The 57,671-nt window shown below is 68.8% G+C and carries 46 protein-coding genes (1 of these 46 running past the window's edge); 31 read left to right on the top strand and 15 right to left on the bottom strand.

Annotated features, from left to right (window positions below; genetic code table 11):
* The 5 genes from ISP17_RS10295 to ISP17_RS10275 all read right to left on the bottom strand — a co-directional run.
* Window positions 1–2,111 carry the 5' portion of a TonB-dependent receptor gene (locus ISP17_RS10295; RefSeq protein WP_404632793.1) on the bottom strand. It extends 310 nt beyond the left edge of the window, so the window shows 2,111 of its 2,421 coding nt (coding positions 1–2,111); its start codon is at window positions 2,109–2,111; the stop codon falls past the left edge of the window.
* A 104-nt stretch (window positions 2,112–2,215) separates the two neighbouring features.
* A complete protein-coding gene (locus ISP17_RS10290; RefSeq protein ID WP_404632791.1) occupies window positions 2,216–4,243 on the bottom strand; it encodes a tetratricopeptide repeat-containing sulfotransferase family protein in 2,028 nt (675 codons plus the stop codon).
* A gap of 65 nt (window positions 4,244–4,308) precedes the next feature.
* Window positions 4,309–5,706, bottom strand: coding sequence for a M20/M25/M40 family metallo-hydrolase (locus ISP17_RS10285; protein WP_404632789.1), 1,398 nt, complete (start codon window positions 5,704–5,706; stop codon window positions 4,309–4,311).
* Entirely contained in the window at window positions 5,703–6,905 is a 1,203-nt protein-coding gene (gene pcaF / locus ISP17_RS10280; protein ID WP_404632787.1) for a 3-oxoadipyl-CoA thiolase, read from the bottom strand. Before pcaF ends, ISP17_RS10285 begins: the two co-directional genes overlap by 4 nt.
* On the bottom strand, window positions 6,898–7,716 hold the full coding sequence (locus ISP17_RS10275) for an IclR family transcriptional regulator domain-containing protein (RefSeq protein WP_404632785.1): 819 nt from the start codon (window positions 7,714–7,716) through the stop codon (window positions 6,898–6,900). The genes pcaF and ISP17_RS10275 overlap by 8 nt, the downstream gene beginning before the upstream one ends.
* 99 nt (window positions 7,717–7,815) lie before the next feature.
* Here ISP17_RS10275 and ISP17_RS10270 point away from each other — a divergent pair, with 99 nt between their 5' ends.
* Genes ISP17_RS10270 through ISP17_RS10240 form a run of 7 tightly spaced genes read left to right on the top strand, consistent with a single transcriptional unit; the run spans window position 7,816 to window position 18,326 of the window.
* Complete coding sequence (locus ISP17_RS10270; protein ID WP_404632783.1) at window positions 7,816–9,141, top strand: aminotransferase family protein; 1,326 nt, start codon at window positions 7,816–7,818, stop codon at window positions 9,139–9,141.
* Window positions 9,142–9,151: 10 nt separating this feature from the next.
* Window positions 9,152–10,735: an aldehyde dehydrogenase family protein gene (locus ISP17_RS10265; RefSeq protein ID WP_404632781.1), complete on the top strand. Its 1,584-nt coding sequence runs from the start codon at window positions 9,152–9,154 to the stop codon at window positions 10,733–10,735.
* Between the two features lie 10 nt (window positions 10,736–10,745).
* Window positions 10,746–11,603 carry a CoA transferase subunit A gene (locus ISP17_RS10260; RefSeq protein ID WP_404632779.1) on the top strand — a complete coding sequence of 286 codons (858 nt, stop codon included), beginning with the start codon at window positions 10,746–10,748 and terminating at the stop codon, window positions 11,601–11,603.
* Complete coding sequence (locus tag ISP17_RS10255) at window positions 11,600–12,385, top strand: CoA-transferase subunit beta (protein ID WP_404632777.1); 786 nt, start codon at window positions 11,600–11,602, stop codon at window positions 12,383–12,385. Before ISP17_RS10260 ends, ISP17_RS10255 begins: the two co-directional genes overlap by 4 nt.
* Window positions 12,386–12,400: 15 nt before the next feature.
* On the top strand, window positions 12,401–13,732 hold the full coding sequence (locus tag ISP17_RS10250; RefSeq protein WP_404632775.1) for an acetyl ornithine aminotransferase family protein: 1,332 nt from the start codon (window positions 12,401–12,403) through the stop codon (window positions 13,730–13,732).
* A 2-nt stretch (window positions 13,733–13,734) separates the two neighbouring features.
* Complete coding sequence (locus ISP17_RS10245; RefSeq protein ID WP_404632773.1) at window positions 13,735–16,293, top strand: CehA/McbA family metallohydrolase; 2,559 nt, start codon at window positions 13,735–13,737, stop codon at window positions 16,291–16,293.
* Window positions 16,290–18,326 (top strand): S9 family peptidase, encoded by a 2,037-nt coding sequence (locus ISP17_RS10240; RefSeq protein ID WP_404632771.1) that lies wholly within the window; start codon window positions 16,290–16,292, stop codon window positions 18,324–18,326. The genes ISP17_RS10245 and ISP17_RS10240 overlap by 4 nt, the downstream gene beginning before the upstream one ends.
* Window positions 18,327–18,337: 11 nt before the next feature.
* Here ISP17_RS10240 and ISP17_RS10235 read toward each other — a convergent pair whose 3' ends face one another.
* Window positions 18,338–19,495, bottom strand: coding sequence for a DmpA family aminopeptidase (locus ISP17_RS10235; protein ID WP_404632769.1), 1,158 nt, complete (start codon window positions 19,493–19,495; stop codon window positions 18,338–18,340).
* 58 nt (window positions 19,496–19,553) lie between these two features.
* Here ISP17_RS10235 and ISP17_RS10230 point away from each other — a divergent pair, with 58 nt between their 5' ends.
* From ISP17_RS10230 to ISP17_RS10185, 10 genes are all read left to right on the top strand, one after another.
* The gene (locus ISP17_RS10230; protein ID WP_404632767.1) at window positions 19,554–20,636 is read left to right on the top strand and encodes an aromatic ring-hydroxylating oxygenase subunit alpha; all 1,083 of its coding nucleotides are present in this window, start codon (window positions 19,554–19,556) and stop codon (window positions 20,634–20,636) included.
* A complete protein-coding gene (locus tag ISP17_RS10225) occupies window positions 20,633–21,925 on the top strand; it encodes a Xaa-Pro dipeptidase (RefSeq protein ID WP_404632765.1) in 1,293 nt (430 codons plus the stop codon). Before ISP17_RS10230 ends, ISP17_RS10225 begins: the two co-directional genes overlap by 4 nt.
* A gap of 222 nt (window positions 21,926–22,147) precedes the next feature.
* Entirely contained in the window at window positions 22,148–23,458 is a 1,311-nt protein-coding gene (locus ISP17_RS10220) for an amino acid permease (RefSeq protein WP_404632763.1), read from the top strand.
* Between the two features lie 114 nt (window positions 23,459–23,572).
* Entirely contained in the window at window positions 23,573–25,636 is a 2,064-nt protein-coding gene (locus ISP17_RS10215; RefSeq protein WP_404632761.1) for an oxidoreductase, read from the top strand.
* 867 nt (window positions 25,637–26,503) lie between these two features.
* A complete protein-coding gene (locus ISP17_RS10210; RefSeq protein ID WP_404632759.1) occupies window positions 26,504–27,385 on the top strand; it encodes a hypothetical protein in 882 nt (293 codons plus the stop codon).
* Between the two features lie 117 nt (window positions 27,386–27,502).
* Window positions 27,503–28,018 carry an SLOG cluster 4 domain-containing protein gene (locus ISP17_RS10205; RefSeq protein WP_404632757.1) on the top strand — a complete coding sequence of 172 codons (516 nt, stop codon included), beginning with the start codon at window positions 27,503–27,505 and terminating at the stop codon, window positions 28,016–28,018.
* Window positions 28,019–28,067: 49 nt separating this feature from the next.
* On the top strand, window positions 28,068–28,664 hold the full coding sequence (locus ISP17_RS10200) for a hypothetical protein (RefSeq protein ID WP_404632755.1): 597 nt from the start codon (window positions 28,068–28,070) through the stop codon (window positions 28,662–28,664).
* Between the two features lie 96 nt (window positions 28,665–28,760).
* Window positions 28,761–29,180, top strand: coding sequence for a hypothetical protein (locus tag ISP17_RS10195; RefSeq protein ID WP_404632753.1), 420 nt, complete (start codon window positions 28,761–28,763; stop codon window positions 29,178–29,180).
* Between the two features lie 231 nt (window positions 29,181–29,411).
* Window positions 29,412–29,597, top strand: a complete 186-nt coding sequence (locus ISP17_RS10190; protein WP_404632751.1) for a hypothetical protein — start codon at window positions 29,412–29,414, stop codon at window positions 29,595–29,597.
* Between the two features lie 867 nt (window positions 29,598–30,464).
* Window positions 30,465–32,114: a tetratricopeptide repeat-containing diguanylate cyclase gene (locus ISP17_RS10185; protein ID WP_404632749.1), complete on the top strand. Its 1,650-nt coding sequence runs from the start codon at window positions 30,465–30,467 to the stop codon at window positions 32,112–32,114.
* Window positions 32,115–32,315: 201 nt separating this feature from the next.
* On the opposite strand, the gene ISP17_RS10180 is transcribed toward ISP17_RS10185, so the two are convergent.
* Entirely contained in the window at window positions 32,316–33,206 is an 891-nt protein-coding gene (locus ISP17_RS10180) for a LysR substrate-binding domain-containing protein (RefSeq protein WP_404632747.1), read from the bottom strand.
* A 117-nt stretch (window positions 33,207–33,323) separates the two neighbouring features.
* Between ISP17_RS10180 and ISP17_RS10175 the strand changes: the two genes are divergently transcribed.
* A complete protein-coding gene (locus ISP17_RS10175) occupies window positions 33,324–34,199 on the top strand; it encodes a PhzF family phenazine biosynthesis protein (protein WP_404632745.1) in 876 nt (291 codons plus the stop codon).
* A 395-nt stretch (window positions 34,200–34,594) separates the two neighbouring features.
* On the top strand, window positions 34,595–36,202 hold the full coding sequence (locus ISP17_RS10170; RefSeq protein ID WP_404632743.1) for a carboxyl transferase domain-containing protein: 1,608 nt from the start codon (window positions 34,595–34,597) through the stop codon (window positions 36,200–36,202).
* A 39-nt stretch (window positions 36,203–36,241) separates the two neighbouring features.
* Here ISP17_RS10170 and ISP17_RS10165 read toward each other — a convergent pair whose 3' ends face one another.
* From ISP17_RS10165 to ISP17_RS10140, 6 genes are all read right to left on the bottom strand, one after another.
* Window positions 36,242–36,940 (bottom strand): hypothetical protein, encoded by a 699-nt coding sequence (locus ISP17_RS10165; protein WP_404632741.1) that lies wholly within the window; start codon window positions 36,938–36,940, stop codon window positions 36,242–36,244.
* 188 nt (window positions 36,941–37,128) lie between these two features.
* Entirely contained in the window at window positions 37,129–37,992 is an 864-nt protein-coding gene (locus ISP17_RS10160; RefSeq protein ID WP_404632739.1) for an FTR1 family iron permease, read from the bottom strand.
* Between the two features lie 4 nt (window positions 37,993–37,996).
* Window positions 37,997–38,332: a cupredoxin domain-containing protein gene (locus ISP17_RS10155; RefSeq protein WP_404632737.1), complete on the bottom strand. Its 336-nt coding sequence runs from the start codon at window positions 38,330–38,332 to the stop codon at window positions 37,997–37,999.
* A 167-nt stretch (window positions 38,333–38,499) separates the two neighbouring features.
* Window positions 38,500–38,805 carry a DUF6587 family protein gene (locus ISP17_RS10150; protein ID WP_404632735.1) on the bottom strand — a complete coding sequence of 102 codons (306 nt, stop codon included), beginning with the start codon at window positions 38,803–38,805 and terminating at the stop codon, window positions 38,500–38,502.
* Window positions 38,802–40,652: a ferrous iron transporter B gene (feoB, locus tag ISP17_RS10145; RefSeq protein WP_404632733.1), complete on the bottom strand. Its 1,851-nt coding sequence runs from the start codon at window positions 40,650–40,652 to the stop codon at window positions 38,802–38,804. The genes ISP17_RS10150 and feoB overlap by 4 nt, the downstream gene beginning before the upstream one ends.
* On the bottom strand, window positions 40,649–40,894 hold the full coding sequence (locus ISP17_RS10140; protein ID WP_404632731.1) for a FeoA family protein: 246 nt from the start codon (window positions 40,892–40,894) through the stop codon (window positions 40,649–40,651). Before ISP17_RS10140 ends, feoB begins: the two co-directional genes overlap by 4 nt.
* Before the next feature lie 120 nt (window positions 40,895–41,014).
* On the opposite strand from ISP17_RS10140, the gene ISP17_RS10135 reads away from it, so the two are divergent.
* From ISP17_RS10135 to tssA, 12 genes are all read left to right on the top strand, one after another.
* The gene (locus ISP17_RS10135) at window positions 41,015–41,806 is read left to right on the top strand and encodes an enoyl-CoA hydratase-related protein (RefSeq protein ID WP_404632729.1); all 792 of its coding nucleotides are present in this window, start codon (window positions 41,015–41,017) and stop codon (window positions 41,804–41,806) included.
* A gap of 268 nt (window positions 41,807–42,074) precedes the next feature.
* Complete coding sequence (locus ISP17_RS10130) at window positions 42,075–44,075, top strand: acetyl/propionyl/methylcrotonyl-CoA carboxylase subunit alpha (RefSeq protein WP_404632727.1); 2,001 nt, start codon at window positions 42,075–42,077, stop codon at window positions 44,073–44,075.
* A 123-nt stretch (window positions 44,076–44,198) separates the two neighbouring features.
* Window positions 44,199–45,098, top strand: coding sequence for a hydroxymethylglutaryl-CoA lyase (locus ISP17_RS10125; protein ID WP_404632725.1), 900 nt, complete (start codon window positions 44,199–44,201; stop codon window positions 45,096–45,098).
* A gap of 294 nt (window positions 45,099–45,392) precedes the next feature.
* Window positions 45,393–46,727: a metal-dependent hydrolase family protein gene (locus ISP17_RS10120; RefSeq protein ID WP_404632723.1), complete on the top strand. Its 1,335-nt coding sequence runs from the start codon at window positions 45,393–45,395 to the stop codon at window positions 46,725–46,727.
* Window positions 46,724–47,221 (top strand): GNAT family N-acetyltransferase, encoded by a 498-nt coding sequence (locus ISP17_RS10115; protein WP_404632721.1) that lies wholly within the window; start codon window positions 46,724–46,726, stop codon window positions 47,219–47,221. The genes ISP17_RS10120 and ISP17_RS10115 overlap by 4 nt, the downstream gene beginning before the upstream one ends.
* A 12-nt stretch (window positions 47,222–47,233) precedes the next feature.
* Complete coding sequence (locus ISP17_RS10110) at window positions 47,234–47,827, top strand: YdeI/OmpD-associated family protein (RefSeq protein WP_404632719.1); 594 nt, start codon at window positions 47,234–47,236, stop codon at window positions 47,825–47,827.
* Window positions 47,824–48,303, top strand: a complete 480-nt coding sequence (locus ISP17_RS10105) for a GNAT family N-acetyltransferase (protein WP_404632717.1) — start codon at window positions 47,824–47,826, stop codon at window positions 48,301–48,303. Before ISP17_RS10110 ends, ISP17_RS10105 begins: the two co-directional genes overlap by 4 nt.
* A complete protein-coding gene (locus ISP17_RS10100) occupies window positions 48,300–48,872 on the top strand; it encodes a GNAT family N-acetyltransferase (RefSeq protein WP_404632715.1) in 573 nt (190 codons plus the stop codon). Before ISP17_RS10105 ends, ISP17_RS10100 begins: the two co-directional genes overlap by 4 nt.
* A gap of 104 nt (window positions 48,873–48,976) precedes the next feature.
* On the top strand, window positions 48,977–49,744 hold the full coding sequence (locus ISP17_RS10095; protein ID WP_404632713.1) for an SDR family NAD(P)-dependent oxidoreductase: 768 nt from the start codon (window positions 48,977–48,979) through the stop codon (window positions 49,742–49,744).
* A gap of 126 nt (window positions 49,745–49,870) precedes the next feature.
* Window positions 49,871–50,434, top strand: a complete 564-nt coding sequence (efpL, locus tag ISP17_RS10090) for an elongation factor P-like protein EfpL (protein ID WP_404632711.1) — start codon at window positions 49,871–49,873, stop codon at window positions 50,432–50,434.
* Window positions 50,435–50,548: 114 nt separating this feature from the next.
* Entirely contained in the window at window positions 50,549–52,663 is a 2,115-nt protein-coding gene (locus ISP17_RS10085; protein WP_404632709.1) for an FUSC family protein, read from the top strand.
* A gap of 140 nt (window positions 52,664–52,803) precedes the next feature.
* On the top strand, window positions 52,804–53,856 hold the full coding sequence (gene tssA, locus ISP17_RS10080) for a type VI secretion system protein TssA (RefSeq protein WP_404632707.1): 1,053 nt from the start codon (window positions 52,804–52,806) through the stop codon (window positions 53,854–53,856).
* Between the two features lie 48 nt (window positions 53,857–53,904).
* Here the strand turns inward: tssA and ISP17_RS10075 are convergent, their stop codons facing one another.
* Window positions 53,905–55,041 (bottom strand): hypothetical protein, encoded by a 1,137-nt coding sequence (locus ISP17_RS10075; RefSeq protein WP_404632705.1) that lies wholly within the window; start codon window positions 55,039–55,041, stop codon window positions 53,905–53,907.
* On the bottom strand, window positions 55,034–57,671 hold a 2,638-nt coding region (locus ISP17_RS10070; RefSeq protein WP_404632703.1), incomplete at its 5' end, for a beta strand repeat-containing protein. The genes ISP17_RS10075 and ISP17_RS10070, both read right to left, overlap by 8 nt.

The following is a 57,671-nucleotide window of genomic DNA, read 5'->3' as shown; positions in this document are numbered from 1 at the left end:
AACGCCTCGTTGTCGCCGACGTCCCACGAGTAACGGGCAACCAGGTTGCCCTTGAACTTGGGGGTGACCGGCAGCTGGCTGCCCTTCGGGGCTTCAGGCGTGGGGCACTCGGTGACCGGCTTGCCGTTGGCATCGGTATAGCCGCAATAGTTCGCCGTGAGTTTGGCGTCGTAGAAGGCCACCCCGCCGCTGAGCTGCAGGTTGTAGGTGGCGGCCCAGTTCAGCTCCGTTTCCATGCCGCGGACGCGAGCCTGGTTGGCGTTGCGGATTTCGGTCAGGCCGTTGGCGCCCAGGATGCTGAACTGGAAGTCTTTCCAGTCCTCCTGGAACACCGAGCCGTTGAACGAGAGCCGGTTGTTCATCCAGGTGGTCTTCCAGCCCAGCTCGTAGTTGGTCAGATAGTCCGACTTGTACGGCGGCAGTGAGCCGCGACGGTTGATGCCACCCGGGCGATAGCCTTCCGAACGGGTGGCGTAGACCATCTTGGTCGGCGTGATGTTCCAGGTCAGGTTGATCTTGCCGAGCGAACCGGTTTCCTTGACGTTCTTGTTGAAGTCCAGGCACGGCGCGCCGCGATACGGCGTGGGCGAGATGCAACCGGCCTGGCCATAGCTCGAATTCGGCGAGAAACCCGAACTGAAACCGTAGAAACCGCCCAGGCTGTTGTCGGCGCGGAAGTAGCGTCCGCCGATGGTGGCCGTGAGGGTGTCAGGGATCAGGTCATAGGACAGCTCGCCGAACACCGCCTCGTCCTTGTCCGTGCGCACCTGCTCGGTCAGCCAGATGGTGCTCGGCCAGCCCGGCACCGTGAGCGAGTCGGACAGGCCGTTGATCATGTAGCGCTGTTCGATGTCGTGCACCGACTTTTCCCAGAACAGGCCACCGACCACCCGCAGGCGATCCTCCTTCGGCGACGCCAGGCGCAGCTCGTGGCTGTCCACGGCGTAGTGGTCCTTGCCGATGATGTACTGGGAAGGATTGATCAGCGCGCCGTTGTTGTCGTAGATGTAGGTGCCGTAGCCGGCCAGCGTGTCGTACCAGAACGAGTAATCGCTGTAGTCGTTGTGCTCTTCCTGGTCACGCTTGAGGTGCGCGTAGGCGTAGGTCAGGTCGAAGTTGCCGATCTTGCCCTGCACCGTCATGGCCGCCTGCCACCAGCGGTCGGTCGTGCGCTCGGGGTAGAAGTGGGTGATCGACAGATCCCCAAGCGCCGTATCGCTGGCCATGTTGCCGTTGGCGATGGTCTTCTGGCCCATGAAGGTGCCGTTGATCGACCAGTCGTCGTTGAGGTCGACCTTCAACGCCGCGCGCGCGCCGTTGATGTCGTTGTTGTTGTAGTTCTTCTTCGCCGCATGCGTGCACACCAGCAAGGCGCTCGGCGTGCACGAGGGTGCGTTGCTGACGGTGCCGCCCCAGCTCGGATAGGTGCGTGTGCCGGGAACGTTGTCGACGTAGCCGGCGTCGCGCTCGTGCCAACCCACCAGGCGGATCGCGGCGGTCTTGGTGAGCGGCACGTTGATCATGCCCTCCACCACGTGGCCGATGCCGCCATTGGCGACGGAGTTGATGCCGGCGCTGTAGCTGGCGGCGAAGCCCTCGGGGTCTGGCTTGTTGGTGATGATGCGCAGGGCGCCGGCCTGCGCGCTGGCGCCGTAGAGCGAGCCCTGCGGACCGGCCAGCACCTCGACGCGGGCGATGTCGTACATGTGGATGTCGAGCGGCCCGGTGACCGTGGTGACCGGCTGCTCGTCCAGATACACGCCCACGCTGGGTCGCGAAGCGGAGTGGTTGCCGTCGCCGCCGCTGGCGATGCCACGCATGTAGATCTCGGAGAAGCCGGGCCCCAGGCTCTGGTACGACACGCTGGGCAGGTACTTCACGTAGTCGTCGAAATTGCTGATGTGCAGCTGCTCGATCTTCTCGGTGCCCAGCACCTGGATGCTGATCGGCACCTTCTGCAGGTTTTCCGTGCGCTTCTGCGCCGTCACGGTCACGGTGCTGAGCTCGGCCACCTTCTGGTCTTTCGGCGGTGTGGTGGACGACGTCGTGCCGGCGTCCTGAGCGAACGCGGGCGCGGCGATGGCCAGGCAGATCGCGGCGGCCAACGGCATGCGGGACAGGCGCCTGCGCGCGTTCCCGGAAGCTGGTGTATTGCGGTATCGATGCATCGGTTCCCCTCCCTCAAAGAAACAACGTGGATTTATGGACTTCGGTGTTACCAGACTTCCCCGTCTTGCGGCACCGCGGGATATGCCCGCAGCACCTCTCCCAAACCCTGTTCGAGCGGACCCAGCCAGGGGGCGTAATGCCGCCACTGGTCCATACCCTCGCGATAAATCGGCCGGCGCACCTGCTCGGAGCTGGCAGTGCGCACCGGGCGCTCGTTCTCGAAGAAGCGCAGGCAGGCCTCCTCGAACGGCAACCCGCAGTGCGCCAGCAGCCGGCGCACCTCGCCTTCGGTGTCCTCCACCATGCGCTCGTAGATCACCCGGTGCACGCGTCCGGGCAGCACCGCGTCGAAATGCGCCATCAGGCGCACGTAGTCGGTGTAGTAACGGGCCAGGTCGTCCAGCCGGTAGCTGAAACTCTGGCCGCGTGCGAAGTGCTGCTTGAAGCCGGAGAAACAGCACGCCATCGGATGCCGGCGCGCGTCGATGATGATGGCGTTGGGCAGCATCAGCTGGATCAGCCCGATGTGCATGAAGTTGTTCGGCATCTTGTCGATGAACAGCGGTGCCGAGGTCTTGCGGTGGATGCGCGTGTGCGCCAGGTAGCGCTCGCCCAGCTCGCGCAACGCATCGGCGTCGAGTCGCGCCAGCACCTCGTGGTACGGCATCGCGCCATCGCTGTCGGCCTGCTCGCGCAGCAGCCGGGTGATCGAGGTGATCTCCGGCAGCTCCATCGTGCCTTCCACCTGGCTGTGGCTGGAAAGGATCTGCTCGATCAGGGTGGAGCCCGAGCGCGGCAGCCCGACGATGAAGATCGGGTCGCGCGCATCGCTGCCGCTGCCCGCGCGCTCGGCAAAGAACTCGCGCGTGTACTGGCGGCGGATGTGCTCCACGCGTGCGTGCGTCTCGGCCGGGTCGTAGTGCAGCTGCGCATGGCGGCGCGCGTTGCCGGCCGCGTAGTGAGCGAACGAGGCCGCGTACTCGCCGGCATCCTCCAGCGCCTTGCCCAGCGCGAAGTCCAGATGCAGGCGGTCGTCGTCGGACAGGTCCGTGCGTGCCAGCTGCGCGCGCATGGTGGCGACGTCGGCGTCGCTGAAGCGGAACGTCTTGAGGTTGGCCAGGCTCCACCACACCTCGCCGAACGACGGCAGCATCGCCAGCGCGCGGCGATAGGCCTCGATCGCGCGCGCGGTCAGGCCGGCGGTCTTCAGCGCGTGGCCGTAGCTCATCCACACCTGGGCGTTGTCCGGGTATTCGGCCAGCAGCGCGGCGTAGAGATCGATCGCGGTGGCGTAGTCGCCGGTCCGGCACAGCACCACGGCCTTGAGGTTGCGGTGGGCCGGATGCTCCGGCTCGACCGCGAGCAGGCGTTCGATCTCGACCAGCGCCTGTTCCGGCTGGTTGCTCCGGTGCAGCAGCAGCGCGTAGTTCTGCCGGGCGGCATGGAAGCCCGGGGCCAGTTCGAGGCAACGCTCCAGCAGCTGCCGGGCCTCGTCTTGCCGGCCGACCCGCGCCGCCAGCTCGGCGAACATGCGGATCGCCGCCACGTCGGTGGGCATCTCCCGCAGATGCTCGCGCAGCAGGCGCTCGGCATCGGCAATGCGGCCCGCCGCCAGCGCGGCGCCCGCGGCGAGCAGGCGGGGATCGTTGGCGCCATGGCGTACGTGATTCACGTAGGCCTCGCCGGCGGCCTCCACCTCACCCATCGCATGCAGTTGGTCGCCCAGCAGGCGCCAGGCCTGCGGCAGGTCGGGCTGCAGCGCCACCGCGCGGCGCAGCGCAGCGATCGCCTCGTCCAGCCGACCGGCCTGGATCAACGCCAGGCCCAGCTCGAACTGCACTGCCGCCCATTGGGGCTGCGAAGCCGCCAGCGGTTCGAGCACCGCCAGCGCGCCCTCCAGCTTGCCTTGCGCCGCTCGCGCCGCGGCCAGCAGCCGCAGTGCGGCCGGATGTTCCGGCACGACGCGGAGGATTTCCGTGGCCTGCTCCTCGGCCATCGCCGGATCGCGGTCGAGCAGGCGGGCGGCGTGCGCCAGCGCCTGCTCGAAGCTGCCCACGGCCGCCGTCACCGTCATCGGGCGTGGCCTCGCGACGGATCGTCGGGCATGGGCATGGCGCTTGGCATGGTGGCGTCGGCTCCTTACAGGTTCTTAAGCAATCTATCGTTGAAATCGAGCGACTGGTAGTAGGAGTCGACCAGGATGCGTTCGTCCTGGCCGTGCGAGCGGTCGTCGTCGACGTCGTAGGAAATTCCGTTGAACACATACGACGGCATGCCGGCGGCACGCAGGAACACGCTGTCCGAGGCGCCGGCGGACATGTAGGGCGATACCGGCATGGCCTGCCCCCACACGTCCTTCGCCGTCTGCGCGATCTGCGCGAACAGCGCCGCGTTGATCGGGCTGGGTGGGCTCGCCGGAGCGGGCGCCACCGGCGCCACCGCGATCAGCGGATCGGCCAGCGCCTGCCTGATCTTCGCCTCCACCATCGCCGGGTCCTCGTCCGGCAGGATGCGGCAATTCACCGTGGCACGGGCCATCTGCGGCAACGCATTCTCCGCATCGCCGCCGGCCAGCAGGGTCGGCACGCAGGTGGTGCGCAGGTGTGCGTTGTTGTACGGGGTGGACGCGGCCAGCCGCCGCATCGCCGCCGGGTCCGACGGATCGTGCGCGACCGCGCGCATGTCCGCCGCCGTCTGGCCGGTGTAGAGCGTGGCCAGCCGCTCGTAGTAGCCGCGCGTGGCAGAGTTGGTGTGTAACGGAAAATCGAGCTGCGACAGCCGCATCAGCCCCGCGGCGAGCCGGTAGATCGCGTTGTCCGGGGTCGGCAGCGAGCTGTGCCCGCCGGGGTTGCGCACGGTCAGCGTGTAGCTGGCATAGACCTTCTCGGCGGTCTCCACCGCGACCACCTCGGTCCGTCCGTGACGGATCTCCGGGCCGCCGCCGTCGACATTGATCGAATACTGCGAGCGGATCAGCTCCGGCCGGTGCGCCAGCAGCCACTGCACGCCGTTGGACTTGCCGTCCTCCTCGCCGGCGGTGAGCGCGAGGATGTAGTCGCCCTTCGGCTTGAAGCCTTGCTGGTGGAAGCGCAGCAGCGTGGCGACCAGTCCGGCGCCGCCGCCCTTGATGTCCATCGTGCCGCGACCGTAGAAGTAGCCGCCCTGCTCGGTCAGCTTGAACGGCGGGAAGTGCCAGTCTTGCGGCAGCGCCTCGACCACGTCCAGGTGCGCCAGCAGCAGGATCGGCTCGCGCTGTCCCTGCCCGCGCAGGCGCACCACCAGGTTGCGCCGCTTCGGGTCGTCGCCGACCACCTGCACGTCCGCCGCCGGGAAACCGGCCTTGAGGAAACGCTGCGCCAGCGCCTCGGCCAGCACGGTGGTGCTGCCGTGCTCGGAGGTGGTGTCGGTGCCGATCATCTGCACCAGCAGGTCGTGCGCCAGGGTCCGCTCGCCCTTGGGTACCGGGTCTGCGGCCTGCGCGGCCAGCGGAAGCAGCAGCGCGAGTGCGGCCAGCAAGGGGGAATGCGTGCGCTTCATGGACTCTCCAGCGCCAGGGCGAGCCCCTGGCCGACACCGACACACAGGCTGACCAGCGCGCGCTGCTGGCGATGGCGGCGCAGGGCGAACGCGGCCGTCATCGCCAGGCGCGCACCGCTGGCGCCCAGCGGATGACCGAGCGCGATCGCGCCGCCGTTCGCGTTGACGTGCTCGGCATCGTCGTCAAGCCCGAGCGCGCGCGTGCACGCCAGCACCTGCGCGGCGAACGCCTCGTTGATCTCGATGCGATCGTAGTCGGACAAGGCCATGCCGCTGCGCGCCAGCAGCTTGCGGATCGCCGGCACCGGGCCGATCCCCATGACACGCGGCGCGACGCCGACCGAGGCCATGCCGTCAATGCGCGCCAGCGGTTTCAGTCCATATCGCCGCACCGCTTCTTCCGAGGCCACCAGCACGGCGGCGGCACCGTCGTTGAGGCCGGACGCATTGCCGGCGGTGATGCTGGACTGCGCGCCGAGCAACGGCTTGAGCCCCGCCAGTTGCGCGTCGGTGGTGGCGGGGCGCGGATGCTCGTCGACTGCCACCGCGGCCTCCTGCCCGTCCGCGCGCACCGACACCGGCGTGATCTCCTCGGCCAGCCAGCCCTGGCGCTGTGCGTACGCGGTGCGCGCCTGGCTGCGCAGGGCGTAGGCATCCTGACTGGCGCGGTCGATACCGTGTTCGCACGCCAGGTTCTCGGCAGTCTGGGTCATCGAGTCGACGCCGTAGCCGGCGCGCATGCGCGGATTGATCAGCCGCCAGCCCAGCGTGGTGTCTTCCAGTTGCTGGTTGCGGGCGAATGCGCCGTCGGCCTTGGCCATCACGTACGGCGCGCGGGTCATGCTCTCCACGCCGCCGGCGATCACCAGCTCGGCCTCGCCGCAGGCGATCGCCCGCGCGGCCTGGCCGATCGCCTCCAGCCCCGACGCGCACAGCCGGTTGACGGTGACGCCGGGCACTTCCGGCGGCAGTCCAGCCAGCAGCGCCGCCATGCGTGCCACGTTGCGGTTGTCCTCGCCGGACTGGTTGGCGCAGCCGAGGATCACCTCGTCCACGTTGGCCGGATCGATCTGCGGATGACGTGCCAGCAGGGCCGCGATCGGCAGCGCCGCGAGGTCGTCCGCGCGCACGCGGGCCAGTGCGCCGCCGAGGCGCCCGAACGGCGTGCGGGTGGCGTCCACCAGGTACGCGCTACGCATAGGCGTTCTTCATCGTCAGGTGCGGCAGCCAGCCGCCACGCGAAATGGTCTGTTCCACCGCGGCCTGCGCCTCGCGCAGCACCGGCAGGATCTGTTTCACCGCGCGCCCGGGCGCATCGTCGCTGTACGGCATGCCGACGTTGAGCGCCGCGACCACGCTGCCGTCCACCGCATGGATCGGCACCGCGATCGAGCACAGCCCGTGTTCCAGCTCGCGCGACACCAGCGCGTAGCCCTGCTTGCGCACGCGCGCCAGCTCGGCCTTCAGCGCACTGACGGTGTGCAGGGTCTGCGGGGTGTAGGCGCGGAAGGTCTGGCCCTTCATCCATGCGGCGAGTGCGTCGTCGGCCAGGTCGGCCAGGATCGCCCGCCCCATCGAGGTGGCAAACGCCGGCAGTCGGGCGCCCACGCCCAGCGCCACGCTCATCACGCGTCGCACCGGCACGCGCAGCACGTAGACGATGTCGGTGCCGTCGAGCACCGCCATCGAGCAGCTTTCGCCGACCCGCTGCGACAGCAGCTCCAGGCTCTGCTGCGCCATCTCGGTGAGGTCGAGCGAGCTGAGATAGCTGTAGCCCAGTTCCAGCACGCGCGGGGTCAGGAAGAAGCTGCGCCCGCGGCTGCCCACATAGCCCAGGTGCTGCAGCGTCAGCAGCAGCCGTCGCGCCACCGCGCGCGACAACCCGGTGCGTTCGGCCACCTGCGAAAGGCTGGGGCTGGGCAGCTCGCGATCGAATGCACGCAGCACCTGCAGGCCGCGCGCCAGCGACTGCACGTAGTCGGGACTTTCCTCGAAGGATTCGGAGGCCATCGGCTCGCTTGGGTCCATTGACAGTTCGAGCGTAGAAGCATTCCAATGAGTTCGCAATACGAATTCTTGTTCGATTATCGAACATTTCCTCGGGGGAGGATGGGCGTGAGCAACGAGCGCGACAGCGTGCTGCACAGCTGGTGTGTGCCGTCGAAGTGGCAGGCGCCCACCGTGGTGAGCGGCCGCGGTGCCTACCTCGAGCTGGCCGATGGCCGGTGCATCCTGGACATGAGCAGCCTGGCCGAGTGCAGCAACCTCGGCCACCAGCATCCGGCCGTGGTGCAGGCGATCCGCGAGCAGGCCGAGCAGCTGTGCTTCGTCACCGCCGCCTGGGGCGCCGAGCCGCGCGCCGCGCTGGCCGAGGCGCTGCTGGAGAAGTCCGGCTTCGCCGGCGGGCGGGTGTTCTTCACCCTGGCCGGCGCCGACGCCAACGAGAACGCGGTGAAGTTCGCGCGCATGGCCCGCGGGCTGCCGCGCGGACGCATCGTGGCGCGCGAGCGCTCGTACCACGGCGCCAGCTACGCCGGCATGGCGCTGTCCGGCGACGCACGCACGCAGAGCCAGGTCGACGCCGCGGCCTTCGGCGTGATCCGCGTGCCGGCGCCGTACGCCTACCGCTGTCCGTTCGGCAGCACCGACGACGACAGTTGCGGCCGGCTCGCCGCCGAAGCCGTGGGCGAGGCGATCGACCACGCCGGCGCCGACACCGTGGCCGCCGTGCTGATGGAGCCGAACGCCGGCACCAACGGCATCGTCGCCCAGGACAGTTACTGGCCCGCTCTGCGCGCAGCGACCCGTGAGCGCGGCGTGCCGCTGATCGCCGACGAGGTGATGAGCGGCTTCGGCCGCTGCGGCGAGTGGTTCGCCTGGCAGCGCCACGGCGAGGCCGGCCGCCCCGACCTGATGACGCTGGCCAAGGGTCTCACCGGTGCGCACCTGCCGCTGGGTGCGGTGGTGCTGTCGGCCGAGCTCTACGCCCGGCTGGCCGACCAGATGCTCTACACCGGCCTCACCTACTGCGGCCATCCGCTGGCCTGCGCCGCCGGCCTCGCCGCCGTGCGCGCCTACGAGGACGAGCAGTTGATCGAACGCTCGCGCCGACTCGGCGCGGCGATGTTCGCCGAGCTCAAGGCGATGCAGGCGCGCCACCCGGTGATCGGCGACGTGCGCGGCGGCCACGGCCTGTTCGCGGTGATCGAGCTGGTCGCCGACCGCGCCAGTCGCGAACCGCTGGCGCCCTGGCCGCAGGCGCCCGCCGCTCTCTCCGCGCTGATCGCGGCGGCGATGGCCGACGGCGTCTCGCTGGCCGCGCGCGGCAACCTGCTGATCCTCGCGCCGCCGCTGGTGATCGAGGAAACCGCGCTGGCCAATGCGCTGGATTTGATCGACCGCCTGCTGGTGCGCTTCTTCCCCGCCCATTCCTGAGACGCCCGCCATGAGCTTCCGCCTGACCTACGCCACCATGTACAACCCGCCCGAAGCGATGCACGAGCGCTTCGAGGCGGCACTGGCCCGCGTCTCGGCCGGGCTCGGCGTGCGCCACGACCTGTTCATCGACGGCGCCGACCGCGATGCCGCCCTCTACTCGGACCGCCGCGCCCCGTTCGACAACGCCCTGCACCTGGGCTCGTTCGCCCAGGCCAGCGAAGCGGACGCCGATGTCGCCATGCGCGCCGCCCAGGCGGCGTACCCGGCGTGGCGCGCCACCCCGGTCGCCGAACGCGCGCGACTGATCCGTCGCGTCGGCGACCTGCTGGAGGAACGTGTCTACGACATCGCCGCCGCGCTGGTGCTGGAAGTGGGCAAGAACCGCATGGAGGCGCTGGGCGAGGCGCAGGAGACGGTGGACTTCTTCCACCACTACGCCGACGACTTCGAGAGCCACGCCGGCTACGCGCACGTGCTGCCGGACGATCCGATCGACGGCGTCGCCTCGCACAACGCCAGCGTGATGCGCCCACACGGCGTGTGGGTGGTGATCGCGCCGTTCAATTTCCCGCTGGCGCTGGCCGGCGGACCGACCGCCGCGGCGCTGGTCACCGGCAACACGGTGGTGCTGAAGGGCGCCAGCGATACGCCGTGGGCGGCGCGCCTGCTGGCCGACTGCATCCGCGACGCCGGCTTGCCGCCGGGCGTGTTCAACTGCCTCAGCGGCAGCGGCCGGGAGACTGGCGAGGCACTGGCGCAGCATCCGCTCACCGCCGGCATCACCTTCACCGGCTCGGTGGCGGTGGGCCGGCACCTGATGCGGCAGATGGCCGGTGGCGCGTGGCCGCGGCCGTGCATCGCCGAGATGGGCGGCAAGAACCCCTGCATCGTCACCGAGCGCGCCAACCTCGACGACGCCGCCGCCGGCATCGTGCGCTCCGCCTACGGCATGAGCGGGCAGAAGTGCTCCGCGCTGTCGCGCCTGTACGTGCACGACAGCGTGGCCGATGCGCTGATCGAACGCCTGCGCCAGCAGATCGCCGCCATCCGGCTGGGCGACCCGCGCCTGCGCGAGCACTGGATGGGCCCGGTGATGAACGCCACCGCCTACGGCAACTACCGGCAGTACATCGACGAGCTGCAGAGTGGCGGCGCCACCCTGCTCGCCGGCGGCCACCGCCTCGGCGAGGGCGCCAGCGGCCCGGTGCCGCTCGCCCGCGGCTACTTCGTGGAACCCACGCTGGCCGAGGTGCCGCCGGACCATCCGCTGTGGCAGCAGGAGATGTTCCTGCCGATCCTCACCCTGCATCGCTACCGCGACCGCGACGAGGCGATGCGCCTGGCCAACGACACCACCATGGGACTCACCGCCGGCTTCTACGGCGGCGCCGACGAGGTGGCGTGGTTCCACGAGCACATCGAGGCCGGCGTGACCTACGCCAACCGTCCGCAGGGCGCCACCACCGGCGCGTGGCCGGGCTACCAGCCGTTCGGTGGCTGGAAGGGTTCGGGCTCCACCGGCAAGGCGATCGCCTCGTTCTATTACCTGGCGCAGTACCTGCGCGAACAATCCCGCACGGTGGTCGAGTGAGCGCACACGGATGAGCTGCCAGCACCTGCAACTTGCCGAAGCCATCGAGCTGTTCGTGCACGACGGCGCCAGCGTCGCGCTGGAAGGCTTCACCCATCTGATCCCGTTCGCCGCCGGCCACGAGATCATCCGCCAGCGAAAGCGCGACCTGCACCTGATCCGCATGACGCCGGACCTGATCTACGACCAGCTGATCGGCATGGGCTGCGCGCGCAGCCTCAGCTTTTCCTGGGGCGGCAATCCCGGCGTGGGCTCGCTGCACCGCCTGCGCGACGCGGTCGAGCACAGCTGGCCGCATCCGCTGGAGCTCAACGAGCACAGCCACGCCGGCATGGCCGCGGCGTTCACCGCCGGTGCCGCGCGACTGCCGTTCGGCGTGCTGCGCGGCTACATCGGCACCGACCTGCCCGCGCACAACCCGAACATCCGCCGCATCGCCTGCCCGTTCACCGGCGAGTCGCTGGCCGCGGTGCCGGCGCTCAATCCGGACGTGACCATCCTGCACGCGCAGCGCGCCGACCGCGCCGGCAACGTCGCCATCGACGGCATCGTCGGTGCCGCGCGCGAGGCGGCGCTGGCGGCGAAGACCTTGATCGTCACCGTGGAAGAGATTGTCGACGCGCTGCCGCCGGCGATGAACGCCATCGTGCTGCCGCACTGGGTGGTCAGCGCGGTGGTGCCGTGCCGCGGCGGCGCGTATCCCTCCTACGCGCAGGGCCACTATGCGCGCGACAACGCGTTCTACCGGCGCTGGGACAGCATCGCCCGCGACCGCGACGGCTTCCTGGCATGGATGAATCGCCACGTGCTCGGCACGCCGGACCACCACGCCTTCCTCGCCTCGCTGCAGGCGGAGGCCGCCGCATGAGCGCCTGCACCCGCGACGAATGGATGACCGTGGCCGCCGCACGCCTGCTCGGCAACGACAGCGTGTGCTTTGTCGGCATCGGCCTGCCCAGCGCCGCCTGCAACCTGGCCCGGCTCACCCATGCGCCGGAGATCGTGCTGATCTACGAGTCCGGCACCATCGGCACGCGGCCGGACGTGCTGCCGCTGTCGATCGGCGACGGCGAGCTGGCTGAGACCGCCGCCTGCGTGGTGCCGCTGCCGGAGATCTTCAGCTTCTACCTGCAGGCCGGGCGCGTGGACGTGGGCTTTCTCGGCGCCGCGCAGATCGACCGCTTCGGCAACCTCAACAGCACGGTGATCGGCCCGTACGAACGGCCGTCCACGCGCCTGCCAGGCGCCGGCGGCGCAGCGGAGATCGCGCTGCATGCGAAGCAGGTGTTCGTGATGCTGCGCGCCACGCCGCGCAGCTTCGTCGAGCAGCTGGATTTCCGCAGCAGCGCCGGCTACCTCGACGGCCAGGGTGCGCGCGCCCGCGCCGGCATTCCCGGCGGCGGCCCGCGCGCGGTGATCACCGACGTCGGCATGCTCGCGCCGCACCCCGAAAGCGAGGAGCTGCAGCTGGTGGCGCTGTTCGAGGGCGCCAGCGTCGACGAGGCCCGCACCGCCATCGGCTGGCCGCTGCAGGTGGCCGAGCGCCTCGACACCATCGCCCCGCCCACGACGCGCGAACTCGACACCCTGCGCGCGCTCAACGCCCGTACCCGCGAGGCGCACGCGCGCCCCGTGCACATCCCCCTCTGACGCAAAGGCCCCGCCGTGAACGCCCACATCAAGACCGCCCTCCCCGGCCCCAAGGCGCAGGCGATGATCGCCCGCGACGCCGAAGTGATCTCGCCCTCGTACCCGCGCGACTACCCGTTCGTGATGTCACACGGCCGCGGCACCGAAGTGTGGGATGTCGACGGCAACCGCTTCCTCGACTTCATGGCCGGCATCGCCGTGTGCGCCACCGGCCACGCGCATCCGCAGGTGGTCAAGGCGGTGCAGGACGCGGCCGCGAAATTCCTGCACATCTCCAGCGACTACTGGCACGAGCAGATGACCGGCCTGGGCGAGCGCCTGGCCGCCGTTGCACCGATGCAGACGCTGGCCGGCGAGCCGGCGATGAGCTTCATCTGCCAGTCCGGTACCGAGGCGGTGGAGGGCGCGCTCAAGCTCGCCCGCTACGTCACCGGCCGGCCGCGCTTCATCGGCTTTCTCGGTGGCTTCCACGGCCGCACCTTCGGCTCGCTGTCGTTCACCTCCAGCAAGTACACCCAGCAGAAGGGCTTCTCGCCCACGCTGGCCGGCGTCACCCACGTGCCCTACCCCAACCCGTACCGCCCGCTGTTCGCCGGCGACGACCAGGGCGCGGCGGTGCTCGACTACATCCGCATGCTGTTCCAGCGCAGCGTGCCGCCGAGCGAGGTGGCGGCGATCCTGATCGAGCCTATGCAGGGCGAAGGCGGCTACCTGACGCCGCCGGACGGCTTCCTCGCCGGCCTGCGCGCGCTGTGCGACGAGCACGGCATCCTCTTGATCTTCGACGAGGTGCAGTCGGGCATCGGTCGCACCGGCAAGATGTTCGCCTGCGAGCACTGGGGCGTGGCGCCGGACATCCTCACCTCGGCCAAGGGGCTGGGCTCGGGCCTGCCGATCGGCGCGGTGATCGCGAAGAAATCGATCATGTCGCAGTGGAAGCGCGGCGCCCACGGCAACACCTACGGCGGCAACCCGGTCACCTGCGCGGCCGCCAACGCCACCCTCGACCTGGTCCGCGGCGGCCTGATGGACAACGCCGCCACCGTCGGCGATCACTTCCTGGCACGCCTGCGCGAACTGCAGAAGGACTACTCGTGCATCGGCGAAGTGCGCGGCAAGGGCCTGTGGATCGGCATGGAGCTGGTGGAGAACGACGGCAGGAAGACCCCCGCCACCGCGCTGTGCGATGCGGTGATCACCCGCGCCTACCACAACGGCCTGCTGCTGCTCTCCTGCGGCACCAGCACGGTGCGCTTCATGCCGCCGTTGAGCGTGACCATCGCTGAAGTGGACGAGGCCATCGCGCTGCTGCGCGCCAGCCTCGACCAGGCACTCGCCGGAGCCTGAGCATGAAACGCCTCGCGCACGCCGCCCCCGTCCTCGTCACCGCGCTGGTCATGATGCTGGGTGCGCCGTCCGCGCAGGCCGCGCGCGAACCCGTGCTCAAGCAGGTCGACCTGCCGCACAGCTATTACTGGCGCGAGCTGTACCTGCCGCAGCTCACCAGCGGCCCGTCCTCGGCCAGCTTCCTGCCCGACGGCAACACGCTGGTCTACAGCATGGGCGGCTCGCTGTGGCGCCAGCGCATCGGCGACACCAGCGCCACCGAACTGACTCATCCCAAGGCCGCCTACGACTACCAGCCCGATGCATCGCACGACGGGCGCAGCGTGGTGTTCACCCGCTTCGACGGCAACGCGCTGGAACTGTGGCGGCTGGAGCTGGCCAGCGGCCGCGAGCAGCGCCTCACCGACCAGGGCGCGGTGAACGTGGAGCCGCGGCTGTCGCCGGATGGCAAGCGGCTCGCCTGGGTCTCCATCGAGGGCACCGGCCACTTCAACCTGTTCCTCGCCGACGTCGATGCCGCCGGCCTGCACCACCCGCACCTGCTGCTGGGCGAGCGCAAGAGCACGCTGGACCGCTACTACTACTCGGCCTTCGACCACGCGATCAATCCGTCCTGGTCGCCCGACGGCAAGACGATCTACTACGTCAGCAACCCGGAGATCGGCTGGGGCACCGGCGACATCTTCGCCGTGGATGTCGACCACCCCGCGCAGCGTCGTCGCGTGCTGAGCGAGGAGACCAGCTGGAGCGCGCGACCCGAGCTGGCACCGGACGGCAAGCGCCTGCTCTACGCCAGCTACCACGGCCGCCAGCACCAGCAGCTGTGGCTGACCACCGCCGACGGTGCCGCACCGCTGCCGCTGAGCTTCGGCGCGTTCGACCGCCGCAACGCGCGCTGGTCGCCGGACGGCTCGCGCATCGCCGTCATCGACAACCGCGATGGCGACACCGCGCTGCGCGTGATCGAGACGCTGGGCGGCGCCAGCCAGGACGTCGTGGCGACGCAACGCCACTACCGATCGCCGCAGGCGAAACTCACCCTCGACATCGTCGACGAGCACGGTCAGCGCACGCCGGCGCGCGTGGCGATCGTGGCCGGCGACGGCCGCGCGTATGCCCCACCGCACGCCTGGGTCTCGGCCGATGACGGCTTCGACCGCGCCCTGCAGCGCAGCGAGACGCACTACTTCCACTGCGCGCCGCCGTGCACGCTGGACGTGCCGGCCGGCAAGGCGGCGATCTGGGTGCAGCACGGCTTTGCCTACGCGCCGTGGCGCCGCACGGTCGACCTGTCGAACGGCCACGCCACGCAGCTCACCGCCACGCTGGTGCCGGACGCGCTGCCGGCCGCCTACGGCGACTTCGTCAGCGCCGACCTGCACATCCACATGAATTACGGCGGCCACTACCGCAACACGCCGGCGCACCTCGCGCTGCAGGCGCGGGCGGAGGATCTCGACATCGCCTGGGACCTGGTGGTGAACAAGGAGGAGCGCGTGCCGGACATCGCCAGCTTCCGCACCGATGCCGACCCGGCCAGCACGCCGCAGACCCTGGTGCTGCACGGGCAGGAGTACCACACCAGTTTCTGGGGCCACCTCGGCCTGCTGCACCTCGACGACCATTACATCACCCAGGGCTACTCGGCCTACCGCCACACCGCGATGGCCAGCCCGTGGCCGACCAATGCCGCCGTGGCCGACCTCGCCCACGCGCAGGGTGCCCTGGTCGGTTATGTGCATCCGTTCGACGTGCTGCCCGACCCGGTACACGACCCGGTGCTCAGCAACGAGCTGCCCGCCGACGTCATCGAAGGCAAGGTCGACTACATCGAGGTGATGGGCTTCTCCGACCACAAGGCCACCGCCACCGTGTGGTACCGCCTGCTCAACCTCGGCCTGCGCCTGCCCACCGGCGCCGGCACCGACGCGATGGCCAACTACGCCTCGCTGCGCGGCCCGGTCGGCATGAACCGCGTGTTCCTCGACACCGGCGGCCGGCGCGACGCCGCCAGCGCGCTCGCGGCGCTGAAGGCCGGCCACGGCTTCGCCAGCAACGGCCCGCTGCTCGGCTTCCTGCTCGACGGCGCCCGGCCCGGCACGCAGCTCGCCCCGGGGCGCCACCACTACCGCGTGGCGCTGCGCTCGCCCGTCGCCGTGGATCACCTGGAACTGGTGCACAACGGCCAGGTAGTGAAGACCTTCACGCTCGGCGGCGACCGCCGCCATCTCGACGCCGAGGGCGATCTCGACCTCGCCGGCGGCTGGGTGCTGCTGCGCGCGTGGAACGACGGTGCCGACCCGCAAGTGCTCGACCTCTACCCCTACGCCACCACCAACCCGGTGTGGCTGGGCGACCACGTGCTCGCCGCCAGTGCGCGCGACGATGCCGCGTGGTTCGCCAAGTGGATGGACCGCACCATCGAGGCCGCCGCCGCGCGCGACGACTACAACACCGCGGCGGAGAAGCGCATGACGCTGGACTACCTCGGCAAGGCCCGCGCGGCCTATCGCGCACTGGCCGCCGGCAAGTCGACGTCGACGGCGGAGGCCGGCCGATGATCCGCCGCCTGCAGCATCTGGCCCTGCTCGCGCTGGCGGCGTTGCCGCTGGCCGCCTTCGCCGCCGACAAGACCCCGTTCACTCCGGCAGACATCAATCGCCTCGCCGTGCTCGCCGACCCGGCGCTGTCGCCCGACGGCCGCTGGCTGGTCTACACCGTCACCACCACGAATGCCGACACCGACCAGCCGCAGTCGGACCTGTGGCGGGTCGGCTTCGACGGCCGCGCGCGCACCCAGCTCACCCGTACGCCCGACGCGGACGAGTCGCAGGCGCAGTGGTCCGGCGACGGCCGCTTCATCGCCTTCCTCTCCGACCGCAAGCCCGCAGCCGGCAAGGACGACGACGACACCGGCACGCAGGTGTGGACGATGCCCGCCGACGGCGGCGAAGCGCGGCAGGTGACGCATCTCCCCGCTGGCGTGGAAGAGTTCGCGCTGTCGCCCGATGGCAAGCAGCTGGCGGTGATCGCCTTCGATCCCGAGCATCCCGCCGGCGCGCCGAAGCCGAAGAACCCGCCGCCGATCGTCACCGACCGCTTCCAGTTCAAGGACGACGACTCGGGCTGGCTGGGCGCGCGCCACAAGCACCTGTACGTGGTCGACCTCGCCAGCGGCGCCGCCACCGAACTCACCCCGGGCGCGCACGACGAGCAGCTGCCCGCGTGGTCGCCGGACAGCAAGCAGATCGCCTACGTCACCCGGCGGGGCGCCGACCCGGACCGCACCCTCAACTACGACATCTACGTCATCGACGCCCGCGCCGGTGCGCAAGAGCGCCAGCTCACCACCTTCCCCGGCGCCGACCTCGACCCGTACTGGGCCTCGCGCCCGGCCTGGTCGCCGGACGGCAAGCGCATCGCCTACCTGCGCAGCGGCGAGGACAAGTGGATCTACTACGCGCCCTGGCAGCTGGCGGTGATCGACGTGGCCAGCGGCAAGGCGACGATCCCCGCGCCGATCGACCGCTGCTTCACCCATCCACACTGGTCGCCGGACGGACGCAGCGTCTATGCGCTGATCGAGCAGGCCGAGGTCACCCACCTGGCGCGCATCGACGTGGCCAGCGGCAAGGTGACCGAGCTGACCCACGGCGATCGTTTCGATGTCGACCTGTCGATGTCGCGCAACGGCCGCATCGCCGTGCTCGGCGGCGACGACCTGCACCCGTACAACCTCGCTGCGCTCGATGGCGAGCACCTGCGCCCGCTCGCCGACCACAACGAGTGGTTGGCCGGCAAGCAGCTGGCGGGCATCGAGACCCTGCACTTCACCAGCGCCGACGGCACCAAACTCGACGCCCTGCTGGTGAAGCCGATCGGCTACGTGCAGGGCCGGCGCTACCCCACCATCCTGCGCGTGCACGGCGGCCCGGTGTACCAGTTCAGCCATGAATTCATGGAGGACTGGCAGGTCTACGCCGCCAACGGCTTCGCCGTGCTGGCGGTGAACCCGCGCGGCAGCTCCGGCCGCGGCTTCGACTTCGCCCGCGCCATCTACGCCGACTGGGGCAACAAGGACATGCAGGACCTGATGGCCGGCGTGGACCATGCGATCAAGCTCGGCGTCGCCGACCCCGACCGCCTGGGCATCGGTGGCTGGAGCTACGGCGCCATCCTCACCGACGAGGTGATCGCCCGCACCGCGCGCTTCAAGGCGGCGATCAGCGGTGCCGGCACCGGCAACATGTACGGCATGTACGGCGATGACGAGTACGCCCGCGAGTACGAGCTCGAGCTCGGCACGCCGTGGGCCAACCGCGAGGCGTACGACCGCGCCAGCTACCCGTTCCTGCACGCCGACCGCATCGCCACGCCCACGCTGTTCCAGTGCGGCCAGATCGACTTCAACGTGCCGTGCATCGGCGCCGAGCAGATGTACCAGGCGCTGCGCTCGCGCGGCGTGCCGACGCAGTTGGTGGTCTACCCCGGCCAGCACCACGAGATCAGCGTGCCGAGCTACCTGCGCGACCGCATGCAGCGCAACCTGGCCTGGTACGAGCGTTTCCTCAAGCCTGGAGACAGCGCGCCGTGATCCGGGCTCCCTCAGTGCGGCGGCTGGTAGCGACCGAAGCGCTTGAGCAGCGCGACCAGTTCCGCATGGGGGATCGCCTTGGCGCAGTGGCCGCCGTCGCCGCACATGTCCTTCGCCGCGATCATCGCGTTGACGATGGCTTCCTCGGCCGCCTGCGCGGTGGCCTCGAACAACGGATCGATGTGGTCGTTGCCGATGAAGCTGGCCTGCTGCAGCGGCTGGTCGTGCAGCGCATCGGCGTTGGCGGTGGAGAACGCCACGAAGATGTCGCCCGAGCCGTTGCCGGAGTAGCTGCCCATCCGCGCAAGGCCCATGCCGGCGCGCCGGGCGATGCGCTTCAACTGGTGCGGCAGCAGCGGCGCATCGGTCGCCACCACGATGATGATCGAGCCGGTGTCCACCGCCGCCGGGTTGGTCGCGCTGTACAGGCGGTCCTCGCGCAGGTACTGGCCCACCGGCACGCCGGCGATGTGCAGGCTGTCGCGCAGCCCGTAGTTGGCCTGCACCAGCACACCCAGGGTGTAGGTCGACTCGCCGATGCGCACCCGCCGCGAGGCGGTGCCGATACCGCACTTGAACTCGTGGCAGATCATGCCGGTGCCGCCGCCGACGTTGCCCTCGGCGACCGGGCCGCCCTTCGCCTCGCGCAGCGCCCGCGCCGCGTCCTCGGCGTGCACGTGGAAGCCGTTGATGTCGTTGAGCTCGCCGTCCCAGGTCTCGGCCACCACCGGCAGCGACCACCAGTAGCCCGACGAATCCGCGCCGCCGGCATGCACGCGTTCGGCGATCACCGCGTCGCGCACCACGCCCACGCTGTGGGTGTTGGTCAGCATCACCGGGCCTTCCAGCTGGCCGGACTCCTCCAGCCAGGTGGTGCCGGTCATCTCGCCGTTGCCGTTGAGCGCGAACCAGCCGCCGAACGCCGGGATGTCGTAGCTGGCCTTGCCGCGTGGCAGGATCGCGGTGACGCCAGTGCGCACCTTGTGGCCGTCGGGGAGGTCGCGGATCAGGGTGACCTGGCCCACGGTGACACCGGCCACGTCGGTGATCGCATTGAGCGGCCCGGGCGCGCCGTCGAACGGTATGCCCAGGTCGCGCGCACGGGGCTCGGCAGCCATCGCCAGGCCTCCCATCGCGCACAGCAGCAACATCAGGCAGCAACGGAACATGTGGCCTCCCCCGAAGCAATGATCGTCGCGCCAGTCTATCCCGATCGCGGAGCACCCCATGCCAGCTGAAACACTTCACCGAGCACTCGACCACGCCACCGCCCTGTCCGCGCGTCACTACTTCGGCGAGCCGATGCTGGCGCTGGAACACCGTGCGGTATTCGCACGCAGCTGGCAGCTGGTGGCGCACCAGGGCCAGCTCGCCGAGCCGGGCGACCATGTGGTGGAACAGGTGGGCCACGTGCCGGTGATCGTGGTGCGCGGACAGGACGGCGTGCTGCGCGGCTTCGTCAACGTCTGCCGCCATCGCGCCGGGCCGCTGGCGCTGTGCAACGGCAAGGGCGCGCGCGCCCTGCACTGCAAGTACCACGGCTGGACCTACACGCTGGAAGGCCAGCTGCGCAGCGCGCCGGAGATGCAGGGCGCCGCCGACTTCAACGTCGAGGAGATCCGCCTGCCACCGGTGCGCGTGCACGAGTGGCAGGGGCTGGTGTACGTGGCGCTGGATGCCTCCGTGCCGCCGTTCGAGTCGGTCTACCGCGGCATCGTCGAGCGCATCGCGCCGATCGACCTCTCGGCGATGCGCTACCTGCGCCGCGACAGCTACGAGATCGCCTGCAACTGGAAGGTCTACGTGGACAACTTCCTCGAGGGCTACCACCTGCCGCACGTGCACCCGGGGCTGTCGAAGGTGCTGGATTACCGCGCCTACGACACCGAGCTGTTCGACTGGTACTCGCTGCAGTCCTCGCCGCTGCGCAACAGCGCGGACATCTACGGTGACGGCGAGGCGTTCTACTACTTCGTCTATCCCAACGTGATGCTCAACATCATGCCCGGCCGCATGCAGACCAACCGCATCGTGCCGCTGGGCCCGGACCGCTGCCGCGTGGAGTTCGACTACTACTACGCGCAGGACGCCGCCGCGCAGGCGCGCATCGCCGCCGACCAGGAGTTCAGCGACGAGGTGCAGCAGGAGGACATCGACATCTGCGAGGCGGTGCAGCGCGGCCTGGCCTCCGGCACCTACGACGCCGGCCGGCTGTGCCCGAAGCGCGAGAGCGGCGTGTGGCATTTCCACAACCTGCTGCGCACCGCCTACGCCGCCGCGCCAGTCCACACCCGGGGAGACCACGCATGAGCAAGCCCCTGCCCGTCCTGCTGCTCGCGCTGGCGTGCGCGCTCGCCGCGCCGGTCCACGCCGCCGAGCACACCGTGGTGCATGCCGGCCATCTGCTCGACGTCGACAGCGGCCGGATGCTGGCCGACCAGGCGGTGTCGATCGAAGCCGGCAAGGTGGTCGCGGTGCAGCCGTGGTCCGCCGACGCGGCCAAGGGCGCGCGCGTGCTCGACTGGACCGCCTGGACCGTAGTGCCCGGCCTGATGGACATGCACACGCACATCTCCGAAGAGGCAGAGACCGCCGACATCGCCGCGCCGCTGAAGATCAGCCCGGCGCAGCAGGCCTTCATCGGCGCGATGAATGCGCGCAAGACCCTGCAGGCCGGCTTCACCACCGTGCGCGACGTGGGTGTGTACCGCGGCTTCGCCGACATCGCCCTGCGTGACGCGATCAACGCGGGCGAGATTCCCGGCCCGCGCATGTTCGTCGCCGGTGCCTACATCACCGCGCCCGGTGGCGGCGGCGAGATCACCGGTCTGCCCGCCGGCACCGTGGTGCCGCCGGAATTCCGCCGGGGCGTGTCGCGGGGCGTGGACCAAGTACGCAAGCACGTGGACCTGATCCTCGACCACGGTGCCGACCTGATCAAGGTGATCGCCACCGGCGCCGTGCTGGCCAACGGCACCGAACCGGGCAAGCCCGAGTACACCGAGGCGGAGATCCGCGCCGCCGTGGTCGAGGCGGCCAGGCGCGGCAAGTTCGTCGCCGCCCACGCGCACGGCGCCGAGGGCATCAAGCGGGCGATCCGCGCCGGCGTGCGCTCAATCGAGCACGGCTCGCTGATCGACGACGAGGGCATCGCGCTGCTCAAGCAGCACGGCACCTGGCTGGTGGCCGACATCTACGACGGCGACTACATCGAGGAAGTCGGCACACGCGACCACTGGTCGCCGGAGATCCTGCGCAAGAACGAGGACACCACGCTGGCCCAGCGCGAGGGCTTCCGCAAGGCGGTGAAGGCCGGTGTGCACCTCGCCTTCGGCACCGACGCCGGCGTCTACCCGCACGGCCAGAACGCCCGCCAGTTCGCCTACATGGTGCGCTGGGGCATGACTCCGCTGCAGGCGATCCGCTCGGCCACCATCGACGCCGCCCGCCTGCTCGGCAAGGAAAAGGAACTCGGCTCGATCGCCCCCGGCAAGGCCGCCGACCTGGTCGCCGTGGGCTGCGATCCGCTGCACGACGTCGACTGCCTGCGGCAGATCCGCGGCGTGATCAAGGCCGGGCAGCCGGTTGCGCTGGAGTGATGGGCGTGTCGCGGATTTTTCATGGCACGACTCAGCTGCTTCGGCCTGCTTCTGCGGGAAAGGCACAAGCCTCCTCTCCGTCATCCCGGCGAAAGCCGGGATCCAGCGTCTTTGCAGTTCAAAAGCCTGAAGTCCCTGGATCCCGGCTTTCGCCGGGATGACGCTGAGGAATCACACGCATCACATGAACACCCAACCCTCGCACCGCCACGGGCGCACCCCATGACCCACAGCAACAAGATCGGCTTCTGGACCTGCACCGCGCTGGTGGTGGGCAACGTGATCGGCATGGGCATCTTCCTGCTGCCCGCCTCGCTCGCGCCGTACGGCTTCAACGCGCTGATCGGCTGGACCGTCACCCTGCTCGGCTGCCTCGCGCTGGCGCGGGTGTTCTCCTACCTGGCGCACGCCCTGCCCGACGCCGACGGCCCCTACGGCTACATCCGCCGCACGCTCGGCGACCTGCCCGCCTACATGGCGCTGTGGGCGTACTGGGTGTCGCTGTGGCTGACCAACGCGGCGCTGGCCACCGGCGCGGTGGGCTACATCACGGTGGTGTTTCCGGCGCTGCAGGTGATCCACCCCGCGGTGTTCGCGCTGGGCCTGCTGTGGCTGTTCGTGGCGATCAACCTGCTCGGCGTGCGCGCCGGCGGCAGCGTGCAGATCGTCACCACCGCGCTCAAGCTGCTGCCGATGATCGCCATCGCCGTGCTCGGCGCCTGGGTGCTGCTGCATTCGCCGGCCAGTTACAGCGCGCACCTGCCGACCACGCCGATCAGCCTGAAGGACACCATGGCCGCCGGCACCATCGCGCTGTTCGCCATGCTCGGCATCGAGTCGGCCAGCGTGCCGGCGGCGCGGGTGAACGACCCCGGCCGCACCATCCCGCGCGCCACCATGGTGGGCACCGTGCTCACCGCTGTGATCTACATCATCGTCTCCACCGTGCCGCTGCTGCTGATCCCGCAGCATGAGCTGGGCAACGCCAGCGCGCCGTTCGCGCTGCTGATGGACCGCTTCGGCGGCGCCGGCTTCGGCCGCTGGCTGTCGCTGTTCGTGGTGGTCAGCGGACTGGGCGCGCTCAACGGCTGGACGCTGCTGGTGGGCGAACTCACCCGCACCATGGCCGCCAACGGCGTGCTGCCCAAGGTGTTCGTGCGCGACAACCGCCGCGGCGCGCCCGCGGTGGCGCTGGTGGTCACCGGCGCGCTGGCCTCGGTGATGGTGTGGATGAGCTACAGCAAGTCGCTGGTGTCGGCCTTCACCTTCATCACCCGCGTGGTCACCGCCGCCAACCTGCCGCTGTACCTGTGCTGCTCACTGGCGCTGATCGTGCTGTGGCGCCGCGGCACGGTGCGCGGCGCGGTGCTGCCGGCCGCCGTGCTCGGCGTGCTGTTCGTGGTGTTCGCCTTCATCGGCATCGGCCACGAACCGCTGGTGCTCGGCCTGGGCCTGATCGCCGCCGGCCTGCCGCTGTACGCCTTCATGCGGCTGCGCCGCAAGCCGCAGGTGGCCAACGCAACCACCCCGTAAATCCCACTGCCGTCATCCCGGCGAACGCCGGGATCCAGTGACTTTTGACCTTGCTGAAATGCGAAGACTCTGGATCCCAGCCTTCGCCGGGATGACGACAAATTAGAGGCCCCCATGCGCGATCCCCGCTACGACATCCTGTTCACCCCGGTGCAGATCGGCCCGGTCACCGCGAAGAACCGCTTCTTCCAGGTGCCGCACTGCAACGGCATGGGCCACGCCATGCCGCTGGCCCACGCGGCCATGCGCGAGGTAAAGGCCGAGGGCGGCTGGGCAGTGGTGTCCACCGAGGAATGCGAGATCCACCCCAGCAGCGACCTCACGCCCTACGTCGAGGCGCGGCTGTGGGACGACCGCGACATCCCCGCCCTCGCGCTGATGTGCGACAAGGTGCACGCGCACGGCGCACTGGCCGCGGTGGAGCTGTCGCACAACGGCCCCACTGCGTCGAACCTGTATTCGCGCGAGGTGCTGATCGGCCCCTCCCACCAGCCGAGCAAGTACGGCTACCCCTCGCAGGCACGCGCGATGTCGCTGAAGGATATCGCCGAGTACCGCCGCTGGCACCGCGAGGCCGCCGTGCGCGCCATGCGCGCCGGCATGGACATCGTCTACGTCTACGCTGCGCACGATCTCTCGCTGCCGATGCACTTCCTGCAGCGCCGCCGCAACCAGCGCACCGACGCCTACGGCGGCTCGCTGGAGAACCGCGTGCGCCTGCTGCGCGAAGTGCTGCAGGACACCAAAGAGGCGATCGGCCACCGCTGCGGCGTGGCGCTTCGCTTCGCCACCGAGGAACTGCTCGGCGGCGGCGGCGTGGAATTGAACGAAGCCAAGGACATCGTGGCGATGCTCGCCGAGCTGCCCGACCTGTGGGACGTGAACGTGGCCGCCTGGTACAACGATTCGGTGCCCTCGCGCTTCGCCGCCGAGGGTGCGCAGGAGCCGTTCGTCGCCTTCGTCAAACAGGTCACCAGCAAGCCGGTGGTCGGCGTGGGCCGCTTCACCTCGCCGGACACCATGGTGTCGCAGATCAAGCGCGGCGTGCTCGACCTGATCGGCGCCGCGCGCCCGTCCATCGCCGACCCGTTCCTGCCGAAGAAAGTGGAACAGGGCCGCATCGACGACATCCGCGAATGCATCGGCTGCAACATCTGCGTCTCCGGCGACATGACCATCTCGCCGATCCGCTGCACGCAGAACCCCACCATGGGCGAGGAATGGCGCAAGGACTGGCACCCCGAGCGCATCGCCCCGGTCAGCAAGCCCGCCCGCGTACTGGTGGTCGGCGGCGGCCCCGCCGGGCTGGAAGCGGCCCGTGCGCTGGGTCAGCGCGGCTACGAGGTGAGCCTGGCCGAAGCGCGCAAGGAACTCGGCGGCCGCGTCACCCGCGAAGCGCGCCTGCCCGGCCTGGCCGAATGGGCGCGCGTGCGCGACTGGCGCCTCGGCCAGATCAACAAGCTCACCAATGTGTCGGTCTACCTCGACTCCGCGCTCACTGCGCAGGACGTGCTCGACTTCGGCGCCGAACACGTGGTGCTCGCCACCGGCTGCCACTGGCGCCGCGACGGCTACGGCCGCAGCCACGGCGCCGCGATCCCCGGCTTCGTGGACAACCCGACCGTCTACACGTTGGACGACCTGATGGACGGCCGCCTCCCCGCCGGCCGCATCGCCGTGCTCGACGACGACGGCTTCTACTACGCCAGCATCGCCGCCGAACAACTGCACGCCCACGGCTGCGAGGTGGTCTACGTGACCCCGGAAGACACCCTCGCCCCGTGGAGCCAGAACACCCTGGACTACCGCCACATCCGCAAGCGCCTGGCCAAGCTCGGCGTGGAGGTGATCGTCTCCCACACCGTCGCCAGCTACGACGGCGACACACTCACCCTCGACCACGCCTGGGAAGATCGCCAGCAACCGCTCGCCGTCGACGCCGTGCTCACCGTCACCGCCCGCCTGCCCGACGACGCGCTGTACCAGCAGCTATTGGAACGCGAGGCTGACTGGGCCGACGCCGGCATCCAGAGCGTGCGCAACATTGGCGACTCCGACGCGCCGGGGCTGATTGCCCATGCGGTGTATGCGGGGCATCGGTATGCGCGGGAGTTAGGCGAGCCGGTGACGGGCGAGGTGGCGTTCAAGCGGCATTTTCATGGGGGGGGTTCGGAATAGCTGCTCCGCCACGCGCCTGTTACTCCCCCACCCGCGCGGACGTAATGAGTACCCATTTATATCCTCCGTATAACACCTGCCGGCGCAAGTCGGGTTGACGCCCCGAATACCTCGCAAGCGCCTGATGGGAAGAGGAAATTCGCCGCTTGTCCGCCGCATCGAGGGCCATGCATACTCGGTGCAACACCCCGGGGATGGGGGCTACTAGGCGTTAGCTTCTAAGGCGAACATGTCGCAACCAGAATCGCACCAGATGAGGAACAACATTATTGCCACGGTTGTCGGTGGCTTGATTCTAGCTGCCCTGCTTGCTGCTCTCAGCCACGTTTGGGCGCCCGCAAGACTGGCTCTGATTTGGCTCTGGGGTTTAGTCGTAACTGTTTGGGGCGCGCTCGTTGCGAGCTATCAGGTCCCCGGGTGGCTTCTTCTTGTGCTCGGATTTTTCGCGGCGGTCTTTTTTGTTCGAGTGGCCTCGGCGTATTTGCGTAGCAAATCCTCCATATCACCCCACCGGTCATACACGTCAGACAATATGTTTGGCGCGCGTTGGCACTGGTCCTGGAGCGATGATCGGATCGTTCAGCTATGGGCCTCGTGCCCCAGTTGTCAAGGCGAGTTGGTCTACCTCAATAGCCGGGACAATTATTTACTTTCGGTGCCGCATGCAAAATTCCTTTGTGAGCATTGTCAGCAAGTGCTCGTAGACATCCCTGGTGGCGAGTATCAATACGCTATAGCCGCCGTTGAGAGAGAGATACGTCGGAGGATCCGAGTTGCAAACTTTCATGCGGCTGAGGCGGCAAGCTAACCAGTCACCCAAGCGGACGGCTCCGCCGCCGATTAATTCCAACATTATACATTACCGATATGAGTTACGACTTATACTTCAAACCTCGAAATGGCTCGTTCACGGAAGAACACTTCCATGCCTACTTCCGTGACAGACCGAACTACAAATGCGAGGGACTCCAGGCGTGGTACGAGAATGAAGACACTGGCGTCTACTTTGTATTTGAGCTTCAGGCAGAGCAGCAGACCACGGAAGATGACGATGAGTGCAAAGATTTCCCGGTCGCACTGAACATCAACTACTTCCGACCGAGCTACTTCATTTTTGAAGCAGAGCCCGAAGTAACTGCGTTCGTCAAGCACTTCGACCTCCTCGTCTCCGATCCCCAAATGGAAGGCATGGGCGACGGCGCGTATAAAGCAGAAAAGCTCTTATCCGGATGGACCCATGGAAACGAATTCGGATACGCGTCTATTTTGAGAGATGAAAAAAACAGAAATGGCATTTCCCACCTCCCAACCGCGCAGCTCCACGACGCGTGGCGGTGGAACTTTTCTCGCGCCCAAGTTCAGGCTCGTGTAGGAGATTCAAAATTTGTTCCCCGCATCATGTTTTTTAATCTAGGCGGGTCAACCATAACATCAGCGGTTTGGCCCGATGGCATTCCTATCGTCGTCACACGCGTTAACTATCTTTGCATCCCTCGTAAAGAACTAGCGCCTACAAAGTTTTTTCGCAAAAAGGAAGACATTACATTCGTCTCGTGGGGCGAAGCATTTGCAATCCTAATTAAACACGGTACACAGAACCGGGATGGCTCAATCAGCTTGAACTACATGTCACCGCCTTCTGATGTAGTGAAATTCGTTCAGTCATTGCCTACAGAGAGCAGAAGCAGCTCTGGGGTGCCGGCAGACTGCGTGCTGGATCGTGAGATTTATGAGCGCAGCGTTGTCTGACCGAATAAATGAATATCAGGATGTCGGGGCCAGGTTCACTTAAACCTCCAAAGAAAGTGAACCCAGCCCGTTCTTGATTATTGGGAACGTCACCAAACCACAAGGAGACAACCGCACGTGACCGCATCGACCCGTCGTCCACAAGTGTGCATTCTGGGGAGCGCCGAGCCGGGATCGGCCGCGTATGAGCGGGCCGGCGAGGCCGGGGCACTGCTGGCGAAGCTGGGCGTCACGGTTGTCAGCGGCTGCGGAAGTCCCGCCACACGATTTGCAGCCGAACGAGCCATCGGCGCGGGCGGGCTGGTGGTCAGCATCGTGCCGCCGGATCAGATGCCTCCCGCCGACTGGCCGGCCACGGTGGTCATCCCGTGCGGCATGGGCGATGCGCGAAACCTGCTGATGGCGCTCGCCGGCGATGCCTGCATCGTGATCGGCGGACGCGCCGGCACGATCTCCGAAGGCTGCCTGGCCTGGTTGCACAAGCGCCCACTGCTCCCACTTGTGGGCTGCGGCGGCTGGTCCAACGAGCTGCCATCGAATCCTCCCGATGAGAGAGAGAACTCGCCGATCCTGCCGTGGGACTCGGTTGCAGCACTTGAGGACCAGCTTCGCAACCTCGGCTTGGTTCGTTAGACCGATACCGGGGTCAGGTTCACTTAATCCTTTCGCAGCTTCCACCGATATGTTCAAGCACTCCGCGGCCCTTTCAATCTCCATCGTCTTGATCATCGTCTCGGTCTGGGCGGTCGTCATCACCGGGCAGAAGCGCTATTTCCCGACTGGTGCGCTCGACCCTAACTCGCCTGGCTCGGACGATTTCGCCAACCGCTGGTACTCCGAACAGCTCGAAGCCATGTCGGAGCCGGTGCTCAGGCCAGTTGCCAGCTCCCGTGCCTATCGCTTCACCTGGCTGCGTACGTTCAATCATCCGGTCGCCATCCGGATCGTCATCGCCAAGGGACGCTGCGTGCTCCACGCCACGGAACTCGATGGTGCCGGAGGATACGCACCCGGAAAGATCTACCGCAGGAAGTTGGAAGCCATCGCCCCCGAAGGCTGCACCAAGGTCGAGGGACTGATCAAGGAGAGCGGCTTCTGGAGTCTTCCGCCACGCGGGAACATCAAGGGCGCCGATGGCTCGGAGTGGATCGTCGAGGGCGCTGCAAGCCACTACCACGTTGTTTCCCGTTGGACTCCCGGGTCGGGACCGATCCGCGCCATCGGCGAACAGTTTCTCGACCTGGCCGGCTGGCGTTACCCAGCCCGTGAGATGTATTGAGGCCATAACGCCATTTCGAGCCCCTCACAGCGACGCCCGTCCACGTCTTTCCCCAATGTTTTGATCGGTCATCCACCAACAGATACGGAGCAGGTCATGTCCCTCATCACCGCCCTGCGGGAAGCCCCCGCCCACCGCTCCACCGCCTCGAAGTACACCTCCCTCAACGGCCTGCTCTACCTGGCCAGCGGCGGTCTGCTGATCGCATGGCCGAGTGTGGTGCAGACGCTGTTGCTAGATGCGCCCTTCCAGGGACACGAGGCGGCGCTGGTGCGCGTGCTGGGCATGGCGCTGGCGGTGATCGGCTGGCTGTACTTCTTTGGCGGTCGCTCCGGTGGCCGGCAGGTGGTGGCCGCCTCGGTGCTGGACCGGCTGATCCTGGTGCCGCTGGTGCTGGTGCCCACCGCACTGGCCGGCGTGTTTCCGCACACGATGATCGCGTTCGCGATCCTCGACCCCATGCTGGCGCTGGGTGCGTGGTGGCTGCTGGCGCGCGACGCGCCATCCAAGCCGTAGTCGCAAACCCCCTCCCGGACTGATCTGAAAAGCGCGGTGCCGGCCGCGATCGGCATGCCGTGAAGGATCGCTGCACACCGCAAGTTATTGCTCGTTGCGAGCGCCTCGACCGCCTACGCATACTCCCGCGCCCAGAGCCAGGTGTGTGATCACGGAGGAGCAGCGATGCGATTGTCGGAGCGCCAGCGATGGCAGAGGACGCGGCAAAAGGGAATGCCCAGATATGTCCTCGTGAACGGCATCCTTATCTGGGGCGCGCCCATGTTTCTGCTGATGACGTTCGTCTTCAAATATTCAGATCTGCCTATCTGGCAGTCGGCAGCGCTCTGGATTTTGACCGGGATCGCCTACGGCATCACCACGTGGGTAACGCAGGAGCGGCGTTATCGCAAGGCCGCGACGGAACACCGGGGCTAGCCGACACACGATCAGCGCGCTTTCCAGAGCTGTCGCATCGCCCCCCCCTGCTTGGACCTCGCACGATCTCTACGGATGAGTGGAAGCACGCCGCCAGACCGCGCACGCGAGGCACTCAAGCGGCGGTGTGGAAGCATGAAGACGCCGTATGCAACCGCCCCCTCCCCACCCGCAGCGCGTTTTGCCCCGACCGCGACCCGAAAACCCTCGCTCGCGCGCCACCGAGCTTTGCGCGCAAAGCTTTTTCGGCCGAGCGCAGCGCAATGAACCTTGCGCGCAAGGCTCCCGAGCTTCGCGCACGAGACTTTTTGGCTTGCCCGCGACCGAAATTGCCTTGCGCACGAGCTGAAAAGCCTTGCGTGCAAGGCCCGGCCACGTGGCGCGCAAGGCTTTTGGCGTTGCGCGCAAGACAAAAAGCCTTGCGGCCGGGGTTCAGAGGCTTGCATGCAAGGCAAATTGCTTTGCGCGCAAACCCATGACCGTGGCCGGCGCTGCCCCGCGCTTGCCGATCAGCACGTTCCCGGGGCGCGCGCTGGCTTCCGCCGGGTAAGATGATTCCTACAAGCTGTGACATCGGGGGGATGTGCATGGGAAGCGTGACCAGCGACGGGTGGCTGCCGGCTGCAGTTGCGTGTCGAACATGGCGGATCGTCGCGCCCGCAGGCAGGACCGTGGCGGTTCTGCCCCGCGCTTTGGCCAACCGGCTGCCCAACACGTGGCGGTAACCCTCGAATGATGCGCGCGTCTCGCGGCGGGCCACGGCTTTCGTGGCGGCAACGCTTGGCCGTGTGCGGCCTGGCCGTGGCGGCGCTTTTCCACGGCGGATCGGCCGGGGCGACGGCGCCCGCAGGCAGCGATACCGCGTCCGTGCTGACGCAGGCGTATGCCATCAAGACCTCCGACCACGCCCGCTTCCTGAAGCTGCTGCAGCAACTGCATCAGCCGGGCACGGTGCTGTCGCCGGACGAGCAGTGGCGCCTGCGCTATCTGGACGGATGGGAAGGCTCGTTCATCGGCGACTACGCCAAGGCCGAACCGCTGCTGCGCGATGTGGCCGACCACGCCACCGATACCGACCTCAAGGCCCTCGCCGCCGGCACGCTGCTCAACATCCTGGCGATCAGCCATCACTACGAGGAGGCGTTCGAGCGGGCCGACCGGCTCGCCGCGGCCGTCCCGCACATTCGCGATCGCAAGGTGGCCTACGTGGCGCTGTCGCAGCTGTCGCAACTGATGGCCTCGGCCCAGCAGGTGAAGCCGGCGGCTACCTATGCGAGGCAGATGATGCGTTTCGCGGAGCCCGGTCAGTCGATGTGCCGGCCGTACGTCTATCTGTTCGGCGCTCTGGTGGCCGACGACCACCTGCCGCCCACCGACCCCATCTTCCGCCAGGCGATCGACACCTGCACCGCCGCCGGCGAGCCCATGTTCGCCGACACCGTGGAGCTGGACCTGGCACGGCGGCTGGCCGAAACCGGCAAGCCCCAGGCCGCGCTCGCCCTGCTCAAGCGCATTGCGCCGACGGTGGACGCGCAGGGTTTCCAGGTGCACGCGTATGTGTTGCGCAGCGACCTCGGCTACGCGTACTGGGTGAGTGGCGACGCCGTGCGCGCCAAGCGGTGGGCGCTGGCGGCGCTGGCCATGGACCCCAAGGGCAATTTCGACGGGCTGTCGGAGTACGTCTACCGGGTGCTGTACGAGGTGGCGAACAAGGCCGGCGACTATCGCGCCGCACTGGACTATTACCGTCACTACCGCGACGTGCAGGCCCGCTCGGTCAGCGATACGCAGGCCATTGCGCTGGCTTACCACACGGTGCAGCAGCAGTTGTCCCTCCATAAGCTGCAACTGGCCGAGTTGAGCAAGCACAACAGCGTGCTGGAGTTGCAGCAGGCGCTGGACCGCAAGCAGATCCAGACGACCCGGCTGCAGCTGTTGCTGTTGCTCACCGTGCTGCTTTCTGGTGCCTTGTGGCTGGTACGCATCAAGCGCTCGCAACTACGCTTCCAGAAGCTGGCGCGTCGCGACGGCCTGACGGGAATCCTCAACCACCAGCACTTTCTCGCCGAGACCGAGAGCGCCCTGCGCCATGCGCAGAACGCCTCGCGCAGCGTGTGCCTGGCGTTGATCGACCTGGATCACTTCAAGCAGGTCAACGACACCTACGGCCACGCGACCGGCGACGCAGTGCTCAAGGAAACCGTCACGCTGTGCCAGGCGCATCTGCGCCCCATCGACGTGTTCGGACGCCTGGGCGGCGAGGAGTTCGGCCTGGTGCTGCCGGACTGCACGCTCGAACAGGGCCTCGACATCGTCCATCGCATCCGCCTGGCGCTCGCCAACACGCCCATCGACAGCAACCACCCGGATCTGGGCATCTCCGCCAGCTTCGGCCTCGCCTCCACCGGCACCTGCGGCTATCAGCTGCCCGAGCTGATGGCCACCGCCGATGCGGCGCTCTACCGCGCCAAGCGCGGCGGACGTAATCGGGTGGAGACTGACGCGGAGGTCGCGTGAGGGATGGAGGTCGTTGAATGGAGATGACCTTGCCTGCTTCGTGCGACCAGGTCGTTCAGACGCGGATGGCATCTCGCAAGAGGCGACTGCGCTCGAGACTCGGTGCCCTCAGGACGGGAGACAACGGGGGGCAAGGATGGCCCTGCAACGCGCCTGGTCCGCACCCGTTGCAGCCTTGCCTCCTCCAGGACCTGACTGCCGCTACGTCTCTGCCATGACGTCCTGCAGCCAGGCTCTCAAGGCGGCGACATCGCGGCGCGCCTGCAGCTCCGGGGCGCAGGCGAAGTGATAGGTTTCGCCGCGGAGAACCGGCGCGAACGGCGCAACGAGCAGGCCAGCGGCCAATGCATCCGCGACGAGGACCAGGCTGGCGATCACGACGCCATGACCGGCCATGGCCGCCTGTACCGCCAGCGTGCTGTCGGGAAATCGCACGCCAGCCTGTGTATCCACGTCGAGCAGGCCCGCCTCGGCGCACCAGCGCGGCCAATCCGGCGAAGGCGCAGGTACCTGGCGACCGTCGATGTGAATCAACGTGGCCTGTCGCAGATCTTCCGGCACCGACAGTCCCAGCCCGGGACTGCAGACCGGGCCAAATACGTCATCCCGGAGCGGGACGCTGGCGACTCCGGCGAACGGTCCCTTGCCATAGCGTATGGCTGCGTCCACGCCGCCCGGTCGCAACTCGACGATCGCATCCGACGCGTGCAGGCGCAGATCGACATCGGGAAGTAGCCGGCGCAATTCGCCCAGCCGCGGAACCATCCAGTGACCCAGGAACGCGGTGGTGGAGGTCAGCGTCAGGATCGTCGCGTCCTGGCGCTGGCGCAGCAGCGCCACTGCCCTCGCGATTTCTCCAAGGCCGGACGCGGTTGCCTGGTAGAGCACGCTGCCCTCCGCTGTCAGCCTGACGGCGCGCGGCGTGCGCTCCAGCACCCGCAGGCCCAACTGCGCCTCGAGCTGTCGAATCTGGTGGCTGATCGCGGTGGGCGTGACGAACAGCTCTTCGGCCGCCGCCTTGAAGCTGGATCGCCGGGCCACCGCTTCAAAGGCGCGAAGGGCGGTCAGCGGCGGAAGGCTGCGATTGCTCATGATGAAATTATTTCATCCAAATGCTGAAGACTATGAATTTGAAAGGAACATTCAAGCGACTTAGCTTGTTGGAAGGCTTCCAATGATGATTGGAATTCACTTTCAAACGAGGTGGTCATGATGGAATTCAAAGCCGGCTTGATCGATGTCTTCGCCGAGACCCCGTTCGGCGGAAATCCCCTGGCGGTGGTCGAGGATGCCGACGGACTGTCGGACGCGCAGATGCGACGCATCGCTGGCGAGTTCAACCAGGCCGAAACCACGTTCCTGATGAAAAGCGACCGCGCCGACCGCAAGCTGCGCTCGTTTACCGCCAGCGGCGCCGAAGTGTTCGGCGCCGGCCACAATGCGCTCGGAGCGTGGCTATGGATGGGCGAGCAAGGGCAGCTGGGTTCGCTCGACAGTCCGCGGACGTTCAAGCAGGAAATCGGCGAAGACGTCCTGCCTATCACGCTGGTGAAAGTCGCCGGTCGTGTGCATGGCCGCATGCGGCAGGCCGCGTTGCGGCTGTCGCCACCGCTGACCGCCACGGACTCGCTGGCGGATGCATTGGGGCTCGAGCCGGACGACATCGCGCCGTTGCCGGCGACGCGCGTTGCCGATACCGGGGCCGGGCATCTGATGGTTCGCTTGCGCGATGCCGTGGCCGTCGATCGCGCAGCGCCATCTGCCACGGCACTGCTGGCATTCCTCGAGCGCGCCGGGGCCGAAGGTTGCTACATCTATGCCTTCGACCCGGCGTCGCCCGACACGGCCTATGCGCGCTTCTTCAACCCGACGGTGGGGCTGTGGGAAGACGCCGCGACCGGCACGGCCGCTGGCCCCTTGTGTGCCTACCTGGGCGCCGAAGGGCTATTGAATTCCGATGGAACGCTGGTCGTGGAGCAGGGGGTGAAGATGGGGCGACGCAGTCTGCTGCAGCTTCGCCTGACGCCCGACCCGGAATTGTCGGGAGCCGGCATCGCGGTATTGCGCGGAATGCTCGTGCTGTAACCCGGGGGCAAGTCGCGCAGACCACCTTGGCGCCGCTCGCGCATGCGCGCGACGTGCCGGAAACACATGCGCATCGAACTCAAGGGATAGCCGATCTGGTGGATGTTCGATCGCCGCGGCAGCCAGAAGCCTGCCGCGGCGCAACCCTATGCGTACATCACAGCACCTTCATCCCTGCTGGCTGACCAAATCCGGGCAGGTCTGCGCATCCTCCCCACGTGCCCGCCTCCTCGTGGCCCGCGGACAAGTCGAGCGGGTAACACCTGCGCTCAACCGATCATCCCCTCCGCCACTGCTCGGCATTATCGCAGTGTCACCCTTTGCGGCAGTGCGTAATGGGCCGCCCGCTCCGCGCCGCTATCATGGCGGTTTTCCTTTGCACGGCAGGCTTGTCCATGAGCGTGATCGCCTCGCAGATCGACCCCCGGTCGCCCGAGTTTCAGGCCAACGCGGCGCAGCTGCGCGTGGCGGTGGACGACCTGCACCGGGAACTGGAGAAGGCGGCCGAGGGCGGCGGCGAAAAGGCGCGCGACAAGCACACCGCACGCGGCAAGCTGCTGCCGCGCGAGCGCATCCGCGCCCTGCTCGATCCGGGCTCGCCGTTCCTGGAGCTTTCCGCACTGGCCGCGCACGGCATGTACGACGACGCCGCGCCCGCCGCGGGCCTGATCACCGGCATCGGCCGCGTCAACGGCATCGAGGTGGTGGTGGTGGCCAACGATGCCACCGTGAAGGGTGGCACCTACTTCCCGATGACCGTGAAGAAGCACCTGCGCGCGCAGGAAGTGGCGCTGGAAAACCGCCTGCCCTGCGTGTACCTGGTCGACTCCGGCGGCGCCTTCCTGCCGCTGCAGGACGAGGTGTTTCCGGACAAGGAGCACTTCGGGCGGATCTTCTACAACCAGGCGCGGATGTCCTCGCTCAACATCCCGCAGATCGCGGTGGTGATGGGCAGCTGCACCGCCGGCGGCGCGTACGTGCCGGCGATGAGCGACGAGACGATCATCGTGCGCGAGCAGGGCACGATCTTCCTGGGTGGCCCGCCGCTGGTGAAGGCCGCCACCGGCGAGGTGGTGGACGCCGAGACGCTGGGCGGTGCGGACGTCCATACGTCCATCTCCGGCGTGGCCGACCACTACGCGGAGAACGACGCGCATGCGCTGGCGATTGCCCGTGACATCGTCGGCCATCTCAATCGCACCAAGGCCATGCCGCTCGCTCTGCGCACGCCGATCGAGCCGAAGTACCCTGCCGAGGAGCTGTACGGCGTGATCCCGCAGGACACCCGCCGGCCGTTCGACATCCGTGAGGTGATCGCGCGCATCGTCGACGGCTCGGAGTTCCACGAGTTCAAGGCGCGCTACGGCAAGACGCTGGTGTGCGGCTTTGCGCACATCCACGGTTACCCGGTCGGCATCGTCGCCAACAACGGCATCCTGTTCGCCGAGAGCGCGCTCAAGGGCGCGCACTTCATCGAGCTGTGCAACCAGCGCAACGTGCCGCTGGTGTTCCTGCAGAACATCACCGGCTTCATGGTCGGCAAGAAGTACGAGCAGGCCGGCATCGCCAAGGACGGCGCCAAGATGGTCACCGCCGTGGCCTGCTCGCACGTGCCCAAGTTCACCGTGGTGATCGGCGGCAGCTTCGGCGCCGGCAACTACGCGATGTGCGGCCGCGCCTACGGCGCGCGCTTCCTGTGGATGTGGCCGAACGCGCGGATCAGCGTGATGGGCGGCGAGCAGGCGGCCAGCGTGCTGGCCACGGTGAAGCGCGACGGCATCGAGGCGGCGGGCAAGGCGTGGAGCGCGGAAGAGGAGGAGGCCTTCAAGGCGCCGATCCGCGATCAATACGAGCGCCAAGGCCATCCCTACTACGCCAGTGCGCGGCTGTGGGACGACGGCATCATCGACCCGGCCGACACCCGCCGCGTGCTGGGGCTGGCGATCTCCGCCTCGCTCAACGCGCCGATCGAGCCGCAGCGCTTTGGCGTGTTCCGCATGTGATCGCGCGCGTCCCGGCCGGGCGGGACGCACGCATCGCGATCAGAAGAACTCGTACTCGAGCTGCGCCAGCACGGTGCGCCGGGGCGCGGCGGCATTGATGCCCAGCACCATGCCGAAGCGGTACTCCAGATTGCCGCGCGTGCCGGGCACGTGCCATTCGCCGGTGACCACCGGGCCGGCCTGGTAGGCGTGGTCGTCGGGCCGGCCGTAGGCTTCGATACCGGGGCGGAACGCCTTGCTGACGGCGTAGGTGCCGGCGTAGCTGTAGCGGAATTCGGTTTTCGACGACGCGCCCGCACCCACCTCGCGCTCCCAGATCAGGTTGACGCGGTGGTCGAAGCGGCCGACGGTCTTCTCGATCAGCGGCCCCACTTCGAGCTCGCCCGGGCCGCCGCCTTTCGGATGGCCGTAGGAGGCGAGCAGACCGACGTCGGCCCAGTAGCGCCCGGTTTCAGTGAACTGGAAGGTGTTCTCGAATTCGTAGCCGACCAGCTTGCCGCCCGCGCCCGGCGCCTTTTCGTACTCGGCCAGGTAAAGCTCCGGCTTCCACCAGCCGTTGAACGCGTGCGCCACCGACAGCTCGGCTGCGCGCTCGCCGCCGATGTCCGCGCGACCGTCGCTGTAGCCGTAGCCGCGCAGTTCGATCTCGGTCTGGGTGGCCATCACGCGGGGCGAGTAGACGATGAAATCATCGGCGCGCGCGAGGCTCGCCGTGCCGGTGAGCAGCAGGACGAGCATCGGTGCCGCCCATCGCCATGCGGCCGGCCGGTGACCGGGAGACGGGAGGCGGCGTGTCAGGTGGGCAGACATGCGGGGGTTTCCTCGACAGCGAAAGACGGAGATAAAGTGTGGAATCGGGACGGCGTGGAGGCATGCGCCCCCCGCGCGCGGTCGAGCCGCGCGGTGCGGGTGAGCAACGAATCGAATCAGTGCTGCGGTTGCGGCGTGCCGGCTGAAGCCACCGGTGCACCGCGTGGCTTGGCCGGCGCCGGCGCTGCGCCCAACCAGCGCATGCCGGCGAACAGGGCGATCGCCGTAACCGCGTAGAACACCAGCTGGATGCCGGCGGGCGAGGCGTCGTAGCCCACCAGCACGCCCAGCGTCTTGCCGGCGAGCGAGCCGTTGGAAATCAGCGCCGAGGTGTCCCACAGCTGCTCGCCCCAGGCCGGCAACCAGTTGGCCTGCACCAGAAAGCGCGCCGCGGTGGAGGCCAGCCCCGCCGCGAGCAGCACCAGCATCACGTTGGTGGCGCGGAAGAAGTGCTTCATCGGAATGCGCAGCAGGCCGACGTACAGCCCGTAACCCAGCAGCACGCCGCTGGCCACGCCCAGCGCGATGCCGCCGGCAAGGCCGGCGACGCCGATGCCGCCCATCGCCATCGAGTAGACGAACAGCACCACCTCGGAGCCTTCGCGCAGCACCGCCAGCCCCACCACCGCCAGCAGCAGGGTGAGCGAACTGGAACCGGCCTTCACCGCCTGCCCCACCGCGCCCATGTGCTGGGCCAGCTCGCGCGAGTGGCGCGCCATCCACACCACGTGCCAGCCGATCATCACCACCGCCGCCAGCAGCACCACGGCGTTCATCAGCTCCTGGCCGACCCCGCGCGCCAGTTGCGCGATGGCCCCGGCGCCCAGCGCCACCAGCACCGCGCCGAGCAGGCCCAGACCGATGCCGCCGGCCACGTAGAGCCCGCGCCGATCGACGCCGCGCGTGGCGGCACAGACGATGGAGACGATCAGCGCCGCCTCCATCACCTCGCGAAAAACCAGCAGCGCTACGCCGGGCATGGCATCACTCCGCGATCAGCCGGCCCTGGGCCGTGTCCTGGTGGAAGTCGCCGAAGAAGCGGTAGCTGCCGGCCTTCAGCGGACCGACGTAGACGCTGGTCGAGCTGTTGGGCAGCACGATCTTCTCGCGGTTGAAGTCGGTGCTCTCGAACTCTTCCGGGCTGGCGTCGCGGTTCTCGATCACCAGCTTGAACTTGGCATCCGCCGGCACTTTCAGCTCGGCCGGCTGGTAGGTGTGGTTCTGCAGTACGAGCCTGAATTCCGGCAGGTCGCTCGCATGCGCTACGGACGCCAGCGCACCCAGGCAAAGCGCAGCGGCAAGGGCAAGGATTCGGGACATGAGAGGAGTTCGCCGCTTTCGTGAATTGCGCAAATGATAGTCGTTATCATTCAAGCGCGCAATGCGACGTGGACTCGAAGGGGCCGCGACGCGTTGACGCGGCCTGGCTGCCCGGCTTCGGACGCTTGAGCGAGCTGACGCCCCGCCCAGCCGTCAGATGGACAGGGTCAGTGCGAGCGCGACTTGAACTCCAGCGGCTGCTTTTCGGCCACCGGTGGTGCTGCCGATCCGCAGCCGCCGCAGGCGCTGCAACCATCGCCGCTGCCACAGGAGCCGGCCTTGGCCTCGGAGGGCTGCAACCAGTGCGCGAGACGATGGGCGAACGGCCCGCGCTGCGGCGACTCCAGCGCCGCGGAGAGCCGCGCGAGCAGCCGCTTGCTGGTCGCCGGTATCAGCTTGCGGAAGGCCACCCACGCGCTGTCCACCAGCACGCCGGCCAGCACCACCGTCTGCACGACGGCGAACGCGCTCACGAGAGCACACTCGCCAGCTGGTAGGTGATGAACGAGGCGAGGTAGGCCAGCCCGAACAGGTAACCGGCGGCGATCGCCACATTGCGCCACGAGTTGGTCTCGCGACGGATCACCGCCAGCGTCGACATGCACTGCGGCGCGAACACGTACCACGCCAGCAGGCTGAGCGCGGTGGCCAGCGACCACTGGTGGGCGATCAGCGGGCCGAGCTGGCTGGCGATGGAATCGTCACCGCCGGACATCGCGTACACCGTGCCCAGCGCCGACACCGCCACCTCGCGCGCGGCCAGGCCCGGCACCAGCGCGATGCAGATCTGCCAGTTGAAGCCGATCGGCGCGAACACGTAGTGCAACGCATGCCCCAACCGGCCGGCCAGGCTGTAGTCGATCGCCGGCCCGATCGCACCCGGCGGCGGCCCCGGAAAACTGGACAGGAACCACAGGATCACAGTGAGCGAGAGGATGATGCCGCCGACCCGCTTGAGGAAGATCTTGCTGCGCTCCCACAGCCCCAGCGCCACGTCGCGCACATTGGGCATGCGGTACGAGGGCAGCTCCATCAGCAAGGCGTGCTCGCTCTTGTCCCGGCGGAAGCGCTTGATCACGAACGCCACCGCCAGCGCGCTGGCCACGCCGGCGAAGTACAGCGTGAACAGCACCAGCCCCTGCAGGTTGAACACGCCCCACACCGTGCGCTGCGGAATGAAGGCGGCGATCAGCAGCGTGTACACCGGCAGGCGCGCCGAGCAGGTCATCAACGGTGCGACGAGGATGGTGGTGAGGCGGTCGCGCGGATCGGTGATGCTGCGCGTGGCCATGATGCCGGGGATGGCGCAGGCGAAGCTGGACAGCAACGGGATGAACGCGCGGCCGGTGAGCCCCGCCTTGAACATCAGCTTGTCCAGCAGGAAGGCCGCGCGCGGCAGATAGCCGGACTCCTCCAGCATCAGGATGAACAGGAACAGGATCAGGATCTGCGGCAGGAACACCAGCACGGCGCCGAGGCCGGCGAAGATGCCGTCATCCAGCAGGCTTTTCAGTGCGCTGTGCGCGGGCAGCGGCGCGGTGACCAGGTGGCCCAGCGCCGCCACGCCGGCCTCGAGGCCGTCCATCAGCGGCTGCGCCCAGGAGAACACCGCCTGGAAGATCAGGAACATCAGCACCGCCAGGATGGCCAGGCCGAACACCGGATGCAGCACCCAGCGGTCGATCGCATCGTCCACACGATCGGTCGCCGAGGGCATCACCACCGTGGCGGCCAGCAGCTCGCGCACCTGCGCATGCAGGTCGGCGCGGCTGGCCGGGTCATCCGCCTGCACCGGCGCGGCCGGCGGCACCTCGCCATCCACGCGCTCGATCAGCGCGCGGGCGCCCCCGCGACGCACGGCCACGGTCTCCACTACCGGCATGCCGAGCCGGCGCGAGAGTTCCGCCACGTCAATGGCGATGCCGCGGCGGCGCGCCGTGTCCATCATGTTCAGTGCCAGCACCACCGGGCGCCCCAGCCGCTTCACCTCGAGCACGAAGCGCAGATGCAGGCGCAGGTTGGTGGCATCGGCCACGCACACGATCAGGTCCGGCGCCGGTTCGCCCGGATACACCCCGGCACAGACGTCGCGGGTGATCTGCTCGTCGGGGCTGTTCGCGTCCAGGCTGTAGGTGCCGGGCAGATCGAGCAGGTGCAGCACGCGGCCGGACGGCGCGGTGAAGCGGCCCTCCTTGCGCTCCACCGTCACGCCGGCGTAGTTGGCCACCTTCTGCCGGCCGCCGGTGAGCTGGTTGAACAGCGCGGTCTTGCCGCAGTTGGGATTGCCGACCAAAGCGATACGCAAGGTGCTGGCGCTCACGCCGCCTCCTGCACGCGCACCGTAACGCGTGCCGCCTCGCTGCGCCGCAGGGCGAAGCGGGTGGAACCGACCTGGATCAGCAGCGGATCGGCCCCCAGCGGACCGCGCGCCACCAGCCGCACCGGCTCGCCCGCGACGAAACCGAGATCGCGCAGGCGCTGGGCGATCACGTCGTCGAGGTGGGCATCATCCACGCGGTCCACCACGGCAGGCGAACCCTTGGGCAGGTCGGACAGGCGCACAGGCTTTGGCCTAAATAGGAATGGTTCGCATTGTATATCGTTCCCCGCTGCGCAGTCTTCAAGCCCGTTTCCCGGTGTGCGGGCGTTTATCATCCCGGCTCTTTGCCAAGGGACTTCGCCATGACGAGCCGCCTCTCGATCACCGACCAGGACCGCGTGCGCCGCATCGCGCTGAACCGCCCCGAGGTGCACAACGCCTTCGACGACGCGCTGATCGCCGAGCTGACCGCAGCCATCGACGACGCGGGAAGCGACGAGAACGTGCGCGCCGTGGTGCTCACCGGCGAAGGCGAGAGCTTCTCCGCCGGCGCCGACCTCAACTGGATGCGCTCGATGGCGCAGGCCGGCGAGCAGGAAAACCGCGAGGATTCGCTGCGCCTCGCCCGGCTGATGCGGCGCCTGCAGTTCTGTCCCAAGCCGACCATCGCGCGGGTCAACGGTGCCGCGTTCGGCGGCGGCGTGGGGCTGATCGCCTGCTGCGACATCGCCATCGGCGTGGAAGGCGCCAAGTTCGGGCTCACCGAAGTGAAGCTCGGCCTAGTGCCGGCGGTGATTTCGCCTTACGTGATTGCCGCGATCGGTCTGCGCCAGGCGCGCCGGCTGTTCCTTACCGGCGAGTTCTTCGACGCCGCCGCGGCGGCGCGCATCGGCCTGCTGCACGAGGCCGTGCCGCGCGAGCAGCTGGATGAGGCGGTGCAGCGCGTACTTGGCTTTCTGGCCAAGGCCGGTCCGGTGGCACAGGCCGAGGCCAAGACGCTGGCGCTGGGCATGGCCGCGCTCGAAGAGGCCGGCGCGGAGACGATTGATGAGGAAAACGCGGCGCTGATCGCGCGGCTGCGCGTGTCGGCCGAGGGGCAGGAAGGGCTCGGCGCGTTCCTGGGCAAGCGGGCGGCAGCGTGGGTATCGAGCTGAGGCGGCGCCCCCGTCTTTCCACAACCTCCATAAGTCGTCATCCCGGCGGCTCTCAACAGCCGATTGCTGGTCAAGCAGGGATCCAGCGTCTTGGCTCCCGTGGGAATAGTCACTGGATCCCGGCTCTCGCCGGGATGACGGTGAGGGGCCATGGAGCTCTTACAGCGACATCCCCGCCCCCCTTGCTGCGCTGCGCATCGGCTCGAAACCGCCCTTCTGCTACCGTTTCGGGCTTTGCATCGCGGCGCACGCCATCCAGGGACTTCGCATGTTCGAGCGCGTTTTGATTGCCAACCGCGGCGAGATCGCCTGCCGCGTGATCCGCACCTGCCGGCGCCTCGGCATCCGCACCATCGCGGTCTATTCCGACGCGGACGCGGACGCCCAGCACGTGCGCCTGGCTGACGAAGCGTTTCCGATCGGCGGCCCGCGCCCGGCCGACTCCTACCTGCGCGGCGACGCGATCCTGGCGGTGGCGAAGAAGGCCGGCGCGCAGGCCATCCATCCCGGCTACGGCTTCCTCTCGGAGAACACCGACTTCGCCCGCGCCTGCGCCGAGGCGGGCATCGCCTTCATCGGGCCGCGGCCGGAGAGCATCGAGGCGATGGGCTCCAAGGCCGCCGCCAAGGCGCTGATGGAAACCCACGGCGTGCCGCTGGTGCCCGGCTACCACGGCGACAACCAGGAGCCGGCTTACCTCGCCGAGCAGGCCGGCAAGACCGGCTTCCCGCTGATGATCAAAGCCGCGGCCGGCGGCGGTGGCAAGGGCATGCGCATCGTGCGCAAGGAGGCCGAGTTCGCCGACGCGCTGGCCTCGGCGCAGCGCGAGGCACAGTCCTCGTTCGGCGACGCGCGGGTGATCCTGGAGCGCTACGTCGAGCATCCGCGGCACATCGAGTTCCAAGTGTTCGGCGACAGCCAGGGCCACGTCATCCACCTCAACGAGCGCGAGTGTTCGGCGCAGCGCCGCTACCAGAAGGTGCTGGAGGAAACACCCTCGCCCTTCCTTGATGAAGTGCGACGCGCGGCGATGGGCGAGGCTGCGGTAGCTGCTGCCAAGGCGGTGAACTACGTCGGCGCTGGCACGGTGGAATTCATCGTCTCGCCGAACGGCGAGTTCTTCTTCATGGAAATGAACACCCGCCTGCAGGTCGAGCACCCGGTGACCGAGCTCACGCTGGGGTTGGACCTGGTGGAGTGGCAACTGCGGGTGGCCGCGGGCGAACCGCTGCCGCTGGCGCAGGAGCAGATCCGCGCGCACGGCCACGCCATCGAGGTGCGTCTGTACGCCGAAGACCCGGAGCAGAACTTCCTGCCCGGCTCGGGCAAGCTGCTGCGCCTGCGCCTCCCCGCGCCGTCGGCGCATGTGCGGCTGGACGGCGGCGTGGTCGAGGGCGACACCGTCACCATCTTCTATGACCCGATGATCGCCAAGCTCATCGTGTTCGACGCCGATCGCCCGCGCGCCTTGCTGCGCCTGCGCGAGGCGCTGGCCGAGTGCGAGATCGCCGGGCCGAAATCCAACATCGCCTTCCTCGAACGGCTGGCGCGCCATCCGGCGGTGGTCGAGGGCCGCATCGACACCGGTTATCTTGACCGCCACCTGGACGAATTCCTCGTCGGCGACGTGGCACCGCCGGACTACGTGCTGTTCGCCGCCGCCACCGCTGCCCTGCTGCATGACGAATGCGCCGCGATGGCCGGCATGCGCGGCAGCAGCGACCCGCACTCGCCGTGGGCGCAGGCCGATGCCTGGCGCATCGGCCACGAAGGCCGCCGGCTGGTCGCGCTGCAACGTCACGAGCACCGCTACGAAGTGGAAGCCTATGGCCATGCCGGCAACTACCGCATGCGCCATGGCGATGACACCTGCGACGTGCGTGGCGCCCGGCACGACGGAGAGATTCTCAGCGCCCGCTTCGATGGCGACGCGCTGCGCCTGGCCGTACGCGCCGACGCCACGCGCGAGCTGCTGCACGACGCGGACGGCCAGCGACACCACCTCGGCCGCGCCGCAGCCTACGCGTGGGAAAGCAGCGATGCCGCCGGCGGCAACCAGCTGGTCGCGCCGATGCCCGGCCGCATCGTGCTGGTGAAGGCCGCCGCCGGCGATGAAGTCGCCGAGGGGCAGGAACTGATCGTGATGGAAGCGATGAAGATGGAACTCGCCTTGAAGGCCCCGCGTGCCGGCACCATCGAGAGCATCAGCGCCGCCCAAGGCGATTTCGTCGAGGCCGACGCCGTGCTGGTGCGCTTCGCCACCGAGTGAAACGCCACACCCTGTAGGAGCCCGCTCGCGGGCGATGCTTTTGCTCCTGATGCCCATCAAAGCCAAAAACATCGCCCGCAAGCGGGCTCCTACGAAGAAACGGTGGCTGCCACGGAGAACGCCATGACCGCATCCAACCATGTCCGCATCGTCGAAGTCGGCGCCCGCGACGGCCTGCAGAACGAAAAGACCCTGCTGCCGGCCGATGTGAAGATCGCGCTGATCGACCGGCTGTCTTCCACCGGCCTGCAAACCATCGAGGCGACCAGCTTCGTCAGCCCGAAGTGGGTGCCGCAGCTGGCTGATGCCGCCGAGGTGTTCGCCGGCATCCGCAAGGTGCCGGGCGTGAGCTACCCGGTGCTGGTGCCGAACCTGCAGGGCTACGAGCGCGCCCGCGCCGTGGGTGCCACCGAGGTGGCGGTGTTCTCCGCCGCCAGCGAGGCGTTCAACCGCAAGAACATCAACGCCTCGATCGATGAATCGATCGAGCGCTTCGCCCCGGTGCTGGAGCGCGCGCAGGCCGACGGCGTGAAGGTGCGCGGCTACGTCTCCACCGTGCTCGGCTGCCCGTACCAGGGCGAGGTGCCGGTGGCCGACGTGGTGCGCGTGGCCCGGCGGCTGCACGCGGCGGGCTGCTACGAGGTGTCGCTGGGCGACACCATCGGCGTCGGCACCCCGGCGAAGGCGCGCGCCATGCTGCACGCGGTCGCGCAGGAGGTGCCGATGGCCGCGCTGGCCGTGCATTTCCATGACACCTACGGCCAGGCGCTGGCCAACATCCTGGCCTGCCTGGAAGAAGGCGTGCGGGTGGTCGACAGCGCCGTCTCCGGCACCGGCGGCTGCCCGTACGCGAAGGGCGCGACGGGCAACGTCGCCAGCGAGGACGTGGTCTACATGCTGCACGGCATGGGCATGCACACCGGCGTGGATCTCGACCTGCTCGTCGCCGCGGGCGCCTGGCTTTCTGCGCAGCTGCACAAGGAAACCGCCAGCCGGGTGACCCGCGCACGCACGGCGGTCTGAGGGGCGGCCCAGCATCCTCCAGCAACAAGCGCGCACCCAGGAGCAGCGGCTCCAGTCGCCTCATGTCGCCACGGCACGCGACCTGCCAACACGCAGAAACCTCCATTGCCGTCATTCCCGCGAAGAGCTTCTCAACAGCCGCAGGCTGGTCAAGCGGGAATGACGTCAGGGCGGGCTGAGGCCATGTCCCGCTGCCTCACCGTTTCGGACACCGCTACACTCGGGCGATGCACCGCCGCGTCACGCGCGCCAGCGGTGTCTTTAGCGAGCCGACGATTAAAAAGGGGAAATTCGATGCGCGTACATCACGGCGTCTGGTCCGCGGTTTGCACCGCGCTGCTGTCCGTCGCCCCGCTGGCCACCGCTGCCGAAACGCAGGCGAAGGACACTCTGCTGCTGCCCGACCGCGTGTGGACCGCCGACGGCGACACCGCGCACGCCGGCTGGGCGGTGCTGGTGCACGAGGGCAAGGTCGCTGCGGTCGGTCCGGTCGATGCGATCAAGGCGCCCGCCGACGCCGAACGCATCGCCCTGCCCGGCACCACGCTCACGCCCGGCCTGATCGACCTGCACTCGCACCTGTTCCTGCATCCGTACAACGAGACGCTGTGGAACGACCAGGTGCTCACCGAGCCGCAGGACTACCGCACGCTGGAAGCTGCGGCCCATGCGAAGGCCACCCTGCTGGCCGGCTTCACCGCACTGCGTGACCTGGGCACCGAGGGCGCCGGCTTCGCCGACGTGTCGATCAAGCGCGCCATCGACAACGGTCTGATTCCCGGGCCGCGCATGTTCGTCGCCACCCGCGCCATCGTCGCCACCGCCAGCTACGGGCCCGGCCCGCGCGGCTTCCGCCCCGACCTCGACCTGCCGCAGGGCGCGCAGCCGGTCACCGGCGTGGATGCCGCCGTGGCCGCCGTGCGCGAGCAGGCCGCGCGCGGCGCGGACTGGATCAAGCTCTACGCCGACTACCGCGTGGGCGACCACGGCGAGACGATGCCCACGCTGTCGCCGGCCGAGATCCGGGCGATCGTCGACGCCGCCCACCAGATCGGCCGCCCGGTCGCCGCGCATGCCGCCAGCGAGGCCGGTGTGCGCAACGCGGTGGAGGCCGGCGTGGACACCATCGAGCATGGTTACGGCACCAGCGAGGCCACCTTCCGCCTGATGAAGCAGAAAGGCATTGCCTACGAGCCCACGCTCACCGCGGTGGAAGCCACCTCCGAATACTTCCAGCACTACGTGCCCGGAAAGTCCGAACCCACGCCAGCGATGAAGGAGGCCGAACACGCCTTCCGCACCGCGCTGAAGGTCGGCGTGACGATCGGCAACGGCAGCGACGTGGGCGTGTTTGCGCACGGCGAGAACTGGCGCGAACCGGCGCTGATGGTCGCCGACGGCATGACGCCGGTGCAGGCGCTGCATGCGGCCACCGACGTCGCCGCGCGCGTGCTGCGCGAACAGGACCACTTCGGCCGCATCGCGCCGGGTCAGTTCGCCGACCTGGCCGCGTTCGCCGGCGATCCCAGCCGCGACATCCAGGCGCTGCGCCACCCGGTGTTCGTGATGAAGAACGGCACCGTCTATCGATCTCCCGACATCACTCCCGCCTCCCCGACGACGCCATGACCGAACGCACCACCCCCTTCACCATCCGCCCCATCGAGACGCGCGACGACGCCGCCGTCGCCCAGGTGATCCGCACCGTGATGCCGAGCTTCGGCGCCGACGGTCCCGGCTTCGCCATCCACGATCCCGAGGTCGACCACATGACCGCGGCCTACGCGCAGCCGCGCTGCAGCTACTTCGTGGTCGAGCTGGACGGCCGCGTGGTCGGCGGCGCCGGCATTGCACCGCTGCAGAACGGCGAGCCGGACGTGTGCGAGCTGCGCAAGATGTATTTCCTGCCCGAGGCCCGCGGCATCGGCGCCGGCACCGCGATGATGCAGCGCTGCCTGGATGCCGCACGCGCCCACGGCTTCGCCCGCTGCTACCTGGAAACGCTCACCGGCATGGACCAGGCGCAGGCGCTGTACCTGCGCAGTGGCTTCAAGCCGCTGTGCGCACCGATGGGCGGCACCGGGCACTTCAGCTGCGATCGTTTCTTCCTGCTGCACCTCTGACGGAGGCAAGCCATGAGCACCGACTCTCGCGTGGACGACTACATCGCTGCCGCGGCGCCGTTCGCGCGTCCGGTGCTCGAGCATCTGCGCGCGGTGGTGCATGCAGCCTGTCCCGAGGTGACCGAAACGCTTAAGTGGCGGATGCCATTCTTCGATTACCGGGGACGGCCGCTGTGCATGATGGCGGCGTTCAAGCAGCACTGCGGCTTCGGTTTCTGGCAACCCGGTGCGAAGTCCGACGGCGCCGAAGGCATGGGCCAGTACGGCAGGCTCGCCGCCGTCGGCGAGCTGCCGCCCAGGCGCGAACTGGTCGCGGCAGTAAAAGCGGCCATGCAGCGCATCGAGGCGGGCGCGCCTTCGCCGCGCTCGCGCACCGTTGCCAGGGCCAGGCCGGCGCCGACCGTGCCGGACGATCTCGCCGCCGCGTTCGCACTGCGGCAACACGCGGTGGCGAAGCGCAACTTCACGGCGTTCAGCCCCAGCGCGCAGCGCGAGTACACCGACTGGATCACCGAAGCGAAGACCGCCGCCACCCGCGCCAAGCGCCTGGCCACCACGCTGGAATGGCTGGCCGAAGGCAAGCACCGCAACTGGAAATACATGTGAGCCCCGATACCCCCGCACCGCCGCGCCTCGAGTTCCGCGTCGACGATCCGGCCCGGCCCGAGCTGCGTCCGCTGATCGAACCCACCGACGGCTACCTCGCCGAGCTGCATCCCACCGGCAACATCGAGCCGGTGTCGCTGGCCGCGCTGCAGCGCCCGCAGGTCACTCTGCTTACCGCCCGCGTGGACGGCGATCCGGTGGCCTGCGGTGCCTGCATCGACGAGGGCGACTACGTGGAGATCAAGCGCATGTACGTGCTGCCGGCCTGTCGCGGACTGGGCCTGGGCAAGCAGCTGCTCGAAGCGATGGAAGCGCACGTGCGCGGCCGCGGCGGCCGCATGGTGAAGCTGGAGGCCGGCACCGCGCAGGCCGAGGCGCTGGAACTCTACGAACGCGCCGGCTACCGCCGCTGCCCGCCGTTCGGCGAGCACCACGCCAATCCCCGCAGCGTGTGCATGGAAAAGGTGCTCGCATGATCCGCATCGCCACCGGCGCCGACGCCGAGGCGTTCCACGCCATCTACGCCCCGCACGTGCTCGGGGGCGTGGCCACGTTCGAGACCGTGCCACCGGGCGTCGAGGTGATGCGCGAACGCGTGCTGGCGCGGCTGGAGCACTACCCGTGGCTGGTGTGGGAGGAGGCCGGCGAGGTGCTCGCCTACGCCTACGCCAGCCGCTTCCGCGAACGCGCCGCCTACGACTGGATCGCCGAGACCTCGATCTACGTGCGCCCCGATGCGCAGCGCCGCGGCATCGCACGCCGGCTCTACGGCACGCTGCTGGAATCCATGCGCCTGCAGGGCCTGCACCAGGCGGTGGGCGTGATCACCCTGCCCGGCGCGGTGAGCGTGGCGGCGCACGAGGCGATGGGCTTCACCCCCGCCGGCGTGTGGCGCCAGGCCGGCTACAAGCTGGGCCAGTGGTGGGACGTGGGCGTGTGGCAGAAGACGCTGAGCGAACCGGCGAATCCACCCGCCGCCGTGATCCCGTTTCGACAGCTGCGCGAGCAGCCGGCCTGGCAGTCGCTGGTGGCCCACGGCGACTGACGAGCCTCTTCGGCGGCGAGCCGGCGTCGTTCAGCTGTACCGCACATGGCTGGCCTGCCGGCCACTCCGCTAAAATCGCGGTTTTCCACGCTTCGGGAACTCTCATGCAGCTCGATCAGGTCAAGGCCGTCATCACCGGCGGCGCCTCCGGACTCGGCCACGCGGTCGCCCAGCACCTCGTCGCGCACGGCGCGAAGGTGGCGCTGTTCGACGTCAACGAGGAGAAGGGCCAGGCCGCGGCCGCCAGCCTCGGCGAGGCCGCCCGCTTCTACCGCACCGACGTCACCTCCGAAGACGGCGTGAGCGCCAACGTGTCCGCCGCGCGCGACGCGATGGGCGGGCTGAACGTGGTGATCAACTGCGCCGGCATCCTCGGCGCCGGCCGCGTGCTCGGCAAGGAAGGCCCGATGGCGCTGGGCACCTTCGCCACCACCGTGATGGTGAACCTGGTCGGCAGCTTCAACGTGGCCAAGGCGGGCGCAGCGCTGATGCAGGGCAACGAGGCGGGCGAGGACGGCGAGCGCGGCGTGATCATCAACACCGCCAGCGTGGCCGCCTACGAGGGCCAGATCGGCCAGGCCGCGTACTCGGCGTCGAAGGGCGGCGTGGTCGGCATGACGCTCCCGATGGCGCGCGAGCTGTCGCGCTTCGGCATCCGCGTGGCGACGATCGCCCCGGGCATCTTCTGGACGCCGATGGTGGATTCCATGCCGCCGGCGGTGCAGGAGTCGCTGGGCGCCTCGATCCCGTTCCCCTCGCGCCTGGGCAAGCCGGAGGAATTCGCCACCACCGCCGCCTTCATCCTCACCAACCGCTACATCAATGGCGAGACGATTCGCCTGGATGGCGGCGTGCGGTTGCAACCCAAATAAGCGAGGAGTGAGTGGAGAGGAGTGAGGAGTGAGAGAAAGCTCGCCTCACCCACCCCGCCGCGTCTTGCCGCTCTTCTCTCGCTTCTCACTTCTCACTTCTCACAACTCATTTCTTACTCCTGACCTATGAAAGCTTCCGACGTCAAGAAAGGCAACGTGGTCGAACACGACGGCACCGTCTACCAGGTGCGCGACATCGAGCGCAGCGCGCCCACCGCGCGCGGCGGCAACGTCACGTTCCGCTTCACCATGTATTCGATCCCCGGTGGCCGCAAGTACGACCTCAGCCTGCGCGCCGACGACGACCTGAAGGAGATGGACCTGGTGCGCCGCGCCGCCAACTTCTCCTACATGGACGGCGACGCGTTCGTCTTCATGGATGCCGAGGATTACACCCAGTACCTGCTCAGCCCCGAGCTGGTCGGCGACAACGCCGGCTACATCGTGGAAGAAGTCGAGGGCTATTACGTGCAGCTGATCGACGACGCGCCGGTCGGCCTGCAGGTGCCCACCAGCGTGGTGCTGACGGTGGTCGACACCGCGCCGGAGATGAAGGGCTCCAGCGCCACCAAGCGCGCCAAGCCGGCCCGGCTCAATACCGGTATCGAGATCCAGGTGCCCGAGTACATCAGCAACGACGAGAAGGTGTGGGTGAACACCACCACCGGCGAGTTCGCCGGCCGCGCCTGAGCGCCGCCTGACGCAGGGATGACCACGGTGCAGGCGCGCGAAGCCGCGTCTGCACCGGCATGACCGGGGCTGGTGCAGAATCACCCTGCGCCTTCTCGATGGAACCAACGCGGCATGACTGCCCGCAGCTATTCGCTCCGCAGCAACGTGATGGAAAGCCTGACCCGCACGCGGCGTCCGGACGTGCCGTTGCGCGTGGTACTGCGCAACACCGCCGCGGTGGTTCTGCCGCTGGCCGTGGGCATGGCGACCGGGCATACCGCGATCGGGCTGGGCGTGGGCGCCGGCGCGCTCAACACCATGTTCTCCGATCAACCGGGGCCGTATCGCCAGCGCATCTGGCGACTGCTGCTGGCGGCGCTCGCGGCGGCGCTGGCGTCGTTGGTGGGCATGCTGATCGGTGACGAGTTCGGGCCGATGCTGGTCGCCACCGCGGTGGCGGGATTCCTCGGCGGCATGCTGGTGCTGTTCGGCGTGGACATCGCCCGCGTGGGCATGACCAGCATGATCCTGCTGGTGGTGACTGCCGCCACGCCGATGCCGACCGTGGCGACCGCGTTCGGCAGCACCGCACTGATCTTCGCCGGCGGCATGCTGCTGGCGATGTTCTCGGTGGCCGCGTGGCCGCTGCAGCGCTATCGGCCCGAGCGCCACGCGCTGGCCGAGGTGTTTCGCGGCCTGGCCCAGCTGGCCCGCCAGCAGGCGCAGGACGAGGCAGATGTTCCCGCACTCACCGAGGCGATGACCACGCTGCAGCACACCCTGCTCGGCCGCCACCACGCACGCGGCCGCGCGATGGAGGCGTTCGGCGTGCTGCTGGAACTGGCCGAGCGGATCCGGCTGGAACTCACCGCGCTGGCTGAGCTGCGCGCAAGCCCGGCCCTGCATGCGATCTTCCGCAACGACGCGGCGCGGGTGATGGCCGCCATCGCCGATGCACTGGAAGCCGGCGACGCGCCCGAAGGCGCCGAACGCGCGCTGCGCGGACTGCTGGCCAGCGAGCGCACCCTGCTCGACCAGCCGCAGGCCGGCGGCGGCCTGGCCGTGCACGTCCACGCGCTGACCGGACAGCTCGCCGCCGCCGTGCGCAATGCACAGTGGGCCGGCAGCCGTGGCGAGTGGCGCGCCGTGGCCGCGGAAACGCCGCTGCCGGCGGCGCTGCGCAGCCACTCGGTGCTGGCCACGCTGCGCGCCAACCTCACGCCGCGCTCGGTGGCGTTTCGTCATGCCGTGCGCAGCGCCGCGTGCCTGTGCACGGCGCTGGCCGTCGCCCGCTGGCTCAAGCTGCCGCACGGCTACTGGGTGCCGATGACCGCCGCCATCGTGCTGCGCCCGGACTTCGCCGCCACCTTCAACTTCGGCCTGCTGCGCGTGGTCGGCACCGTGCTCGGCCTGCTGCTCACCACCGCGCTGCTGCACGTGACACCGAACGAGCCGTGGGCGCACCTCGTCCTGATGGCCGTGCTGTGCATGGGCTTTCGCTATCTGGCCACGGCGCACTACGGCGTGGCGGTAGCCGCGCTCACCGGCACGGTGGTGATCCTGCTCTCGTTCGAGGGCGTCGACCCGGGCGGCGCGGTGATCGACCGCGTGATCAACACCGCACTGGGCAGCGCCATGGCGCTGATCGCCTACGTGCTGTGGCCGACCTGGGAGCGCGGCCGAGCCCGCGCCGCGCTGGCCGACATGCTCGACGCCTACGCCCGCTACCTGGCGGCGCTGGCGACGCCCGCCGAGCGCGACACGCACCGCGAAACGCGCACCGCGGCACGCACCGCGCGCACCAATGCGCAGGCATCGCTTGAACGCATGCGTGGCGAACCCGGCACGCCGCTGGCGCTGCTCGAACTGGCCCAGGCGCTGTTCGCCAACGGCAACCGGCTGGCGCGCACGGCCATGGCGCTGGAAGCGTTGATCGACGACCGCGAGCGCCTGCCGGAATCCACCGAGATCGGCGGCTTCGTGCAGCACGCCGCCGACGCCCTGCACCAGGTGGCGCATGCCCTGCGCGAGCAGATTGCGCTGCCGCCCCTGCCCGCGCTGCGCGACCTGCAGCGCAGCCTCACCGCCCTGCTCGAACTGAGCGACGACGCACCGACCGCCGAGCTGGTGGAGCGCCTCAGCGACCGCCTGGTCGACAACATCCACACCCTCGCCCACGTGGTCGAGCGCAGCCGCCAGCCGCTGCCCGGCCCGGCCGCCGATCCGCGCCGCCTGCCGCAGAGCTGAATCCGCCGACACCCTGCGGCTTGACCGGATTGCGCCGGGAAAAACGCATTACCTAGAGAGGCCGTGTCCCGGCCGCGCATGCGGCACGGCCGACGTTGGCCGCGGCGTTCGCTCCTTCCACCCTGATCGTCGAGCCTCCCATGAACGATGACGCGCTGCAGTCCCTGCTCTTGCCCATCAGCGACGAGGCCCCGTGCGGCCCCGACCTGGAATACGACGCCGATTTCATGGCGCTGGAGCGCGCCGCCACGGTCAAGGCCGAACGCGCCATCGGCGACGAGGTCAAGGCGGCCGAGGAGCCGGACTGGGATCGCGTGAAGGCGCTGGCGGAGGGGTTGCTGGGCCGCTCCAAGGACCTGCGCGTGGCCACGCACCTGTCCACCGCATGGCTGCGTACCGGCGGCCTCGCCGGACTGGCCGGCGGCCTGGCGCTGGTGCGCGGCATGCTGGAGAACTACTGGGACGGCGTGCATCCCATGCTGGACGCCGAGGACGACGACGACCCCACCGCGCGCGTCAACGCCGTGGTGCCGCTGGGCGATCCGATCGGCGTGCTGGGTTATCTGCGCACCGCGGCTTTCGTGCAGTCGCCGCGCATCGGCCGTTTCTCGCTGCGCGACCTGCGCATCGCCAACGGCACCCTGAAGGTCGGCGACAACCCGAACGGCGAAGGGCTGCCCTCGATGACCGATATCGAAGCCTGCTGCATGGATTGTCCCGAGGCCGAGTTGTCCGCTTCGATGGACGCGGCCAGCCGCATCCTCGAACACGCCAAGGCGATCGACGCGCTGTTCAACGAGCGCATCGGCACCGCCGGCCCCGATCTGAAGCTGCTGCTGTCGGACGGCTATGAGCTGAAGAAATTCGTCGAGTCGCAGGTCGCCCGTCGCCGGCCGCAGGACGACGGCGCCGGAAGCGAGGCCGCCTCGGATGGCGCAGACGGCGGCGTCACGACGGCTGTCGCTGGCGTGGCGGCGGCGACCGGCCGCATCCAGAGCCCCGAGGACGTGCGCCGCCGGCTGGACGACCTGTGCGAGTACTACGCACGCCACGAGCCATCGAGCCCGATCCCGCTGCTGCTGCGCCGGGCGCAGCGGCTGGTGGGCATGAACTTCGCCGACCTGATGCAGGATCTCGCGCCGGGTGGCCTGAGCGAACTGCGCGTGATCGCCGGGCCGGACGAGAACAGCTGAGCGAACCGACGCAGTCGCGGGCATCCGTCCGCGACTGCGCCCTTGCCGTCAGGGCGCGCCCTTGCAGGTGGCCGCGCCCGAGCGCACGAAAAGCGTCTGCGCCGACGGACTCCAGCTCATCGACAGACCGCCGGGCAGCCCGGCGGTGATCGTGGCCTGCGCACTCTGGGTGAACGGACCGGCCGTCAGCGGGCTGCCATCGCCCTGCGTCACGGTCGCACTGAGCCGATAGGCCTGCGGCTCGGCGCAGGCCGCGGTATCCACCGGCTGCGACACGGTGGCGCCGTAGCCATCCAGCGTCGGCAGCCGCCCTTGCCCCAGCGCGACGATGCCGCCCTGCGCGGGACACACCGCTTCCAGCACATAGTCCACGTCGAAGCGCACGGCCGGCGCTACCTGCACCACCGCGTCGGCCTCGGGCAGCGCCGAGCAGCCCAGCAGGAATACCTTGCGCTGGGTCGCCACGTGCAACACCACGGCGCCCGCCGGCAGCGCAGCGGCACCCGGCCAGCGCAGTTCGAGCCGGGCGGGCGAGGCGCCGGTCAGCACCGGCTGGCTGGACAGCGGCTTGCCGGCCGCATCGGTGGCGGTGACGTGCGGGTCGGCGCACTGCGGATCGGCCAGATCGGAACCGACCAGCGCGAATGCCAGCGGCTTTTCGCTGGCATGGAGCAAGCCGGGATGCAACGCGAACAGCGGCACGTTCGCCATGCTCTGCACGCTGTCGATCGCCGGCACCTGCTTGCCCGCGCTGCCGGCTGCCGCCAGCCGCTCCACGCCCGCGGCGAGGGCGGCCTGCATCGCCGCCGCATCGGTGGCACCGCAGCCGTCGGATACGGCGAGATAGGCCTGCACCCGCGCCGCCGCGGCGTGCGCACGCACGATCCGCGCGCGCAGCGCATCGCCCACCAGCTCCACCGGCTGGGTCGTGTTGCTTCCCGCACTCTGGCGCAGCGCGTCGGCGATGCCGGCCAGCTGCTGCCGCACCGACGCCAGCGGCGAGCCTTGTACAGGCGGACTTTTCGCCAGCGCGGCCTGTGCCGCGGCCAGCTCGTCCAGCGCGAGCTGCGCGGTCAGCCGCGGCGCGAGCTGTGCCGAGGCCGTAGCCATCCCCAGCAGCAGGAACACCGCCAGCGCGGTTCCTTCGCGCCACCGACACCGGGCAGACACAGCGCGCTCACTCACCCGAGCAATCCTCCAGCTCGGGCTGGCACTGCTGCTGGTCCTCCGGCAGCAGGATGCCGGAGGGCACGATGCCGAACGAACGGTAGTTGGCGGAGATCACGCTCGGGTCGATATAGGCATCGCCGCGACCGTTGCCGTTCTGCGCCTTGCCGAAGAACAGCGAGGTCGGCACGTTGAAGCTGAGGTCGCCGGTTAGCGGCAGGATGTTGCCCTGGCGGTCCACCGCGTAGAAGTACGCGGGCGGCGCACCGACGTCGGCGATCACCTGCGCCGAATCGCCGATCACGTAGATCGGCGCCACCGCCGTGCCCATCTTGCCGGAGGCGAAGAACGTGCCCGCACCGTCGTACAACGGCGTCTGGCCGGACTGCAGCAGATCACCGCCGGTGACGCCCAGGTACAGCGCCGCGTGCCCCGCATCGATGGTAAAGCTGCTGGCATCCACCGAGGCCAGCGTCAGCGTCTGTGCATTGGTGAAGCTGAAGCCCGCCGGCGAGGAGAAATTGCCCAGCGTGCCGACGTGGTTGGCGATCGGCTGGGCACGTGTGCCCAACGTGGTAACGCCTGCAGCGCTGCCGCTCAACGTGCCAGCTGTGATGACGCCGCCCGCGCCTTCGCTGATGGCGCCAGCAGATTCCAGTCGCAGCACGCTGCTGTCGATGGAGCCGTCGACGTGCAGGTCGCCCGTCGTGGTGGCGAGCGTGGTGGTTCCCCCAACCACCACCGGCCCGGCAATCGCCAGCGTGCCGGAATTGCTGAGGTTCAGGCCGGCGGCATCGAAGGCACCGAGGCTGCCGACGCGATTGGCGCCGGCGAGCGTGGCGATCCCCGCCGCATGACCGGTGAGCTGATCGGCGACCACGATGCCGCTGCCGCCTTCGGTGATCGCGCCGGCCGACTGCAGCGTGGTGGTGGCGCCCCGGATCTCGCCCTGCAACAGCAGGTCGCCGGCGGTCGTGGTCAGCGTGGTCGCACTGCCGCCATCGACCGGACCGGTCACCGTTAAGCCGGTCGCATTGGCGAAACGCAGGCCGTCCGCACTGAAGCTGCCCAGCGCACCGACCCGGTTGGCGCCTTCCAGTGCCGTGCTGCCGGTGGACTGGCCACTCAGGCTGTTCGCCGTGATCACACTGCCGGCGCCCTGACTGATCGCACCGCCCGACTGCAGAGCCAGCGCGTTCGCCGTCACCTGGCCGCCGAGCGCAAGGTCACCGGCCGAAGCCAGCGAGACGGCCCCGCCGTTGAGTGCGCCGGTCAGCGACAGTGTGCCGGTGGAGGTAGACAGATTCAGCGCACCGCCGCCCGTGTTCACCTGGCCACCGATCACCAGCGCCCCGGCGTTGCCAAACTTCAGGTTCGCAGCACTGAAGTCCCCCAGAGTGCCGACATTGTTGGCGCTGCCCAGCAGCGCCTGGCCACCCGCACTGCCGGTGAGCGTGGTGGCAGCGATACCTGCCGAGGACGTGATGTTGCGCCCGGCGGCAAGCGTGATCGCTCCGCCCGTCAGCCCGGTGGCGAGGATCAGGTCCGAACTGCCCCCTGCCGCTGTCAGGCTGAGGTTGCCGCTGCCGCCACGAATGTCGAGCGGGCTGTTCACGGTCAGCGTGCGCGCGTCGCGGAAGCTGAAATCGCCGCCGGTGGCAAAGTTGCCCAAGGTCACCACTTGGTTGGCGCCGTCCAGCGTGGTGCTGCCGGCCGATGTGCCGGACAGGCTGCCGGCGGTGAGCACGCCCGCGCTGCCTTCGGTGATCGCGCCGCCGGCCGAATCGAGTGAGACATCGCCCGTGCCGGCATTCACGGCGCCATTGATTGCCAGCCCACTCTGCCCGGCCAGCGCAATGGAGGCGCCGCCGATGCTGCCGCCGACAATGAGACTGCCGGAGGTGGTGGAGAGGCTGGTGGAGCTGGTGCCGTTCACGGCGCCGCCTACCGTCATCGCCTGGGCGTTGATGAAGTTCAGCCCGTTGGCTGCGCTGAAGTCGCCCAGTGTGCCGACCCTATTGGCCTTCGCCAGCGTCGCACTGCCGCCGGCCTGGCCGGTGAGTGTGCCGGTCTGGATCACACCGGCGCTCTGGGCGATGTTCCCGCCAGACACCAGCGCGACCGAGCTGCCGATCAGGTTGCCCGCCAGCGACAGATCGCCGGCCGACTGCAGCGCGAGGACGCCGCCATTGAGATCGTGCTGGATGGCAAGGCCGCCGCTCGTGGTGGTCAGCGCAATCACGCCGGTGCCGCCGCCGATGATCAGGTTGCTGCCGACGGTCAGCGCCTGCGCGTTGGAAAGCGTGAAATTCGAGGCGCTGACGGCGCCCAGCGTACCGACATGATTTGCCCTGGCCAGCGTGGTGTCACCGAAAGAGCTGCCGGTGAGCGTGCCGGCGGTCAGCACACCGCCAGTCTGGCTGATCGCACCGGCGCTGCTGGTCAGCGTCACCGTGCCGGGGCTGGTCAGATTGCTGCCCAGCGTGATCCCGTCGCGGCCGCTCAGCGTCACGTTCGCGCCGCTCAGCGCGCCGGGCATCACCAGCGAGCCTCCGTTCGCCGCCAGCGTCAGGTCCGCCGTCCCGGTGTCGATGCCCGACGTCGGCAGCGTCAGCGTTCCACCAGCCGTCAGCTCCACCGTGCCGTTG

The organism is Dyella ginsengisoli, assembly GCF_044904665.1.
GTDB classification, from domain to species: domain Bacteria; phylum Pseudomonadota; class Gammaproteobacteria; order Xanthomonadales; family Rhodanobacteraceae; genus Dyella_A; species Dyella_A ginsengisoli.
The sequence above is the reverse complement of the archived record's forward strand: the minus strand, read 5'-3'. Positions and strand labels throughout refer to the sequence as shown.

What these genes read in the sequence shown, in the direction of transcription:
- ISP17_RS10155 (WP_404632737.1), bottom strand. Translation starts at nt 38,332, where the DNA reads ATGTCCCGAATCCTTGCCCTTGCCGCTGCGCTTTGCCTGGGTGCGCTG.
- ISP17_RS10175 (WP_404632745.1), top strand. Translation starts at nt 33,324, where the DNA reads ATGATGGAATTCAAAGCCGGCTTGATCGATGTCTTCGCCGAGACCCCG.
- ISP17_RS10215 (WP_404632761.1), top strand. Translation starts at nt 23,573, where the DNA reads ATGCGCGATCCCCGCTACGACATCCTGTTCACCCCGGTGCAGATCGGC.
- ISP17_RS10255 (WP_404632777.1), top strand. Translation starts at nt 11,600, where the DNA reads ATGAGCGCCTGCACCCGCGACGAATGGATGACCGTGGCCGCCGCACGC.
- ISP17_RS10285 (WP_404632789.1), bottom strand. Translation starts at nt 5,706, where the DNA reads ATGAAGCGCACGCATTCCCCCTTGCTGGCCGCACTCGCGCTGCTGCTT.
- ISP17_RS10210 (WP_404632759.1), top strand. Translation starts at nt 26,504, where the DNA reads ATGAGTTACGACTTATACTTCAAACCTCGAAATGGCTCGTTCACGGAA.
- ISP17_RS10270 (WP_404632783.1), top strand. Translation starts at nt 7,816, where the DNA reads ATGGGCGTGAGCAACGAGCGCGACAGCGTGCTGCACAGCTGGTGTGTG.
- ISP17_RS10120 (WP_404632723.1), top strand. Translation starts at nt 45,393, where the DNA reads ATGCGCGTACATCACGGCGTCTGGTCCGCGGTTTGCACCGCGCTGCTG.
- ISP17_RS10195 (WP_404632753.1), top strand. Translation starts at nt 28,761, where the DNA reads ATGTCCCTCATCACCGCCCTGCGGGAAGCCCCCGCCCACCGCTCCACC.
- ISP17_RS10135 (WP_404632729.1), top strand. Translation starts at nt 41,015, where the DNA reads ATGACGAGCCGCCTCTCGATCACCGACCAGGACCGCGTGCGCCGCATC.
- ISP17_RS10260 (WP_404632779.1), top strand. Translation starts at nt 10,746, where the DNA reads ATGAGCTGCCAGCACCTGCAACTTGCCGAAGCCATCGAGCTGTTCGTG.
- ISP17_RS10240 (WP_404632771.1), top strand. Translation starts at nt 16,290, where the DNA reads ATGATCCGCCGCCTGCAGCATCTGGCCCTGCTCGCGCTGGCGGCGTTG.
- ISP17_RS10170 (WP_404632743.1), top strand. Translation starts at nt 34,595, where the DNA reads ATGAGCGTGATCGCCTCGCAGATCGACCCCCGGTCGCCCGAGTTTCAG.
- ISP17_RS10110 (WP_404632719.1), top strand. Translation starts at nt 47,234, where the DNA reads ATGAGCACCGACTCTCGCGTGGACGACTACATCGCTGCCGCGGCGCCG.
- ISP17_RS10100 (WP_404632715.1), top strand. Translation starts at nt 48,300, where the DNA reads ATGATCCGCATCGCCACCGGCGCCGACGCCGAGGCGTTCCACGCCATC.
- ISP17_RS10245 (WP_404632773.1), top strand. Translation starts at nt 13,735, where the DNA reads ATGAAACGCCTCGCGCACGCCGCCCCCGTCCTCGTCACCGCGCTGGTC.
- ISP17_RS10180 (WP_404632747.1), bottom strand. Translation starts at nt 33,206, where the DNA reads ATGAGCAATCGCAGCCTTCCGCCGCTGACCGCCCTTCGCGCCTTTGAA.
- tssA (WP_404632707.1), top strand. Translation starts at nt 52,804, where the DNA reads ATGAACGATGACGCGCTGCAGTCCCTGCTCTTGCCCATCAGCGACGAG.
- ISP17_RS10130 (WP_404632727.1), top strand. Translation starts at nt 42,075, where the DNA reads ATGTTCGAGCGCGTTTTGATTGCCAACCGCGGCGAGATCGCCTGCCGC.
- ISP17_RS10085 (WP_404632709.1), top strand. Translation starts at nt 50,549, where the DNA reads ATGACTGCCCGCAGCTATTCGCTCCGCAGCAACGTGATGGAAAGCCTG.
- ISP17_RS10160 (WP_404632739.1), bottom strand. Translation starts at nt 37,992, where the DNA reads ATGCCCGGCGTAGCGCTGCTGGTTTTTCGCGAGGTGATGGAGGCGGCG.
- ISP17_RS10230 (WP_404632767.1), top strand. Translation starts at nt 19,554, where the DNA reads ATGCCAGCTGAAACACTTCACCGAGCACTCGACCACGCCACCGCCCTG.
- ISP17_RS10165 (WP_404632741.1), bottom strand. Translation starts at nt 36,940, where the DNA reads ATGCTCGTCCTGCTGCTCACCGGCACGGCGAGCCTCGCGCGCGCCGAT.
- ISP17_RS10225 (WP_404632765.1), top strand. Translation starts at nt 20,633, where the DNA reads ATGAGCAAGCCCCTGCCCGTCCTGCTGCTCGCGCTGGCGTGCGCGCTC.
- ISP17_RS10235 (WP_404632769.1), bottom strand. Translation starts at nt 19,495, where the DNA reads ATGTTCCGTTGCTGCCTGATGTTGCTGCTGTGCGCGATGGGAGGCCTG.
- ISP17_RS10290 (WP_404632791.1), bottom strand. Translation starts at nt 4,243, where the DNA reads ATGACGGTGACGGCGGCCGTGGGCAGCTTCGAGCAGGCGCTGGCGCAC.
- ISP17_RS10220 (WP_404632763.1), top strand. Translation starts at nt 22,148, where the DNA reads ATGACCCACAGCAACAAGATCGGCTTCTGGACCTGCACCGCGCTGGTG.
- ISP17_RS10200 (WP_404632755.1), top strand. Translation starts at nt 28,068, where the DNA reads ATGTTCAAGCACTCCGCGGCCCTTTCAATCTCCATCGTCTTGATCATC.
- ISP17_RS10265 (WP_404632781.1), top strand. Translation starts at nt 9,152, where the DNA reads ATGAGCTTCCGCCTGACCTACGCCACCATGTACAACCCGCCCGAAGCG.
- ISP17_RS10115 (WP_404632721.1), top strand. Translation starts at nt 46,724, where the DNA reads ATGACCGAACGCACCACCCCCTTCACCATCCGCCCCATCGAGACGCGC.
- ISP17_RS10095 (WP_404632713.1), top strand. Translation starts at nt 48,977, where the DNA reads ATGCAGCTCGATCAGGTCAAGGCCGTCATCACCGGCGGCGCCTCCGGA.
- ISP17_RS10125 (WP_404632725.1), top strand. Translation starts at nt 44,199, where the DNA reads ATGACCGCATCCAACCATGTCCGCATCGTCGAAGTCGGCGCCCGCGAC.
- efpL (WP_404632711.1), top strand. Translation starts at nt 49,871, where the DNA reads ATGAAAGCTTCCGACGTCAAGAAAGGCAACGTGGTCGAACACGACGGC.
- ISP17_RS10275 (WP_404632785.1), bottom strand. Translation starts at nt 7,716, where the DNA reads ATGGCCTCCGAATCCTTCGAGGAAAGTCCCGACTACGTGCAGTCGCTG.
- pcaF (WP_404632787.1), bottom strand. Translation starts at nt 6,905, where the DNA reads ATGCGTAGCGCGTACCTGGTGGACGCCACCCGCACGCCGTTCGGGCGC.